Source organism: Paenibacillus sp. Soil787, from assembly GCF_001429545.1.
Classification (GTDB): domain Bacteria; phylum Bacillota; class Bacilli; order Paenibacillales; family NBRC-103111; genus Paenibacillus_E.
In genome coordinates, this window is record NZ_LMSP01000008.1 from 57672 (window position 1) to 115342 (window position 57671).

The 57671-nt window shown below is 43.9% G+C and carries 48 protein-coding genes and 1 pseudogene (2 of these 49 cut by a window edge); 33 read left to right on the plus strand and 16 right to left on the minus strand.

Features of this window, described 5'->3' with window-relative positions; translation table 11 throughout:
• The 3 genes in view from ASG93_RS10360 to ASG93_RS10370 are tightly spaced (at most 40 nt apart) and all read left to right on the plus strand, a layout consistent with a single transcriptional unit that may run on beyond the window.
• Positions 1-767: the 3' portion of a Gfo/Idh/MocA family protein gene (locus tag ASG93_RS10360; RefSeq protein ID WP_056831566.1), read on the plus strand. Its footprint begins 298 nt before the window's first position; 767 of the gene's 1065 nt are visible here — the last part of the coding sequence; its start codon lies beyond the left edge, outside the window; the stop codon is at positions 765-767.
• Positions 768-797: 30 nt separating this feature from the next.
• Positions 798-1658, plus strand: a complete 861-nt coding sequence (locus tag ASG93_RS10365; protein ID WP_056831568.1) for a sugar phosphate isomerase/epimerase family protein — start codon at positions 798-800, stop codon at positions 1656-1658.
• 40 nt (positions 1659-1698) lie between these two features.
• Positions 1699-2568, plus strand: coding sequence for a sugar phosphate isomerase/epimerase family protein (locus ASG93_RS10370; protein WP_056831570.1), 870 nt, complete (start codon positions 1699-1701; stop codon positions 2566-2568).
• A gap of 245 nt (positions 2569-2813) precedes the next feature.
• Here ASG93_RS10370 and ASG93_RS10375 read toward each other — a convergent pair whose 3' ends face one another.
• Complete coding sequence (locus tag ASG93_RS10375) at positions 2814-3647, minus strand: alpha/beta fold hydrolase (RefSeq protein WP_056831571.1); 834 nt, start codon at positions 3645-3647, stop codon at positions 2814-2816.
• Between the two features lie 1849 nt (positions 3648-5496).
• On the opposite strand from ASG93_RS10375, the gene ASG93_RS10380 reads away from it, so the two are divergent.
• The 20 genes from ASG93_RS10380 to ASG93_RS10475 all read left to right on the plus strand — a co-directional run bounded on the left by ASG93_RS10380 (position 5497) and on the right by ASG93_RS10475 (position 29316).
• Positions 5497-7152, plus strand: a complete 1656-nt coding sequence (locus tag ASG93_RS10380) for an ATP-binding protein (protein WP_056831574.1) — start codon at positions 5497-5499, stop codon at positions 7150-7152.
• A gap of 8 nt (positions 7153-7160) precedes the next feature.
• Positions 7161-7820, plus strand: coding sequence for a response regulator transcription factor (locus ASG93_RS10385; protein WP_321166682.1), 660 nt, complete (start codon positions 7161-7163; stop codon positions 7818-7820).
• A 397-nt stretch (positions 7821-8217) separates the two neighbouring features.
• The gene (locus ASG93_RS10390; protein ID WP_056831576.1) at positions 8218-8961 is read left to right on the plus strand and encodes a YveK family protein; all 744 of its coding nucleotides are present in this window, start codon (positions 8218-8220) and stop codon (positions 8959-8961) included.
• The gene (locus ASG93_RS10395; RefSeq protein WP_056831578.1) at positions 8945-9580 is read left to right on the plus strand and encodes a CpsD/CapB family tyrosine-protein kinase; all 636 of its coding nucleotides are present in this window, start codon (positions 8945-8947) and stop codon (positions 9578-9580) included. Before ASG93_RS10390 ends, ASG93_RS10395 begins: the two co-directional genes overlap by 17 nt.
• Before the next feature lie 93 nt (positions 9581-9673).
• The gene (gene galU / locus ASG93_RS10400) at positions 9674-10612 is read left to right on the plus strand and encodes a UTP--glucose-1-phosphate uridylyltransferase GalU (RefSeq protein ID WP_082614837.1); all 939 of its coding nucleotides are present in this window, start codon (positions 9674-9676) and stop codon (positions 10610-10612) included.
• The gene (locus tag ASG93_RS10405) at positions 10581-11297 is read left to right on the plus strand and encodes a sugar transferase (protein ID WP_056831579.1); all 717 of its coding nucleotides are present in this window, start codon (positions 10581-10583) and stop codon (positions 11295-11297) included. Before galU ends, ASG93_RS10405 begins: the two co-directional genes overlap by 32 nt.
• 29 nt (positions 11298-11326) lie before the next feature.
• Complete coding sequence (locus ASG93_RS10410; RefSeq protein ID WP_235550810.1) at positions 11327-12259, plus strand: glycosyltransferase; 933 nt, start codon at positions 11327-11329, stop codon at positions 12257-12259.
• A gap of 8 nt (positions 12260-12267) precedes the next feature.
• Entirely contained in the window at positions 12268-13611 is a 1344-nt protein-coding gene (locus ASG93_RS10415; RefSeq protein ID WP_056831583.1) for an O-antigen ligase family protein, read from the plus strand.
• A complete protein-coding gene (locus ASG93_RS10420; protein ID WP_056831585.1) occupies positions 13608-14393 on the plus strand; it encodes a WecB/TagA/CpsF family glycosyltransferase in 786 nt (261 codons plus the stop codon). Before ASG93_RS10415 ends, ASG93_RS10420 begins: the two co-directional genes overlap by 4 nt.
• Positions 14394-14442: 49 nt before the next feature.
• A complete protein-coding gene (locus ASG93_RS10425) occupies positions 14443-15897 on the plus strand; it encodes an O-antigen ligase family protein (protein ID WP_235550811.1) in 1455 nt (484 codons plus the stop codon).
• Positions 15839-17206, plus strand: coding sequence for a lipopolysaccharide biosynthesis protein (locus ASG93_RS10430; protein WP_056831695.1), 1368 nt, complete (start codon positions 15839-15841; stop codon positions 17204-17206). The genes ASG93_RS10425 and ASG93_RS10430 overlap by 59 nt, the downstream gene beginning before the upstream one ends.
• Positions 17207-17237: 31 nt before the next feature.
• Positions 17238-18074: a glycosyltransferase family 2 protein gene (locus ASG93_RS10435; RefSeq protein WP_056831587.1), complete on the plus strand. Its 837-nt coding sequence runs from the start codon at positions 17238-17240 to the stop codon at positions 18072-18074.
• The gene (locus tag ASG93_RS10440) at positions 18058-19320 is read left to right on the plus strand and encodes a glycosyltransferase family 4 protein (RefSeq protein WP_063891842.1); all 1263 of its coding nucleotides are present in this window, start codon (positions 18058-18060) and stop codon (positions 19318-19320) included. The genes ASG93_RS10435 and ASG93_RS10440 overlap by 17 nt, the downstream gene beginning before the upstream one ends.
• Positions 19289-20443 carry a glycosyltransferase family 4 protein gene (locus ASG93_RS10445; protein WP_056831589.1) on the plus strand — a complete coding sequence of 385 codons (1155 nt, stop codon included), beginning with the start codon at positions 19289-19291 and terminating at the stop codon, positions 20441-20443. Before ASG93_RS10440 ends, ASG93_RS10445 begins: the two co-directional genes overlap by 32 nt.
• A gap of 31 nt (positions 20444-20474) precedes the next feature.
• The gene (locus ASG93_RS10450; protein WP_056831591.1) at positions 20475-21575 is read left to right on the plus strand and encodes a glycosyltransferase; all 1101 of its coding nucleotides are present in this window, start codon (positions 20475-20477) and stop codon (positions 21573-21575) included.
• A 4-nt stretch (positions 21576-21579) separates the two neighbouring features.
• Positions 21580-22911, plus strand: coding sequence for a UDP-glucose dehydrogenase family protein (locus ASG93_RS10455; RefSeq protein WP_056831594.1), 1332 nt, complete (start codon positions 21580-21582; stop codon positions 22909-22911).
• A gap of 32 nt (positions 22912-22943) precedes the next feature.
• A complete protein-coding gene (locus tag ASG93_RS10460; protein WP_056831596.1) occupies positions 22944-24314 on the plus strand; it encodes a sugar phosphate nucleotidyltransferase in 1371 nt (456 codons plus the stop codon).
• Positions 24315-24536: 222 nt separating this feature from the next.
• Positions 24537-26051, plus strand: coding sequence for a glycosyl hydrolase (locus ASG93_RS10465; protein WP_056831598.1), 1515 nt, complete (start codon positions 24537-24539; stop codon positions 26049-26051).
• Between the two features lies 1 nt (position 26052).
• Positions 26053-28674, plus strand: a complete 2622-nt coding sequence (locus ASG93_RS10470; RefSeq protein ID WP_056831600.1) for a discoidin domain-containing protein — start codon at positions 26053-26055, stop codon at positions 28672-28674.
• A 141-nt stretch (positions 28675-28815) separates the two neighbouring features.
• The gene (locus tag ASG93_RS10475; RefSeq protein WP_056831601.1) at positions 28816-29316 is read left to right on the plus strand and encodes a hypothetical protein; all 501 of its coding nucleotides are present in this window, start codon (positions 28816-28818) and stop codon (positions 29314-29316) included.
• 104 nt (positions 29317-29420) lie between these two features.
• Here the strand turns inward: ASG93_RS10475 and ASG93_RS34050 are convergent, their stop codons facing one another.
• The 3 genes from ASG93_RS34050 to ASG93_RS10490 form a co-directional block, all read right to left on the minus strand.
• Positions 29421-33239 carry a glycosyltransferase family 39 protein gene (locus ASG93_RS34050; RefSeq protein WP_056831603.1) on the minus strand — a complete coding sequence of 1273 codons (3819 nt, stop codon included), beginning with the start codon at positions 33237-33239 and terminating at the stop codon, positions 29421-29423.
• A 472-nt stretch (positions 33240-33711) separates the two neighbouring features.
• On the minus strand, positions 33712-34113 hold the full coding sequence (locus ASG93_RS10485) for an NUDIX hydrolase (RefSeq protein ID WP_056831605.1): 402 nt from the start codon (positions 34111-34113) through the stop codon (positions 33712-33714).
• Between the two features lie 265 nt (positions 34114-34378).
• Complete coding sequence (locus ASG93_RS10490) at positions 34379-35257, minus strand: pentapeptide repeat-containing protein (RefSeq protein WP_056831607.1); 879 nt, start codon at positions 35255-35257, stop codon at positions 34379-34381.
• A gap of 234 nt (positions 35258-35491) precedes the next feature.
• Between ASG93_RS10490 and ASG93_RS10495 the strand changes: the two genes are divergently transcribed.
• Positions 35492-36049: a class I SAM-dependent methyltransferase gene (locus ASG93_RS10495; protein ID WP_056831609.1), complete on the plus strand. Its 558-nt coding sequence runs from the start codon at positions 35492-35494 to the stop codon at positions 36047-36049.
• A 64-nt stretch (positions 36050-36113) separates the two neighbouring features.
• A complete protein-coding gene (locus tag ASG93_RS10500) occupies positions 36114-37490 on the plus strand; it encodes a PAS domain-containing sensor histidine kinase (RefSeq protein WP_235550814.1) in 1377 nt (458 codons plus the stop codon).
• An 83-nt stretch (positions 37491-37573) separates the two neighbouring features.
• On the opposite strand, the gene ASG93_RS10505 is transcribed toward ASG93_RS10500, so the two are convergent.
• Positions 37574-38173, minus strand: coding sequence for a 50S ribosomal protein L25 (locus ASG93_RS10505; RefSeq protein WP_056831613.1), 600 nt, complete (start codon positions 38171-38173; stop codon positions 37574-37576).
• 165 nt (positions 38174-38338) lie between these two features.
• Between ASG93_RS10505 and ASG93_RS10510 the strand changes: the two genes are divergently transcribed.
• Positions 38339-38632: a hypothetical protein gene (locus tag ASG93_RS10510; RefSeq protein WP_056831615.1), complete on the plus strand. Its 294-nt coding sequence runs from the start codon at positions 38339-38341 to the stop codon at positions 38630-38632.
• A 665-nt stretch (positions 38633-39297) separates the two neighbouring features.
• Here ASG93_RS10510 and ASG93_RS10515 read toward each other — a convergent pair.
• Positions 39298-41214: a PAS domain S-box protein gene (locus ASG93_RS10515; protein WP_063891843.1), complete on the minus strand. Its 1917-nt coding sequence runs from the start codon at positions 41212-41214 to the stop codon at positions 39298-39300.
• A gap of 82 nt (positions 41215-41296) precedes the next feature.
• Positions 41297-42157, minus strand: a complete 861-nt coding sequence (locus ASG93_RS10520) for an AraC family transcriptional regulator (protein ID WP_056831619.1) — start codon at positions 42155-42157, stop codon at positions 41297-41299.
• A gap of 135 nt (positions 42158-42292) precedes the next feature.
• Here ASG93_RS10520 and ASG93_RS10525 point away from each other — a divergent pair, with 135 nt between their 5' ends.
• Complete coding sequence (locus tag ASG93_RS10525; protein WP_056831621.1) at positions 42293-45436, plus strand: glycoside hydrolase family 2 TIM barrel-domain containing protein; 3144 nt, start codon at positions 42293-42295, stop codon at positions 45434-45436.
• A 67-nt stretch (positions 45437-45503) separates the two neighbouring features.
• Here the strand turns inward: ASG93_RS10525 and ASG93_RS10530 are convergent, their stop codons facing one another.
• From ASG93_RS10530 to ASG93_RS10540, 3 genes are read right to left on the minus strand one after another with little or no spacing between them, the layout of a single operon-like run.
• Positions 45504-47033: an MDR family MFS transporter gene (locus ASG93_RS10530; protein WP_056831623.1), complete on the minus strand. Its 1530-nt coding sequence runs from the start codon at positions 47031-47033 to the stop codon at positions 45504-45506.
• A gap of 60 nt (positions 47034-47093) precedes the next feature.
• Complete coding sequence (locus ASG93_RS10535; protein WP_056831625.1) at positions 47094-47816, minus strand: pentapeptide repeat-containing protein; 723 nt, start codon at positions 47814-47816, stop codon at positions 47094-47096.
• A gap of 16 nt (positions 47817-47832) precedes the next feature.
• Complete coding sequence (locus tag ASG93_RS10540; protein WP_056831697.1) at positions 47833-48162, minus strand: PadR family transcriptional regulator; 330 nt, start codon at positions 48160-48162, stop codon at positions 47833-47835.
• Positions 48163-48339: 177 nt separating this feature from the next.
• Between ASG93_RS10540 and ASG93_RS10545 the strand changes: the two genes are divergently transcribed.
• The 3 genes and pseudogenes from ASG93_RS10545 (at position 48340) to ASG93_RS10550 (ending at position 50494) form a co-directional block, all read left to right on the plus strand.
• Positions 48340-49221 carry an NAD(P)-dependent oxidoreductase gene (locus ASG93_RS10545; protein ID WP_056831627.1) on the plus strand — a complete coding sequence of 294 codons (882 nt, stop codon included), beginning with the start codon at positions 48340-48342 and terminating at the stop codon, positions 49219-49221.
• A 555-nt stretch (positions 49222-49776) separates the two neighbouring features.
• Positions 49777-49908 (plus strand): annotated as a pseudogene (locus ASG93_RS36280) (hypothetical protein); the annotation flags it as partial.
• A gap of 91 nt (positions 49909-49999) precedes the next feature.
• Positions 50000-50494 (plus strand): hypothetical protein, encoded by a 495-nt coding sequence (locus ASG93_RS10550; protein WP_056831630.1) that lies wholly within the window; start codon positions 50000-50002, stop codon positions 50492-50494.
• On the opposite strand, the gene ASG93_RS10555 is transcribed toward ASG93_RS10550, so the two are convergent.
• The 4 genes from ASG93_RS10555 to ASG93_RS10570 all read right to left on the minus strand — a co-directional run bounded on the left by ASG93_RS10555 (position 50491) and on the right by ASG93_RS10570 (position 54440).
• Complete coding sequence (locus ASG93_RS10555; protein ID WP_056831632.1) at positions 50491-50709, minus strand: hypothetical protein; 219 nt, start codon at positions 50707-50709, stop codon at positions 50491-50493. The genes ASG93_RS10550 and ASG93_RS10555 overlap by 4 nt on opposite strands.
• A 113-nt stretch (positions 50710-50822) precedes the next feature.
• The gene (locus ASG93_RS10560; protein ID WP_056831634.1) at positions 50823-51944 is read right to left on the minus strand and encodes a Ger(x)C family spore germination protein; all 1122 of its coding nucleotides are present in this window, start codon (positions 51942-51944) and stop codon (positions 50823-50825) included.
• Positions 51937-53025, minus strand: coding sequence for a GerAB/ArcD/ProY family transporter (locus tag ASG93_RS10565; RefSeq protein WP_056831636.1), 1089 nt, complete (start codon positions 53023-53025; stop codon positions 51937-51939). The genes ASG93_RS10560 and ASG93_RS10565 overlap by 8 nt, the downstream gene beginning before the upstream one ends.
• Positions 53026-53036: 11 nt before the next feature.
• Positions 53037-54440, minus strand: coding sequence for a spore germination protein (locus ASG93_RS10570; RefSeq protein ID WP_056831638.1), 1404 nt, complete (start codon positions 54438-54440; stop codon positions 53037-53039).
• A 215-nt stretch (positions 54441-54655) separates the two neighbouring features.
• Between ASG93_RS10570 and ASG93_RS10575 the strand changes: the two genes are divergently transcribed.
• Positions 54656-55585 (plus strand): DMT family transporter, encoded by a 930-nt coding sequence (locus ASG93_RS10575; protein ID WP_056831640.1) that lies wholly within the window; start codon positions 54656-54658, stop codon positions 55583-55585.
• Positions 55586-55679: 94 nt separating this feature from the next.
• Here the strand turns inward: ASG93_RS10575 and ASG93_RS10580 are convergent, their stop codons facing one another.
• Positions 55680-55889, minus strand: coding sequence for a hypothetical protein (locus tag ASG93_RS10580; RefSeq protein WP_056831642.1), 210 nt, complete (start codon positions 55887-55889; stop codon positions 55680-55682).
• A gap of 205 nt (positions 55890-56094) precedes the next feature.
• Here ASG93_RS10580 and ASG93_RS10585 point away from each other — a divergent pair, with 205 nt between their 5' ends.
• A complete protein-coding gene (locus ASG93_RS10585; RefSeq protein WP_056831644.1) occupies positions 56095-56577 on the plus strand; it encodes a YhcN/YlaJ family sporulation lipoprotein in 483 nt (160 codons plus the stop codon).
• 196 nt (positions 56578-56773) lie between these two features.
• The gene (locus tag ASG93_RS10590; protein ID WP_056831646.1) at positions 56774-57352 is read left to right on the plus strand and encodes a YitT family protein; all 579 of its coding nucleotides are present in this window, start codon (positions 56774-56776) and stop codon (positions 57350-57352) included.
• A gap of 79 nt (positions 57353-57431) precedes the next feature.
• On the opposite strand, the gene ASG93_RS10595 is transcribed toward ASG93_RS10590, so the two are convergent.
• Positions 57432-57671: the 3' portion of a hypothetical protein gene (locus ASG93_RS10595; RefSeq protein WP_056831648.1), read on the minus strand. 135 nt of this gene lie beyond the right edge of the window; only the last 240 of its 375 coding nucleotides appear in the window; the start codon falls outside the window, past its right edge; its stop codon occupies positions 57432-57434.

A 57671-nucleotide genomic window follows, 5' to 3' on the forward strand; every position in this document is an offset into this window, starting at 1 on the left:
TTTGCAAAACCGTGGAAGAGGCTGAGCGCATTCAAGAAGCCGTTCGTGAAACGGGGAAAATTCTGCAGGTTGGTTTTGTACGGAGATACGATACCAATGCTCAACTCGTTAAGCGCTTTATCGACAATGGCGACTTGGGAGAATTGTACTATGCCAAAGCTTCGTGTCTTCGTCGATTAGGTAATCCAGGAGGCTGGTTTGCAGACTCGGAACGATCTGGCGGCGGACCTTTAATCGATATTGGTGTACATGTGATTGACTTATGCTGGTATTTAATGGGGAGACCGAAGCCTGTATCGGTCAGTGGTCATACGTATAACAAGCTCGGGAATCGGGCGAATGTGCGCAATCTTTCCTTTTACAAAGCAGCCGATTATGATGTTGATTTGAATACCGTTGAAGATATGGCCAATGCCTTAATTCGGTTTGAAAATGGGGCTTCGCTTATGGTTGATGTTAGCTTTACCCTGCATGCCAAAAAGGATGAAATCGCGGTCAAGCTATACGGAGATAAAGGCGGAGTAGAATTGGAGCCTGAGCTTGTCCTCGTTACGGAAATGCTGGATACCATTTTGAATGTAGCGCCACAGACTGACAGCAAATCTATCAATATAACAGAAGCTTTTAGTCAGGAGATTAGTCATTTCTTAAGCTGTTGCCGAACTGGGAATTCGCCGATTAGTCCTGTAGAAGATGGACTTACGATGATGAAAATTCTTTGCGGTATTTATGAATCAGCTGCCAAGGGTCAGGAAATCAGATTATAACTATCTAGGATCAGATATGGAGGAACGGATATGAAACTTGGCGTTAGTACATATAGTTTATTTCAAGCTCTGAAGTCTGGAGAAATGGACATTTTTGGTGCTATTGACTGGATTGCTGACCAGGGCGGCGAACATGTTGAGATCGTGCCGCTTGGCTTTGATTTACCCGGGAATCTGGAACTTGCAGATGAGATACGACTTAAGGCGCAGTCACGCGGTATCGAAATATCTAATTATGCGATTGGAGCAAACTTTCTAACGGATTCTCAAGAGGCATATGAACAAGAAATTAAACGGGTCAAAGGGGAAGTCGATCTCGCTGCTAGGCTTGGTGTAGAGAGAATGCGCCATGATGTCGCATCAAGTGAGGATCGTTCGATTGCGAACTTTAACAAAGAGCTTGAACGCATGGCGGAGGCCTGTCGGCAAATTGCTGATTATGCTTCGCAATATGGCATCATTACGAGCGTTGAGAATCACGGATACTTTGTGCAGCATAGTGACCGCGTTCAAACGTTAATTCAAGCTGTAGACCGTCCTAATTTCCGCACAACGTTAGATGTGGGCAATTTCATGTGTGTAGATGAAGATTCCGTTGCTGCAGTGAAAAATAATCTACCCTTCGCTTCGATGGTCCATGTGAAAGATTTCTACCTTCGACCTTCTTATCAAAATCCAGGCAAGGGTTGGTTCCAGACCCTGCAAGGCAATCATTTGCGCGGCGCTATTGTGGGCCATGGGGATATTGATATGAAAGAAGTATTACGCGTTATTAAAAGCTCCGGCTATGACGGATTCATTTCCTTGGAATTCGAAGGCATGGAGGAATGCAAAATAGGTACGATGATTGGGTTGCAAAATATTAGAAGGCTATGGGATGATGTTGAATAGGCAATAGAATTCAGCGAATCGAAAGGTGTGTTGATGAAATATGGGGAATCCGATTGGCATTATGGTTGACAGTCTGCGTCTAAACTTGCGCGATGGTTTGAAGAAAGCCAAAGAGCTCGGTGCAGACGGCGTACAAATATATGCAGTTTCAGGCGAGATGGATCCGGCGAATTTAACACCTCAAGCGCGTAAGGAACTGAAAGCATACATCGAGTCGTTGGGGCTGAGCATCTCTGCTTTGTGTGGGGATCTAGGCGGTCATGGCTTCCAAGATCAGTCCGTGAATGCCAACAAAATTGAAAAATCAAAGCGTATTCTCGACCTTGCGGTTGAACTGGGAACCAAAGTCGTAACCACTCACATTGGTGTCGTACCTGAGCAGGCTGATGGCCCAATCTATGAGACGATGCTGCATGCGTGTGAGGAATTAGGTATGTATGCAAGCGGCTTAGGCGCTTATTTTGCCGTGGAAACCGGTCCAGAAACAGCTGTTCACTTGAAGAGCTTTCTAGATGCGTTGTCCACCAATGGCGTTTCTGTTAACTTTGATCCGGCGAATATGGTGATGGTGACTGGCGATGATCCTGTTCAAGGGGTTATCACACTGAAAGACTATATCGTCCACACACACGTGAAGGACGGTATCCGACTTCGTCAGGCAGACCCTCGTGAAGTCTACGGTTCACTTGGTTATCAGCCAATGAGTCACGAGCTTATCGCCGAGGCAGCGACATCAGGACCCTATTATCGAGAGCTCGCTCTAGGTGAAGGTCATGTCGATTTCGAGCGCTATTTTCAAGCGCTTCGTGACATTGGGTATACGGGCTATTTGACCATTGAGCGTGAAGTTGGGGAGAAGCCTGAGGTAGACATTGCCAACGCGATTGCGTTTATTAGGAAATATTTGTAGATCGTCCGGAAAAGCTCGGTATCGTCAGGGGATTATCAGAAAAGTATCGGTAAAATATCAAGAAACTATCAAAAAACTATCGAGAAATCATCGGTAAATCATTAGAAATGACAAGGATCATCGCAATTTTATAACGGGTTCCGTTTTGAGGTGCTAAAACTATTTTTGACGCTCAAATTGACAGCTACTTTGGTATAATAAAATGTAAAAAGGATGGCGAAAACGTCATCCTTTTGTGCGCTAGATTATAGGGCTTGTTTAAAATAATTTATGATTTCATTTTTCACTTGTTCTCTTGGTTCTAGAACATCGTGACCTGCTTGATCCACTATAATAACCTTTGGATTATGTTTCTGATATTCTTTCAGATGGTCATCGTTTAGTAAAGAGCTATTCTCAGCACCTTTCAGAATAAGCAGCTGTCCCGCGATATTGTCAAGGGCTGGTGAAAGGTCACAATCTTCTAGTTCATTCAGCAGACGCATCGGCAATTCTTTGGCAAATCTTTTATATATGATACCATCTTTTTCGATGTAGAAGGTATCTTTCTTAATTTCAAATTCTTCACGGCTTAGTTCATGGACTGCCGTTATAGCTGCATATAAGTGATCCCATGTTTCATATGTTTCGTAAGAATCTGTAAGTTTCTTAGCCCACTCCTCTTTTACCTTTGGGTGATGCGCTTGAAAGTCTCCAACCACAAATCCTTGAACGGTATTAGGATATAGTGAGGCATATTTCAATACATAGGATACTCCTCTTGAATGAGCGATGAAATGCGCTTTGTTTATCCCTAAATGTTTCATTACAGCCTCAATATCTGTTGCCATATGCTCAAGTGTAAAGCCATTTTCGGGCATTTCACTTTCGCCACAGCCTCTAATATCAATCGCTATTACATGTCTAGGATTTTCGTCTCGTCCAGAGGAGAGTTCTTCACCAATCCATTTATACGTTCTTGCATTAGAAAAGGTCCCATGAATACAAATTACAGGGAGCTTATTGCTTGTTGTTTCAGGTTTCCATTCTAAATAGTGAGTTTGAAGTCCTTCAGATCTATTAACGAAATAACTTTGCATCAATCTCAATCCTCCTAGTAGTGGTAGTAGTAACGCCATTTCCAAAATTATACTACAAAAACTTAAATTGACAACTATCTTCATGCCATGTAAACGATTATTGACACTATTTTTGGCATTGAAATTGACAGTGAATTGACGAAGTAAATTAGTTAATTTACAGTTAACTCTCATATGTTAATTACCGGTCAATTTTCTAACAAAATTTTTCTGCAAACCCAATAAATACAACAAAAATGGAGTGTCAAACTGTTGCCAGTTTACACTCCATTTTCACGTCAATTCTAATTTTGCACCTCAAAACGGAACCCGTTAGCAATTTAAATATGTGGGCTCTTTCCAAAGTCCCGGATTTGGTTTGAGCACTGTTTCTGTTTCGATGCTTGATAGAAAATTCCCTGGGCTGGCTAAAGTGAAAAATAAAAATCGTATATAATTTGCCTTTTGCCATGAATAACGCAAATTATGTTCGAAAAATCGTATATATCAATAGACAATAAAATGGATTTGCTTCTTGCTCTCCCACGAACTCCTTTCGTCGGTGTTCTTATTCACCCGCAGGGTGATTTTGTTCTCGTATGGAAAATTGAGGAGATTATGAAAGATGCCCATCTGTGGATAAGTATCGTAAAATGAACTGGGGGATAGGAAGATGAACAAGTACTATCTTACAAAAAGAAAAGGACGGTCAGTTGAAAAGTCGATTTCCGACCTCTCCGACATTGTCGACGATCTTCGGCTCGCAAAGCTTCCGCTGTAAGCGCGTTTTTCGCGCTTATTTGTTCTTGGTCAGGTTTGGCGGTCAGAGAAGTACCGCTCAAGGTCAAAGCGGTAGAGAAAGAGCTCTGAGAGGTCCGAAAAGAGACTCTAAGCAGTAAGCGAAGCGAACCAAAGCTGGCTCGCGATTGAGCGGTCGATAATAGACCGCACAAGGTCAAAGCGGTAGAGAAAGAGCTCTGAGAGGTCCGAAAAGAGACTCTCAGCAGTAAGCGAAGCGAACCAAAGCTGGCTCGCGATTGAGCGGTCGATAATAGACCGCTCAAGGTCGAAGCAGTAGAGAAAGAGCTGTGAGAGGACCGAAAAGAGCCTCTCAGCAGGAAGGTGAAGCGGACAAAAGCTGGCTCGCGACTTGAGAGGTCGAAAATAGACCGCTCAAGGTCAAAGCGGTTGAGAAAGAGCTGTGAGAGGACCGAAAAGAGACTCTCAGCAGTAAGCGAAGCGAACCAAAGCTGGCTCGCGATTGAGCGGTCGAAAAAGACCGCTCAAGGTCGAAGCGGGGGAGAGGTATGAGAGCTCCCAATTCGAGCTTTCGTTCAGAGTTGATCGAAATTGGCTCGAAAATCGAGCCTAAGGTACGCGAAACCCGTGTCAAGGCTGGAGTATGGATTCTGAGAGGTTGTTTTCCGAGCTTACGGCAGCAGTGAGCGAGGAGTATTGGTGTTTGGTGTTTAACCTCAAAACCGAACCTAACAAAATCCGTAGTAAAACAAGAATTATGTCAATATCTGTTTCTAAGCTTTTCAAGGTGAGCTAAACCGTGTTTATGTGCGCCAAAACAGAATTTTTTGGAGGAAATTTATGGTGCTAAAGGATGATTTTTTTTATAGCATTGAAATCCCTTTCAGTTTTTTACTCGCCAAAAGGTTAGGTCTATGTAATCAAAACGACTAGACCAATACTCCTGAATATCATTATTTTCCATTTAATGAGACACAAAACTACAAATAATACGAAGTATATAATCATATTCAGCCCTTTTGACTGTAAAAATTTAACTGTTATGATAATGGTAAACTTAGGTATTGTTTAAGGAACCAAATACAAATATCGGTTAAAGGATGATTACACGATGAGAAAGATGTTCTCTGGTGGAAGTAAAGTCTTTTACTTGTACCGGTATATTTCACTTGGTGGAACTTCGTTAGTGTATGCCATTGAGGATCGTGGCCCCCCGTTAAGTATCAAAATTGGCATCATCTTGGCGCTATTCATCTTTGCCAAGTGGATTACGGACAAGTATAGCCGATGTGGCCAAACCTCTCGCACAATTAAAATAACCGTAGGCTTGGAAATGACCGGGATGATGATCCTTCATCTTCTAAGCGGCGGTATGGACAGTCCGTTTCTGTGGTGTGTATTCAATCCCGCCTGGATGGCTGCCAGCTATCTTTCCTCGGTTTATTGCTGGTTTATGATGCTGAGTTACTTCTTATTCGTCACCGCATTTTCCTACTTTTTTGTCAATGATCAATCGCTAACCACTATTTTGCTAGAAGAAAATCGATTTTATTTGATGCTATTGTTCATGACGCTTTCGATTCAACTATTAGCTGGCGTCAAAAGTAGGCTTGAGATTGCGAACGCTCGAACCACGGAGACGATGGAGCATATGAAATCGCTGTACCAAATCGTGGAAGCAGCCACGCATAGCGAATCAGAGAATTTGAAATTGATATTTGCTGAATTTGCTTTAAAGCTGACCAAGCTCAAGATGTCCTTCTTCTGGGATGTTAATGGGTATGGCGGAAATGATCCACTTATTACCCAGGGTGTTACGCCAGTTGGCGTAGAAGCTTCCTTGACTACAGCTATTGAAATGCATGCAGCTGAGCTTAGACAGCTCGATAGCTGTATGGTGATGAATTTACCTGAACATGGTGATTTCCTTGTGATTCCCATCAAGTCGTCGACCCGATTCTGGGGAGTGATGGGAGTGAAGATTGAGCGCACCAGCTATGAGGAAGGCAGGCATTGGTTCGTCAAACAGCTGTATTTTCTATCTGAGCTATGTGCCGTCATTTTGGAGAGGCATCAGCTCGAGCGTATCGAGAACCAGTTGATGATTATCGAGGAGCAGAATCGGATTGCCGATGAGATGCACGACAGTGTTTCGCAGTACATTTTCGGAATTGTGTATGCCGTACATTCACTGAGTCGCAAATGGAAAGACATTTCAACCGATCAGATCAAGGATCAGCTGCAAATCATCCAAGAGTCATCTGTAGCGGCATCTCAAGAGCTTCGTTCCACCATTTATAGTCTGAGCTCGCGGAAAAATGGCGGTGCTTTTTGGATCACAACCGTCAAATCTCATCTAGACAGCTTGTCCAAGCTGCACGCTGTGAAAGTAACCTTGAATGTTACTGGAGATGATCATGGTCTACAGGTCAATTATCAAAAGGCATTGTTTAGAATCATTTCGGAAGCCACTGGAAATGCCATTCGTCATGGTCGAAGCAGTCACATTAAGGTAGATCTCAGTATGAAGTCAGATGAGGTGAAGCTTTCGGTACTGGATAACGGAAGTGGCTTCAGTGTAACAGAGCGTCTGTCTGATCCTAAGGTATCCGGGCTTGGCGTGAATAACATGGAGCTGCTCGTTCAGTCTTTTGGCGGAACGATTAACATTCAGAGCACGAAAGGAACAGGTACACTTATTCAAGTGACCCTCCCATCCGGGCATCAAGATAAAAAGGAACTAAATGAATTTCAGATGATGGGCTAAACAAGGTCATGAAGGCAATTCCCATTCTAACGAAAGCAGGTGGTACTTTGAAAGTTGTTATCGTAGATGATCATCCGTTGGTGCGAAAAGGATTGTCGGCTGTGCTAAAGCTTGAAGCTAACATCGAAATTTCTGGTGAATCGGAGACGGTGGAGCACGCGCTGGAGTTAATCAAGGAAACGAAACCGGATCTGGCTATTGTTGATCTTAAGTTGGGTAATCGCTCGGGTCTCGAAGTGGTTGAGAATATCAAGGATTCGTCATGCCGAAGTATCATTCTGACCTCATCGACCATGGAGCAGGATGTAAGAAGGGCAGAGGCTGTGGGTGCGGATGGATATGTACTCAAAGAAGCGCTGCCAGAAGAGTTGCTGCTTGCCATTAAATTGATTTTCAAAGGGAAAAAGTATTACGATCCAGGATTAATGGAAATGTTGTTCAAGAAAGAGGAAGAGGATAGCTTCAGTAAGCTTACGCCGAAGGAGCGGGAAGTGTTAATTGGTCTTGGAGAAGGTTTGTCCAATCAAGGAATGGCCAAGAAACTAATGGTAACTGAGTTTACAGTCAAGAAGCATGTTAGCCAAATTCTAAACAAATTATCCGTCAACGATCGTACGCAAGCGGCTTTGTTAGCGCAATCCAAGGGACTAGTCAGCAATTTTCAGTAAGCCATTCAAGCCTTCATGGTCCGAAAGTATACCATCGCTTTATTACATATAACCATTGGTGGTTACACGAAATAGACCCTAAAAATTATAATATCGAGTAATATCATAATTCTGGGAATTCATATAGTATTTGTGTATAACCAACTAACTGACAAAAAGCGGCATTCTTCATTCCTTTTGATCGTAGAGTGCTTCACTTAAGCTACTTGCTAGCTAGCTAACTAACTCTGTCGAAAAGAGATTGATGAATGCTCCAGCTAAAGGAGTGATTGAATGTCGGTTCGATAGTGGGGATACAGGTAAGTGAAACGCTTTCATTGCAAATATCATAGCTCAATTTTTGGGGAAAAGCAAGACTGTATTCATCGATTCTTAACTATTTTTTTGGGAGGGTACCATGGAGAAATCGATCTTGGATTACTTTGTACTCATTCGCAAAAAGCTGTGGATGATTGCACTGTTCGTTCTACTCTCGTGTCTGACAACGTTCTATGTCAGCAAATCTTTCGTCGAGCCTGTTTACAAGGCGAACACACAAGTGCTGGTTAGCAGCACGTTCAAGAGTGAAGAGGCGATAGATCTTAACGATGTGTCGATGAACTTGAATTTAATTGAGAGCTACAAGGAAATCATGAAATCAGATCATATCATTCAAATGATGCTGCAGAATCACCCCGAATTCGGAATGACCCAGAAGGAGCTGCTGAAGAATCTGAAAGTGAGCTCCACGGATAAAACACAAATTATCAAAATTGAACTTGAAGATCATAGCTATGAAAAAGCGGTTGTGATTACCAAGACACTTGCTGATACGTTCATTAGTGAAGTGCCAAGCTTGATGAATATGAATAATGTCAAGATTCTTTCTAGTTCGGATGCTGCTGTGAAGCCATTGCCAGTCAATTCCAGCGTAATTATCAATCTTGCTTTGAGCTTCATTTTATCGGCGATGGCAGCCATTGGTGTTTTCTTCTTTTTTGAAAATATGAATGACACGATTCGTTCTGAAAAAGAAGCCGAGCATATCGTTGGGCTGCCGGTACTCTCTTCCATCGGAACGATTAAAAAGGGCAAAACATCGAAACCTTCGCGTGCACGAAGCAGAGAGGTAGGGGAAAAGGCATATGTCACAGCTAAGTAATGATCTTGTGGCTGAGTTGGATCCGATTTCGTCGGTCTCCGAAGCCTATCGTTCCTTGCGTACAGCGGTACGCTATAAAAAGGTTGTACCAGCAGGGCAAGGAATGGTGCTCATGGTTGCATCTCCCAAGGCGCAAGAAGGCAAGACGACGACCCTTGCTAATCTGGCTATTACCTATGCTCAAGAAGGCAAGTCTGTCTTAGTCATTGATTGTAATTTACGGCAACCAGCCCTGCATGAGATGTTTGGTGCTAAGAATACGAAAGGCCTGATCCACTTTTTAAAACAGGGGCAAACCGCCCAAGAAATCATTACACCGACAGGCATCATCGGGCTGGATCTCATTGCCAGCGGTGGTCAACCGCTGAATCCATCCGAGCTGTTAGGCTCCGCCAATATGGATGCCTTGATAAACGGTCTCAGACAACGATATGAAGTTATTCTCATCGATTCGCCGTCAACGCTTGACTATACAGATGCTTGTTTACTTTCAGAGTATAGTGACGGCGTGATGCTAGTTGCCAAGAATGGCAAGACGAAGCGAGAATGGGCGAAGCAAGCGAGAACACAGTTAGAGCAGTCTGGAGCCAGAATGCTTGGCATTGTTTTCAACCAATAATTGCATACATTAACGGCTAGACTTTCCATAATCGGTAGCGGATGCTTACGAAGTTAGTTTTGCTAAAGCAAAACTTTTAGGAGGATGAGAGAGATGAAAAAGGTGAAAAAAGCCATTATTCCGGCCGCAGGTTTAGGAACGAGATTCCTGCCTGCTACGAAAGCGATGCCCAAAGAGATGCTCCCGATCATCAACAAGCCGACTATTCAATACATCGTGGAAGAAGCCATCGAATCCGGAATCGAAGATATTATTATTGTTACGGGTAAAGGGAAGAGGGCAATCGAAGATCACTTCGATAATGCTTTCGAGTTAGAAAACAAGCTGTTGGAAACAGGGAAGCTGGAGCTTCTCAAGGAGGTTCAGCGTTCATCCAAGGTAGAGATTCATTATATTCGTCAAAAGGAACCCAAAGGTCTGGGACATGCGGTCTGGTGTGCAAGAAGGTTCATTGGGAATGAACCATTCGCTGTGCTGCTAGGTGATGATATTGTCACAGGGAAGGTGCCTTGCCTAAAACAGCTCATTCAGCAATTTGAATTAACAGAAAATTCAGTTATCGGAGTGCAAACCGTACCGCCAGAGCTTACCAATCGTTACGGCATCATTGATCCTGGTGAGCAAAACAACCGCCTTTATCAAGTGAAAGACTTTGTTGAGAAACCCAAATTAGGCACTGCCCCTTCCAATCTTGCGATTATGGGCAGATATGTGTTCTCCCCTAAAATCTTTGAATTTTTGGAGCTTCAGGAGAAAGGTGCTGGCGGAGAAATTCAGCTGACAGACGCGATTCAGAAGCTTAATCAAATAGAACGAGTGCTAGCGTATCATTTTGACGGTATCCGTTATGATGTGGGTGAACGTCTCGGTTACATTCTCACGACAATGGCATTCGCCTTGGAGAGTGAAGATCTTCGGCCCGATGTACTTGAAGCGATGGCTGCCATCCTTATTAAGGAGCAATATGTACCAATTCTAGAGCATCTGGGAGGTGGAGACCATGAGCTTGCGCGAACTGCAGGAGGATTATGAGTACCTGGGACCTCAGAAAATTTCCCGGAAGAGCTACTACACGGCTGCTACCTCTAGACCGCAAGAAAGGAAAAGCGCTGCTTCCTATTTGATCGTAAAGCGTATGCTTGATATTATGCTATCCCTCATGGGCCTTTTCTTCCTGACACCGTTATTTATCATCATTGCTATTTGGATTAAGTTGGAAGATCCGAAAGGCTCCGTTTTCTTCAAACAAAATCGAGTAGGTAAAGACGAAGCACTTTTTCCGATGTATAAGTTTCGCTCGATGGTGTCCAATGCGGAAGAGCTAAAGCAGCAGTTAATGAGTCAGAATGAAGTTGAAGGCGCGATGTTTAAAATGAAAAATGATCCTCGCGTTACACGCGTCGGACGATTATTGCGCAAAACAAGTATAGATGAGCTGCCACAATTGTGGAACGTACTTGTCGGTGATATGAGCTTAGTCGGACCAAGGCCCGCTTTGCCGAGCGAAGTTAGTGAGTACACACCTTACGAGAAGAGACGTTTAGTCGTTACTCCTGGTTGCACGGGTTTGTGGCAAGTAAGCGGACGAAGTAATTTAAGCTTCGGGCAAATGGTTGAACTTGATTTGACTTACATCAGAGAACGAAGCATTTTCTATGATTTGAAAATCATCTTGAAAACCGTTTCGGTCCTTCTTGGCTCCAAAGATGCCTTTTAGAGAACAGAAGGGAAAGGAGTAACACCATCGTGTTCATTCAGTCAAAACCAAGGGTATCCATCGTCATCTGTACCTATAATCGTGCGGATTTGCTTCAAATCACTTTGAACTCGTTACCTGCTTTAAAGGCGATAGACAAGGCTGAGATTCTCATTGTGGATAACAATTCGACAGATCATACGCGTGAGATTTCACAATTGTTTATTCAGAGTCAATCAGGGGTGACTGACGTTTATTATCTATTTGAACAGACCCAAGGGCTTTCGGCTGCGCGAAATAAAGGTATTCAAGAAGCTAAGGGTGATATTGTTGCCTTTCTCGATGATGATGCAGTTCCTTGCCTGGAATGGATTCGCACCATCATAGACACCTTGGATAGTCGGGAAGATGTCTATGCGCTGGGAGGTGTGATTCGACCTCGTTTCGAAAGTGAACGACCGAAATGGCTGATTAAATCGCTAGAGCTGCCCTATACGATTGTTGATAGGGGAGCAAATGTGCATGAGTATCCGATGGACAGGCATCCATTTGGCGCGAATATGGCGATACGCAAATCCTTTCATGACAAATACTTGTTCCCAACCGACCTAGGAAGGAAGGGGACACTGCTGTTGTCTGGGGAAGAATCCTGGATATTTGATCATATGAAGAAAGAAGGGAAGGCTATTCTTTATCAGCCTTCCATGGTGGTTGATCACTTCATCCCGGATAGCCGGTTGACGAAGGATTGGATCAAGCAGCGCTATTATTATCAAGGTGTTACGAATGGCTCGATGCATAAGAGTCGTATCAGCAAGCTTGTTCTTCTCGGTAAGGTTGCCAGCAAGGTGCTCTACATTGCCGTAGATGCCTTGTTCGCACGTACCGAAGGAAGAAAACTGCTGATCACATGCCGATTGCAGAGCATACGAGGCACGCTAGACACGCTCAGCAGACGTGGAAAAATGCGCTTGACAGGGTGAGGATACTGATGACGACGGATCTTCCAATTCAGCTCAAAAAACCGATGTATTATGGTGCGCTCTATGTCCTTCTTGCCGTCATGGTGGGCATAGCAGCTGCTTATCAGCCTCTGTTCAGTATCTTGGGGCTGGGCATGCTTTTCCTATTCGTGTATGCCATCTATCAGCCGAAGAAAATGAGTTATCTAGTCCTGCTTTCAACCGCTATATCGATTAACTATATCGTCGAAGCGAATGTGCCTGGGCTTGAGATTATTTCTCTTTATAAACTAGGGATTTTGATTCTGTTAGTTCCTAGTATGCTGAAAAACGGACTTCGGTTGAAGTTCATCTATCCCATAGCAGCTATCGCCAGCATGTTATTCCTTACCTTGTTCTTCTCAGAATGGCATCCAAGGCTGACGTTATCACTCACCTTGAAAGCATTTATCGGACTGACGCTTCCTTTCTTTTTTCTTATGATCAAATGGAAAAAAAGGACAGCGCAAAGGCATATCCGGATTATTTGCCTGCTGCCATTGGTAAGTGTTGGAACTGGGGCATTGCTTCAATTGGCTCATCTGTATTCGTTTCTCAATGTTGAGTTCACGGGAGCGATTCGGGTTCAAGGGGCGAATATCGCACCCCATTTGGCGATGCTGGCTTTTCTAGGCATTACCGTTGCCTTAATAGAGACCAAACGCAATCCGCTGCAAGCCAGGTTCTATTATTGTACATTGGCTGCTAACTTTGCGATTCTGATCGCTACGGGAACTAGAGGGCCAATCCTCGCCATGCTGGCCATGGCTGCTTATTATTTCTTCGATATGGTTAAGCAGTACATCAAAGGGAAGCTAATCTTAATTATCCCGCTGCTTTGTTCCTTCGCCTTGATCGGCGGGGCCGTCTACGTACAGTGGGACAATATGACAAAGCGTTCGTTCGAACGCCAAACCGGTACGGGTATTGACTTGTCAGGAAGAACCGAAGCTTGGAGCTATTTCTTGAAAGGCGTAAAAGATTCCCCCCTGACAGGCAGAGGGCTAGGTGCGGTTACCGTTGCGAATGACGGAAGTTTATATGAAGGTTTTGTGGTTCCGCATAACGAGTACATCCGCTTTTATTATGATGCTGGTTATATCGGGTGCAGCCTGTTGTTTCTATCATTGCTAGTCTTATTTGGAATGATTTATCGAGTAATCCCGCAGAGAATTAAGATTTACTACGTGGCGTTCATCTTGGCGTTCTTTCTATATTCCTTGTCGGATAACACCTTATCGACTGTTCAATTCATCATTCCTTTTTGCTGGTATTTGAATAGCTTGTATATTCTGTCAGCGACAAATTCGAAAAAAGAAGAAGTGATCAGATGAGAAGAGTGACTATGTTCGATGTACATTTTGATAATTATGATTTTCTGGACTTGCTTGCCTATATGGATGAGGTCATTCGTCAGAAAAATCATTCTTACATTTTGACCTGTAATGTCGATCATTTAATCAAGCTCAGAAAGGATGTTGAGTTTCAAAAGGTGTATTCAGGTGCAGGTGCCATTGTTGCAGATGGTATGCCGATCATATGGGCATCGAGGATGCTCCGTAAACCGCTCAAGCAGAAGGTATCCGGATCCGACTTGTTCACTAAGTTAGGCGAAGCTTTCGCAAGCAGGCAATACAAGCTCTTTTTCTTAGGATCAGCTGCCGGTATTCCGGAGCAAGCGGTAAAGAATCTGAAGCTCGTATTTCCAAATCTGAATATCGTTGGCTGTTATTCACCCTCCTATGGTTTCGAAAAGAAAAAAGAGGAGAATGAGCAAATTGTTCAGATGCTGATTGATACGCAGCCTGACATTGTGTTCGTGGGTGTTGGCGCTCCGAAGCAGGAGAAGTGGATCTACCAGAACTATCTTCAGTATAAAGTCCCGATCTCGATTGGCGTTGGCGCAACGTTCGATTTCATTTCGGGCACAGTGAAGAGAGCACCGAACATTATGCAGAAAACAGGATTCGAATGGTTCTGGCGTCTTGCCCAAGAACCGCGAAGATTGTGGAAGCGTTACTTGGTACACGATGCAATGTTTGCGGTCCTGCTATGGCGGGAAGTTATTAAGCAATTCAAGATGAAACGGGAGGGGACGGGAATCAACAGTGGATGAAATAAGCAAATTGATTAAGCCCCCTTTTATCATGAAGCAGGCTAGTCGGATGACAATCCTGTTGGTTGGAATGGCTTTGTTCGTCTCTTTACTCATCGGTTATTCTAGCGCAACGCTGAGTCCTGAACTTAGTATTCAAATCACGATTCTGTCGATGCTGCTGTTTCCCGCATTTGTGATGGCCTTGCTAGATTCGCGTCGATTGATTCCTTATATTCTGCTCGTTTGGGTCATTTGCCCGGAAATCCGGAGAATCCAGGATTGGACGGAAGGTACCTACCATTCTGTTTCCTTGTTGAGCATCGCCCCGCTGTTAACGAGTGCAGTGCTTATCATTCCAGTCCTTGCTAAGTTTCATCAGATGGAATCACGCATATACAAGCTGCTCATCTATGTGGGTATTGTGCTGCTATATGGAAGTCTGATTGGTGCAGCTAAGAATGGGAGCGGAGCCTTCTATGACTTAGCTAACTATGTGATTCCATTATTGTTAATCCCTTATGCTGCCTTATCTCATTTCGATAATAAAGCGCTGGACCGATTAATTGTCGCATTCTCCAACACCGCCATCTTGGTTGCCGTTTATGGCATTATCCAATATGTGATGGTACCGCCCTGGGATGCATTCTGGATGAACCATGTGGAGATGACCTCAATTGGTCAGCCGTTTCCCTTGGAAATCCGAGTGTTCTCTACATTGAATTCCCCAGGACCAGCAGGGATGTATATGGGAACTGCGCTTGCGCCGATGATTCTGGAAAAAAGATGGCGGGGACCGCTGGGCTGGATCGGCATTATTCTGGTAACGGTAGGGCTGCTCATCACGCTTGTTCGATCTGCTTGGGTTATGTTATTCATCGATATCGCCATTTACACGGCTGTTTCTGCGGGTAGACAGAAATGGAAATTGATTGCTCAATTAACTGCGGTTATCGCAGCCATGTATCTGATTATTCCAAAGCTGCCTGGTGCGCAGGGGCTGATCGCCCGATTGGATACAATGACAGCCATTCAAGACGATCATTCCTACAATGAAAGATTGGATTTCTTTCATACCGTTTTCCCAATGTTGTTTGCTAAACCGCAAGGGTTAGGTCTTGGGAGTATTGGTGTCGGCACCAAGTTAAGTAACGGAGGAGCACTTGGTGAATATGGCATTTTCGATAATGGATTCGTTGCCATTTTCCTTACCTTTGGTATTCTTGGAGGCTTGCTGTTTCTATGGGCCTTATGGCTCGTCACCCGCTTTCTTTTATCCCAAAAGAAACAACCGGGCGGTATAACAGCTTACGGAAAACTGGGGCTCTCAGCTTTGCAAGGAAGTATCGTTTGTCTCGTGTTCGAAAATGGGTATACGGGTTTGAAAGGCTTTCTACTATGGATGGTTGTAGGAATTGGAATCATGGCGCATCAAACGATCGTTCAAGAGAGGAGGCAAATTCCGGATGCAGCAACCAGTCAACTTGAAAATAGTTCGCATAAAGCCTCTATTCGGCTTCATTAAAGCATTCTTTTCAAGCAAGAGTCATATCTCGGCTTCTATCAGAACGATGTTTTTCAGTGTACTCATCTTAGTGATTAATATGCTTACAGGTATTCTTACAGCACGTTTTCTAGGACCATCCGGCCGAGGAGAGCAAGCGGCTATGGTTTTATGGTCACAGTTCCTAGCCTTTAGTTTCACTTTCGGTTTGCCTTCCGCCATTATTTACAACGTGAAAAAGAACATGAAAGATTCCGCCAAGCTTTATTCGACCGCTGTTCTCATGGGTTTGTCTGCAGGCATGCTTGCGATGAGCTTGGGGATATTGGTTTTACCCTATTGGCTCCGAACGTATTCAGACAACGTGGTCCTTTTCTCCCAATGGTCCATGGTGCTCGTACCTCTCATTGTATTGTCTCAGATTAATAATGCGATGATGCAGGTGAGAGGCGAATATAAGCTGTTCAACCGTCTGCGCTTTCTTATTCCGCTTAGTACGCTCATCGGCTTAGGGCTGCTAATCCTAACAAGAACAATGACTCCTTACACGTCAGCCGTGGCTTATCTCGCTCCGGCGGTTCCCTTTTACATATGGACGACAGTGCGCTTACTTAAGCAGTACGAATTCGTGATTAAGGATGCTTTTCAATCCTTCAAGACATTAATCCGGTACGGTATTGGATCCTACGGAAATGATTTAATGGGCAATGTCTCCTATTATATCGATCAAATTGTTATTATCGGTCTCCTTAATCCATCGGAGCTTGGACTGTATGCGGTGGCGGTAAGCCTTTCCCGTGTAGTCAACATTTTCTCTACATCCATTATCGTGGTGTTGTTCCCGAAAGCCTCGGGTTTACCTAAGGATAAAGTCGTTGAAATGACCTTCCGTGTTTACAGGATCAGCACATGTTTCGCTTTGCTTTGCTCATTGATGATTATGCTGGTTGCACCTTTCGTAATGCCATTGCTGTATGGCCCTGATTTTAAGGAAGCGATCAGTGTTTTTCGAATGCTGCTCCTCGAAGTTTCCATATCCGGTGGAACCATGGTGTTGGCTCAAGCGTTCATGGCATTAGGCAAGCCCAAGATTGTTACGATTCTGCAAGGGATAGGGCTGCTAATCGTCATCCCTTTACTAACGGTACTGATTCCGAAGTTTGGATTGCTCGGAGCGGGAATGGCCATATTATCATCAGGTTTACTGCGATTCGTCTTTATTCTACTTAATGTCAAATACACCTTAAAGACGAAACTTCCTAAATTATTGATTAATAAAGATGATGTGCGTTGGTTACTTTCGGCAATATCAGCATATAAAGCCAAATAATTTGTTTGAAACTGGGGGAGGGGCGAACGAAATGAGTCACTATAGTGACGCTGTGGGAGAGAATCGGATTTCTGTTGTCATCATTGCACAAGACGATGAAACGAGAATAGCGAGTGCGATTGCCTCCTGCAAGCCTTTTGCAGACGAAATTGTTGTCATTGACGGCGGGAGCGAGGACGGAACTGTCCGTGTATCTGAGCAGTTGGGCTGCAAGGTATATGTGAACGCTTGGCCTGGTTATGCAAAGCAGCGTATTTATGGCAGTGATCAAGCTGCCTATGATTGGATTTTCGTTATTGATACCGATGAGGTTGTTAGTGAACCTCTTGCAGATTCGATTCAGAAGTTGAAAAGTAACTTATCTGATCCGAGCAAAGCTTATGCTGTCTTGCGTATTGGTGACTTTCTAGGACGCTGGATGGGCAAGGGCGAGAAGCTTGTCCGTCTATATAACCGTACCGAAATTCAGTACCGGGAAAGTCTTGTGCATGAAATACCGGATGTCGCAAGTGAGAATATCACATATGTGTCAGGTGTTCTATGGCATTATGGTTTCCGCAGCATTCATGATCACATGGAGCGGTTTAATAAGTATACCGATCTGGAAGCGGAAGGCGCTGTTGCTGCTGGGAAACGATTTAGCCTGCTGCGAATGATCGTCCGTCCTCCCTTGCGATTTGTACAGAAATATATCGTTCATGGCTTGTATAAGAAAGGTATTCCAGGACTTGCGGTATCCCTCTTCTGGGGAATATACGAATTCCTAGTATGTATGAAACAGTATGAGCTTGGGCTTGCTCGAAAAAGAGTGAAACAGTCCCAGGAAGAGCCAATAAAGGAGGGGAAAGCTTATGCTACACTGCAATAGTTTGCGGATCCTGTGCACAGGAATGGGTTGGCCATCTGCACAGCCTGGAGGACTAAACACCTATTTCAAACATATTTGCGAAAGCTTAGCTACCCGTCATGAGCTGGAGGCGCTGGTATGCAGTTCGAATAAACCGGTCGTTCAAGACGACATCCGCGTCACGAATGTAGCCGCCACTGATTTGAAGTTAAGTAAAAGACGAGATGCCTTTCGGAAGCACGCTGCAGAGATGATGAATGGGCAGGACATCGACATCGTTTATTCCCACTTTGCTCCCTATAGTATTGGAGTTGCCATGGAGGCCAAAGCGCGAAATATTCCTGTGGTAATGACGTTTCATGGTCCTTGGAGTGAGGAAATCAGGCTCGAAGGCAAGGGACTTAAGCATCGAATCAAAACAATGATCGCTAAGAGCTGGGAGATGAAAGCTTATCGGCTGGCGGATGCCTTCATTGTGTTAAGTGAAACCTTCCGCGATATTCTTCATCACCAATACGGTGTCCCGCTTTCAAAGATTCACATCATTCCAGGCGGAGCTGATGTTGCCCGGTTCAAGCCGGCTGCGGATCGCATAGCGATAAGAAGGAAATTGCAGCTGGAGGAAGGGACGACAGCGGTGTTGACCTTAAGAAGATTGGTCAACCGAATGGGACTTCTTCAATTACTGGAAGCTTGGAAAGAGGTGGCGAGAACGGTTCCGGATGCTGTCCTCTTTATTGGGGGCAAAGGGCCGCTGCACGGAGAGCTGGAAAGCCGAATTGCTGAATATGGACTCCAGTCCCGCGTCCGATTGCTTGGCTACATCCCTGATCATGAGCTTGCTGACTATTATCAGGCCGCTGATCTGTTCGTTGTACCTTCCCAAGCGTTGGAAGGCTTCGGATTAATTACCGTAGAAGCAATGGCAGCCGGGGTTCCAGTCATTGCGACTCCAATTGGAGGCAACCGTGAAATTCTTCAGAAATACCGACCAGATATGCTCTTTGCAGGTAAAAACAGCGAAGATATGGCTTCAGGTTTAATTCGCTTATTGCGGCACCGTGAAATGTGGCCAACTGCAGAGCAATGCAGAAGCCATGTGTTGGAGAATTACACCTGGGATCGCGTATCCCAACAGGTAGATACTGTATTTAATCACGTCATCGATCAACATTTGATTGCTCACGGCGGCAGTCGTCAGGAAACCGCTGGGAAGAAAGGAGGACGTGAACAGGATGAGGGTAGCTTATTTGGATCATACCGCTAGATGGAGCGGGGGAGAAGTCGCACTGTATAACATTATTACCCATCTCGGTAATGAAGTAGACCCACTAGTCATCGTGGCCGAGGAGGGTGATCTCGTAGATCGGTTAAGAGACAAAGGTATCGACGTTCGCGTCTTGGCTTTAAGCGATAAGGTACGCAATCGCAACCGGAATACCGTAAATTTGCAAGCTGTATCAGCTGCTTTTGAGCTTCTCACCTATGGAAAGAGGCTCTCCAAATTATTGAAAGCAGAACAAGTCGTCTGTGTGCATACCAATTCGTTGAAATCTGCTTTTTATGGAGCCGTAGCTGCTAAATTGGCAGGTATACCTCTCATCTGGCATATTCGGGACCATATCGGAGTTCCGTACTTGAAACCGATCGTCGCTCAGGCGATACGATGGATGTCCCGCTTGCTGCCTAACGGCGTCATTGCGAATTCAAATTCAACCTTGAATGCTCTGCATTTGCCGAAGACGAAAAAAACGTTAGTGGTGTACTCGGCTTTCGCAAAAACGAAGAATGCAGGAACTGCTGTAGAGAAAAAAATAGATAAAAAATGGATGAAGCCCTACGTTGTTTTGCTGGTTGGAAGGCTAGCGGAGTGGAAAGGCCAACATATTTTACTCGAAGCAGCCAAGTCGTTTCTACCCGATCAGCAGGTTCAGTTCTGGTTAGCCGGGGATGCCTTGTTCGGGGAAGATGCTTACAAGCAGCAACTGCTTCAGCAAATGGCAGATGACAAGCTGTACAATGTCACTTTATTGGGACATGTAGATGACATTCAAACCTTAATGCAGCAAGCGGACCTTCTGGTGCATACTTCCATCACACCGGAGCCATTTGGTCAGGTCATTGTAGAAGGTATGGCGGCTGGATTACCTGTGATTGCTTCTAATGAAGGCGGTCCGACTGAAACGGTAGTGAATGGCGAAACGGGACTTCTCATCACACCCGGTGACCCCAAGTTGCTTGCCGATTCCATACACTACCTGCTGGAGCATCCAGAGGAGAGGCGCAGAATGGGCGAGAATGGCATAAAACGCGTGGAACAACACTTTGTCATCGAACGAACCGTTACCCAAATCACTCATTACTATGCAGGTTTAATTGCTAACTCGTAATTAACCTACTAGTAAAAAAAGGATGGATCAAATGAAAATAGCAATCGCGCATGATTATTTGGTTCAAATGGGCGGGGCAGAAAGAGTGGTTGAGGTCTTTCACCAAATGTACCCGAGTGCTCCCATCTATACGACCATGTTTAGCAATAATCGGCTGCTCGATGAGCTAAGAGATGCGGATATTCGAGCTACCTGGTTGCAAAAAATGCCAGGAGGGAAAAGCCATTTTAAAGAAATGCTCCCCCTATATCCATTTGCGATTAAGGATTTTGATTTCCGAGAATTCGATATCGTGCTTAGCTCAAGCAGCGCTTTCATGAAAAGTATTCAGGTTCCGAAGGAAACGTTTCATCTCTGTTACTGCCATACCCCGATGCGATTCGCTTGGGATTATGACACCTATATGGAGCGACAATCCAATTCAAGCGTGATGAAGCGGCTTTTGAAGATCTATATCGATAGGCTTAAGCAATGGGATCAAAAAACGTCGGCTAACGTGAATCAGTTTATCGCTAATTCCTCCGTCGTAAAAAATCGCATTCGTAATTATTACCAACGCGATTCCGATGTTATTTTTCCACCGATTAATACGTCGCGCTTCCATAGCTCAACTTCCATTGAGGATTATTATTTGATTGTGTCGAGACTTGTTTCGTACAAGCGAATTGATCTGGCGGTAGAGGCTTTTAATCAAAATGGACTGCCTTTGTACATTGTTGGAGAAGGACCCGATATGGCGAGGCTTAAGTCAATGGCCAAAGGGAATATCCGTTTCTTGGGAAGGTTGGATGACGGTTCGGTTACCCAAATGATGGCGCAGTGTCGAGCGTTAATCTTTCCTGGTGAGGAGGATTTCGGCATTACACCGCTTGAAGCGAATGCTGCCGGAAGACCCGTTGTCGCCTATCAAGCAGGAGGTGCATTAGACACGATAGTGTCTCATGTGAATGGTGTGTTTTTCAAACGGCAAGAGGTAGAAGATCTGCTGCTTGCGATTCAGGAAGTGGAAAACCATGCATGGGATGTAAGGCAAATCGTGAAGCACGCGCAGAAATTTGATGAGAAAACATTCATGGATAAGCTAAAGGACTACATGGGTAAAGCCTACCAACAATTCAGAGAGGGGCATTGATCATATGGATATTGCAGTAATCGGGACGGGGTATGTGGGGTTAGTTTCCGGGGTCTGCTTCGCAGAAGTGGGCAATAACGTCATCTGTGTGGATCATGATGAACAGAAAATTGAAAAGCTGCAAAACCTGATTTCTCCGATCTATGAACCAGGTATTGAGCAGCTGATGGAAAAGAATCTGAATGCCGGTCGGTTGGCCTTTACCTCTGATTTGGCACAAGCCATCAGTCAATCCGACCTTATTATCATTGCGGTAGGCACACCTTCTTTACCAAATGGAGAGGCTAATCTGGCCTATATCGAGCAGGCGGCTGTGGAAATCGGGAAAGCAATGAATAGCTATAAAATCATTGCAACGAAAAGCACGGTTCCTGTGGGTACGAACGAACATATTCAAATGATTATTGCCATGAATACGATGCAGTCTTTCGACGTCGTATCGATTCCAGAGTTTCTGCGGGAAGGCTCGGCGATCGACGATACCCTTCATCCGGATCGGATTGTGCTCGGGATTGAAAATCCAAGCTTAGCCGCACCTCTCACGGAGCTGCACCGTTCATTTACCGATCAAATCTTCGTTACAAGTATTCGCAGCGCGGAGATGATCAAATATGCTTCGAATGCTTTTCTAGCGACCAAAATTTCCTTCATTAATGAAATATCGAATATTTGCGAGAAAGTTGGCGCTGATGTCACCGAGGTTGCCAAAGGAATGGGGCAAGATAAGCGAATTGGCTCTTCCTTCCTGAGTGCGGGTATCGGCTACGGGGGTTCTTGTTTTCCCAAGGATACAGACGCGTTGATTCAAATTGCCGGTAATGTCGACTATGAGTTTCAATTGCTAAAGTCGGTTGTCGAGGTGAATAAATCGCAGCGGTATAAGGTGATTTCCAAGCTGGAGGAGTCCCTCGGACTGCTAAACGGCAAATCCGTTGGTATCTGGGGATTGTCTTTTAAACCGAACACGGATGACATTCGTTATGCACCTTCCATCGAAATCGTAGAAACCCTGATTCGTGCGGGAGCGCAGCTGAAGCTGTATGATCCCATAGCGATGGAGAAATTTAGAGAACGCATCGACCATCCGGCGATTCAGTGGTGTGAGAATGCCCTTGAGGCAGCCACGGGGTCCGACGCCATATGTTTACTTACGGATTGGGAAGAATTCAAATCAGTTCCTTTGTCACAGCTCATTTTCGTTATGGAGCAGCCGATTCTTATTGATGGTCGCAATGTGTTTAGCAAAGAGCAGGTTCAGGGAACTGGACTCAAATATTATTCCGTAGGAAGACCTGACTTGATCGGGGCATCCCGTCCCAAAGCGTTGGCTAGATAAAAGTCAAATAAACCGAGTGGAGTGTGGTATTCATGAAATTGGTTCTTCTTTCCGGCGGGTCGGGTAAACGACTGTGGCCATTGTCCAATGATTCCAGATCTAAGCAATTCTTAAGGGTACTTGAAGATGCTGAAGGCAGAAGCGAATCCATGGTTCAACGCGTATGGAGACAACTGCAGAATACGGGCCTCGGCGATGATGCTTACTTAGCGACGAACCGCTCTCAGGTAGAGATGATCATTAGTCAATTGGGTGGCGATGCCCCGCTTATCGTCGAGCCAGAGAGAAGAGATACCTTCCCTGCAATCGCGCTTGCTGCTGCTTATATGTATGATGTCGAAAGTTTGCCCCTGAACACTGTGATTACGATATTACCCGTAGATCCTTATGTCGATGAGGCTTTCTTTCAGAAAATCAAACAGCTAGAGTATGTTCTGCACGAAACGGATGCGAATTTAGCACTAATGGGTGTTGTTCCAACGGTACCGTCTGAGAAATACGGGTATATCGTTCCCTCTGACAAACGCAGTGAACGGTCAGAAGCACTTCACGTTAACCATTTTGCTGAAAAGCCGAATCGTGAACAAGCAGCTGCCTTGATTGAACAGAAGGCGCTTTGGAACTGCGGTGTCTTCGCTTTCCGACTAGGCTATCTCATTGAGGTCATGGTGGAGAAGGGCATCCCGATTCAGTATGAAGAAATACTTAAAAACTATCATAGATTAACGAAAATTAGTTTTGACTACGAAGTTGTAGAGAAGGAAGCCAGCTGTGTTGTCGTCCCTTACGACGGCTATTGGAAAGATCTTGGCACCTGGAATACATTGACTGAGGAAATGAGTCGCTCCCAGATCGGAACGGGCATTGTGACCGAGGATTCCGAGAATACCCATTTGATTAATGAGCTGGACATTCCTGTTACGGTGATTGGAATTAAGGACGCTGTCATTGCTGTCAGCCCTGATGGGATTCTAGTAACGAACAAGTCGGAAAGTCCACGCATTAAGGAAGTTATGAATAAAATTGAACACCGTCCGATGTACGAGGAGCGCAGGTGGGGACGTTATCGCGTGATTGACTACGTCAAATATGCCGAAGATAACGAGGTGCTGACCAAACGGATTCTCGTTCATGCAGGTAAAAATATAAGCTATCAGCTGCATTATAAACGCAGTGAAGTGTGGACGATCGTAAGCGGCGTTGCGGATATTGTCATTAATGACAAGCTCTATCAAGTGAAGCCAGGTGATGTCGTTCGAATACCAGATGGAACCCGGCACAGCATTCGAGCTATCACGGATGTTGAATTTATCGAGGTCCAGAGCGGATCTGAATTAGTAGAAGAAGACACGGTTCGTATTTGTATGGCATGGAAGGATATCCCTCTTCACCAATTTATTTAAGATTTGTTTTGAAACAACGAACCGCCTTCTATTCGACTTTGGCGAATGGAAGGCGATTCCTTGTTTGAAAGCATAACTGAAATTGGAAAAACTTTCAAAACATTTATATAATGCTTATACAAATCTAATATATGACCTGTATGGTAGATTAAGCAGGATGAACACGTGTGTTAGAAGCGTAAATCGGGGTTCATTGTGTCAATCTACGATACTGGAGGAAAGATGATGATCGATTTTTTTGGAAAGGCGGGTGTGCGTAAGAAGGTGGTTTCCTTATTGTTTCTACTCTCTTTGCTAGCACCGAATTTCTTGCTTCACCCGAACGTAACGAATGCGTCAGTTGTTCCTATCAACTCACAAGCAACGTACGAGGCTAAGGCAGTACTGCAGCATTTGTATGCCATTTCGGGTGTAAGCATCATTAGCGGGCAGCATGATTACCTAGAAAGCCCGGATGAATGGACGAATCAAGTCAAAGGCATGACAGGTAAATATCCGGGTCTTCACGGTTATGAATTCGGTGCTATTATGGATCAATCGGAAAGTCAATTAGCAGATCAAAGACAAAAGGTGGTTAATAGTGCGATAGCATGGAACAAGGCTGGCGGACTGGTAACGATATCATTTCATGAAAGTATTCCCGGAACGTGCCTTTGCTGGTCGAATGTAAAGAAGGAAATGAACCAAGCCGATTTTGATAAGTACGTTACGCCAGGTACACCCCAGTACACGCAATTGCTTGCAGATCTCGATAAAGCAGCTGTGTACTTGGGGAAACTTAGGGATGCAGGTGTTCCTGTCCTATGGCGCCCGTATCATGAAATGAATGGGAATTGGTTCTGGTGGGGCAAGAAGAGCAACTTCCCTGCACTTTGGAATATCATGTACGACCGCTTCGTTCTTGTGCATAAGTTGAATAATTTGCTTTGGGTTTGGAGCCCGAATGCACCGAATGCATGGTCCGACTCGTATACAGCCACTTATCCTGGAGAAAATAAGGTGGATGTTCTCGCCGTTGATATCTATGACAATGATTACCATCCGGATTATTATGCGAAAATTGTTGAATTGGCGAATGGTAAGCCTGTAGCCGTGGGAGAAAATGGTGAGCTGCCTAGCAGCACTATTTTGAATGAGCAGCCCAAATGGGCTTATCTGATGACATGGGGCAAAATGCTGACCGAAAATAATAACCTACAAGAAATCGAATCCTTCTATACGAATTCAAAATCGCTGACAAGAGAGTCTCTTCAACCTATTAAAGCTCCTGTCTCACAACCTGTCTTACAGGATGAGAGATACGGGTTGCGAGCAGAATATTACGATAACAAGGATTTGACCGCGCTGAAGGAAACGAGGATGGATGCCAAGATTGATTTCAATTGGACCACGACGGCTCCCTTTCCTTCTATGCAAGCAGATACGTTTTCCGTGAGATGGACGGGTAAACTTAAGCCCAAATATACGGAAACCTATAAGATTTCTACCTTGAGTGACGATGGCATCCGAGTTTGGGTGAATGGCGTGTTGGTTATTGATAGTTGGTTTAATCAAAGCTGGGTGGAACGATCCGGAACCATTGCATTAACCGCTGACGTGCCTGTTGATTTCAAGGTCGAATATTATGATAATACGAATGGTGCTGTTGCTAAAGTCATGTGGACGAGCCCGTCCCAAGTGAAAGAAATTATTCCCGCGAGTGTCCTATTACTTCCATTATGGTTGAGAGGTATCTAACATGATGAGATATGTGATTGTACCAACTGCCTTGTTGATCTTACTAATCCTGACCTCGGCTTCGAATAACTACGGTGCATCGGCAAAAACAGATTTGGCAAAAGTGATGACAGTGTCCAATCAGATTGGTAATCAAATATGGATGTTGGGCAATCAGAACGATTCCTATTTGGAATTTGGTAAAGAAAGCACAGGACAGAGCAGCTACACCATAACAACCGACTTGAAGCAGACGGATGCTTGGGACAAGGTGCCTCAGGGTCTTAATAAATCCTTGAATCCTGCCTTTGCAATCAACTTCCCGCTCACTGAAATACCCGAATATGGTGTTCATTTCCGAGTTCGAATTCTGGATGCTCATAAAGCAGTTCCACAGATGGCGGTTTTCTCCAACAAGATGCTTTCTGGCATTATCCAGATTGCTGGAGTCGGGGGGACAACAAGCTCATACCCATATAAGAAATTATATGAGCTTTATATTCCTAAGGAGCAGCTGCAGCTGGGAACGAACGAATTGAAGCTGTCAACCGTAGGTTGTTTGTATTGTTCCGCAGATGAGAATAAATTTCTCTGGTGGAAATGGGATTACCTAGCCCTTGATGCACTGTCTTCTCCTGCCGTAGAACCAATTCATGGGAGATATGTGGAATCCGGTACGAAGGTAAGCAATCTGTCATTCTACTATGATCAGGGAGCAGTCAAGCACCTTCCTTATGTATTGAAATGGTTAGGAATCGCCTACAGCGGCAATGTGATGAGGGTAGATTGTGCGACTGATGTGAAGATGGGGTGCTCATCGATCAAGTCTTATTACGAAACCCTGCGCGATTACAATACCCAGGCAGTAGCTCTTCATTTGCATACAGGAAATATTAAGCTAAAAGAGGATGGCACACTGCCAGCAGATGCAGAGAATAAATTATTGGATTATGTGAAGCAGTATGGGTCCATGTTTCAATACTATGAGATTGATAATGAGCCAGGCTTGTTCAATCGCTCCAAAGGGGTGAATCTAGCCATTGCGAAGTGGTTAAAAACCCATCTTCCTGAGCTTGCTCCTCATGTGAAAACAGTGGCCCCCGGCTGGGCATATGCACCAAAGTACAACATTAGATCATGTAGAAATCAATCTTCTTCTGGCACGTTTAAATGTGGAGATCCCGACGGGTGGGAAGACGATAAGGAGCAGCGAATGGAGCTAGAAGAGTTGACAGATCTAACGAATGGGCATGCTTACGGGAATTCGTATACCGATAATAAGGACGGAAGCTTCTTAGAAAATCTGCAAACCTTCGGAGGGTCAGAGGATGGCCTCAAGAAGCAAATGTTGAATACGGAGTATGGAACTTCGGATAGTCATACGGATCCTAAAGAATTTGGTGCTGCGCAGCCCCATTCGGCGGTCTTCGATCGCATCATGAGGGCTCATATCGGTTATGCTGATATGTTTATGCAGCATGCAGCGTTTTATCCGCAATATGCTTTGTTTGAGTCGGGGATTGATTTGAATAATCAAAACCCAGCGCAAATGAAGATTCATAAGAACGTGGTGGACCAAGATACACGAGTTGGGATTATGCGCAGGTTGAATCTTGCCTATGCCACGCATGGGAAACCGCTAGTGTATGAGCTAACCAATAAGTCTGAGTTGGCTGATAAACTTGTTTATTTTCGCGGCGTGGATACGTCGACATTGCCTGCACTGCCCGGATCAGGAGCGAAGTCGAATAAAATTCTGCTGAACTTCGTAAATTTTGGGACGAGTACGCAAACGATACACGCCAAAGTAACTATGCCTGAAGCTGGTTTGTACGAGGGAGAACGATTCGGGGCGGGTGATACCTATGCATCAGCCCGTACGTATTTGACAGGACTGCAAGCAGCCCCTGAGCTTGAAGTCAAGGAAACGCTGCTTCCAGGTGAAGCTGTCCAGTATATCCTGACGCTGACAGATCGGGTAAAACCGATTGCACCTTCGTGGATTCAGGCAAAGTCTATAGAGAATCACGCGATTGAGCTTAGCTGGAAGGAATCGGAAGGAGCACATAGTTACGATGTTTTACGGAAAATAGGTACGGCTGAAGGCGGCTATGAGGTAATCGCTGAACAAGTGGCAGATACAGGCTTTGTCGATGCGGATACGTTGGTTGGAAACACATACATGTATCAGGTCAGAGTATCAGGTACCAAAGAGATTTCACCAGCGGCAACGGCGACTGCTGCTGATGTAGTTGCCCTGAACCGAGCAGAGTGGGAAGTAAGCAGCAGTTCTGGCAAACCGCAAGGTGCGATTGATGGCAGCCCCTATACTCGCTGGGATACAGGGACAGCTCAAGCAGCCGGGCAATTTTATCAAATTGATATGAAGAACTCGTTCACAATCAACAAAATGGTGCTGAGAAGTGAGAACTCGCCGAATGATTATCCAAGGAAGTATGAGGTATTCGTATCTAATGATGGCTTCAATTGGGGATCTTCAGTCGCATCGGGAGTTGGCACAAACGTACTAGAAATCAACTTGAAGCCACAAAATACACGTTACGTAAAGATCATCCAAACATCCAGATCTGGGAATTATTGGTCCATTCATGATTTGCAAATTTACGGTCACAAAACGGATTGACAGAGCTTATCAGAAATAGTATTGATAGAAGATCCTAGAGAAAGTGAGCGACATTAATGTGCGGAAGTTCACACTGCAGCACTAACGGAATACACTTAGAATAGATGATATTTAACAACGGTGTGACGAGGAGGCGTACAGTTGAAATATACAGTGCAATATATACCTCTAAGTAAGATTAAGCCTGAAAGCATCGCTGCTAAGACCGCACTAAGAAATAAGGAGTTTAAAAAAGTTGCGCAAGATCTAATGCACCTGTTGATTGTGCGTAAAAGCAGAAAAGAAGGTGGTTACGTCATCCTAGGCGGACATCATCATTTCGATTTCCTCAAAAAGCATACAAAAAAAAGTTCTGCTGTATGTCTTGTAGATGAAAGTAAGATTTCTGCAAGTGTAGGAATATGGATTAATCGCTTCAGGAAACGACCACTGCCTTATGATATACCTGAAATCTCACCGGATCGGATTGCAGTTAACAGCTGGTCTATCATTCGTACTTTTCTGAAAAGGGAGCCCCGATTTCGCAGGCTTTCCCGAAGACAGCAATTGAAGGTACTTCGGCTTGGTATTCAATATAGGAAAACAACGATACGATCCATGCAAGCAAAAGTAGAAGATCTATTAAAAAAGATTGTGCATTGAATACAAAAAAGGAAGGGGCTGCCGCGGTGAAGTGACCCCAATTGTTAGACACAGTCTAACAATTGGGGTGCAGTTCACGGGCAGCTCCTTCCTTTTTCTCTAAACTAAAAAAACGTCCATGACGTAGACCATTTTAGAAAATGGCTGACGTAGTTTTTATTGATGACAGCACCAGATAATATCGGATAAAACATGATAAACAGTAGAAGCACTGTGCCCAAATACATATAGATCCATTTTGCTCGAAGCTTCAAATGTTCATGGGCATATTTAATGACGTAAGTGATACATAGGATCATAAAAGGAACGGTTGCGAAAAAGTGGTAAATAAAGGTGAGCCGAGGCACGCCGACCCATGGCAAATATTCTGCCGCTAGTCCGATAAGGACAACGATCATCCACTTATCTTTCGTCTTCAGGCTAATATAGATAGCTGCAAAAACGGCTAAGATACCGGGCCACCAAATGGCTGGATTTCCCATTGCGACAATGCTGGAAACTTGGTCCGGGGCGAGTGAAACTTGCCCATAGTACCAAATCGGTTTCCGAATAATGGGCCACTCCCACCATGAGGAGGCAAATGGATGGGTAGCTACAAGGTGACTGTGGTAGTTGTACATAGATTTTTGGAAAGAGAGTATAGCCGATAAGTCGTGTCCTGGTCCGGGAACATTTAAAAAGGGAATATAACTTAACGTGTAAATGACAACCGGGACAAGAGCGAACATGGCGAATGCCGTACAGATTGTTTTCCATAATAAAGGACGAAAACTGTGAGCGAAAGTTTGCGTTTGACGAATAGCCGATGTGTTCGATTTATGTTTGGCTTGTGTTGTTAGAATAAGTGTTGTATGTCGATATTCTTTATATTTTTCATATAAAACTAAGCCTAGAATAACGGCCAAACCGACTCCAGCGTAAAGATCAATCCATTTACAAGCAGCGCCGATACCAAAAAATAACCCGGATAAGCTAAGCGAGATCAATGCAGTTTTGAGTGGAGCTCGGCTGAGGCTGAGTACGTAATATTTGTACATAAAGTAGTACATCATCATAATGAAAAATACACCGTATACATCAATGGTCGCAATCCTTGTCTGAGTAAAATGCATAAAATCGCAGGCCAGTAAAAAAGCGGCAATAAACCCGTATTCGGTTTTTCCGAACAATTTTTTAGCGAACAGATACATAAGCGGAATCATGGCAATGCCAAAAAGTGTGCCCACAATTCTCCATCCGAACGGATTCATGCCAAATATGGCGATACCCATGGAAATTAGCACTTTTCCTAGTGGCGGGTGGGTTGTTTCGTATGGCTCTATGCTGTGTAAATGCTCATAGGCTGTTCTGGCGTGATAGATTTCATCAAAATACATGCTGTTCATAAACGAAGGTTGGCGTGGAACGGTGTCGGGTTCGTTAAATAGGTTTTGTGCTTGTGCCAAAGCATCATTGCCCATGTTCAATGGGATCTGTTTGAAAATAGGGATGGGTTCCTTCTGCTGATCGTTCATAAATGCAAGCTCATACAGCGATGCACCAGGTTTAACTACGGTAATCTTAGCAAATTGCGCTGAGAAAGAAACAGACGACTGCTTCCACTGAAAAACGGTGCCCCCATTCAAGGTAATAGTGGTCACGGGTGTCCAATGGATCGTATCGTTCGACTGTTCGATTTGAAATTGGCCATCTCCGATACCGCCATACCACATGACACGATTGACGGATTCGATGTGGTTGAAATCTACGTAGAAGCTTTCTTGTGCTAGCTTTGGCTTCCAATCTTTTTGAGGAGCGCTGAATGAGCCGAGCTGGTATAGAGCAATGGCGGCGTACAGCAGCGTCAAACCGGTCATGGCAATTTTATCTTTTTTCGTTAGGTTGGTGAGCAGTTTCATTGGAGCTACGGCTTGCGCCGCATTCTGTTTGGACAGTGATTTAGGGAATTTGATCTCCTGCGGATCTGATTTTCTGGACTTAAAGTGCTGAACCTTGTTTCTGATGTAAATATCCCATCCTACATAAATGGCATAAACAGCTAGAATCACATGGCATAGGGACACTATCTTCATAAAAATATCAGGGCCATTCGTGAAATATTGCTGGTCCAAACTTAATTTGAATACATAAGCTACGTTAGCAAATTGGGTGAAGCTTAGCGAAATGAACAAATATAGGATTCTTTTATCTTTTATCCCTAAATAACTAATCAGTGAAAGCAGAATGACAGGATACCCATATCTCTCGTGCATACCGGTTTTGAATACGAAAACTAGCAAACAGACGAGAAATGCAGAATAGTAAAATCTCGAAGTGTCCCGACTTTTGAAAAACAAAAATGCGGTAATAGCTACAATAGCCACTACAATTATATTTCCCCAAGTGTTCATACTCATAAAAAGCCACTTCGTTGAGGCTGGCGATCCGTTGAAGCCGAATAGGGTATACAGGTTAGCCGCATTCAAAGATGCGTAAGGATAACTTAGAAACATGGTTTTATACAGATCCAGAATCCAATACCATGGTTTGTGAAGTGAGAAGGGAAGCACGCCAAGGACAAAAACAACTGCACTCATGGCAAGTGAAGAAACCCACGTTTTCACATTTTTTTGTTTGATTAATGGATACAGCAGCAGCGGGGTGAAAATAATCGCTTGTGGTTTGATCAGGAAGGCTAAGGCCAATATCCCAGCTGCTTTTGGAACTTTTTTATCGGTAAGAGCAATAATCATTAAGAAAACTACAAGTGTATAGACGGAATCAATCTGCCCCCAAACCGTAGAGTTTAGGTAGACACTGGGGTTTATGAGGTATAGGAAAGCAAATAGGGCGGAAACTTGATGGTTCATGTGTTTTTTGGCTAGTCCATAAATCAGATACGAAGTGAGAAGATCGGCAATGATGGCAGGGAGTTTGATCAAAATGACGGCAGCCGCTGATTGATAATTGAGAGAGAAAATATGCTTAATCGCCCCGATCACATAGAGGATGTAGATGTAGCCGGGGGGATAATCGACAAACATTTGATCATTGTAAAAGCCGGACAAGCCTGCCGAGAATGCATGCTCGGACCAAGCGCTGAAATCAATAAAATCAATGGGATGCCCTTGAATGAGGGGGGCGCCAATAATTCTTAGGGCAAAGCCTGCAAACATTAACAGTCCGATATAGGTGGGAACAACGTTTTTTGGTTCTGTAAGTCTACCATTGTGGTCACTTGCTTTTGCTGCCATTCGAATACAAACAATTAGAAATAAGAGAGAAAATAATAGGGTAAATAGGAAAAATCCTGTATGAGAGCTCAGGTTGGCATGGTTAGTAACGGAACTGGGCTGATCGTCTGGAGAAACGGAAAAGACTTGTACCCCAGCTGGAACAGCGGCCACTTCCTCCAGTGAAAAATCATCGAAATCAGCTGCGCCTGTATTCAAACTGCCATACCCTCCGAGGCGCACAGCAACGACAATCTCCTTCTGGTTGGCACCTGTTTTTCCATAAAAATTGACTAGTTCCCACTTCCCGTTCGTATCTTTGATGTCCCGGGACATGGAACCTACGCCAAGTACTGAAATGTTAGCACCAGTCTTATCAGATCCGATACCGCTAGCCCTAACCCAACTGGAGAGCTTATAGATGGCGCCGGATTTTACTTGTACCCGCTGTATCCACCTGGCGTCATTAGGTTGAATATTATGTATGCGCAAAAAGTGGCTGCCTGCATGTGCCTGACCGCTTTCCAACGTAAATTTGCTCACATCAGAGCCTTGCTGATAAGCATCTTGCGTCCATGCGGTTGGCTTATCTGATTCCACAGATTCAAATGAACCGTTTATTAATCCAATGCCATTCTCAATTGAGTACGCATTCAAACCGGGGATTAATAAAAATAAAAATAAAAAAAACAGTGCCAAGCTTTTCTTCATAATTCACCTGCCAGTTTATGTATATTGCTTATACGCGTATTATCTTGGACGAGATCAATAAAGTCAATCAACTTTTTCCTTTGAAAAATTGATGTAATGGACGCGCGGGATAGTCAGCCGAGAAGTCAATTTCTGACTTCTCGGACTTAGTGGGCGAGCTTTGGCTCGCAGAAAATTGTGCGCAAGGTCGTCGGATCGGCCGCCACCGGGCGCTAGCGCACAAAAATTGTGCGCAAGGTCGTCGGATCGGCCGCCACCGGGCGCTAGCGCACAAAAATTGTGCGCAAGGTCGTCAGATCGATCGCCACCGGAAGCTAACCTACAAGGTAGTACTTCTTTCATGTGGTCACTCAACTTTGAGCGGTTTCGATACGATAGAGGTTTATTCATTGGTTGAGTTTTGCTGATGAGTCAATCAATCCCAACCAGTCTCTAACCGTATTTTCGATAGCTTTTGTCGGCGCGGGCCAAGTTATGAAAGCAACTTCATCTCACTTAATTTATCAAAAATGACTTGGCAAACAGGAGAGACACGATCCCGGTCATGATAGGTTAACCAGACCAACTCATCTATTTCAGAAGCTGATCTCAGCTCTCCTTCAAAATCCCCCGTGTAACATGTCATTTTTACTTGCATACCTTCCGATTTACCATGCGCCCCAGCTTCGAACGTGCCAAAATACAAGACGGTTTCTGGCTTTATTCGAACGGATAATTCCTCTTCTATTTCTCTTAAAAGAGTGTCGATATCGGTTTCATCGGGTTCTCTTTTTCCGCCAGGTAAATAATAGATGTCTTTTCCTTTGGAACGAGCGCCTAATATTTGACCATCAACAACGTATATCCAAGCAATTTTATCTATGAATGTAGTCATCCAGTACTCCTTTAGATTATTTTTCTGAAATTATAGCATAACGGCATATAAGAGTGAACTAATTGATCAGGCTGCTCGGCGGGCAATTGATTATAATTGAAGTAACAGGAGATTAGTTTTGAAAAAGGTATTTCAACAAATGAAACCGAAATAGATATAGTGTAGGGAGAGTATGGAAATGCACTATCATGTACCACGTTGCACTGGATGGCCAAATAAAAAAAGGTCAACCCGTTAAAACTGGCTGACCTAATTATATAATGTTCTATGCTCTGAAAGTGGACCAGTGCATTGGTCGAGTGAGCGACGGTGGTAACTTGGTGTCGCCATCTCCCTTCGCCGCGTTGAGTTGGGCTTGGGTGAGAAAGATACTATCGGTGAGGTTAGCACCGCTAAGATCAGCGTCACGGAAATCAGCCCCGATGAGGTCAGCCACTCTCAGGTCGGCACCTCTGAGGTTAGCTGCAATAAGGCAGGCCCCTCTCAAGTTAGCGCCTCTGAGGTCGGCGCCTTTGAGGTTGGCACCGATGAGGTCTGCTCCTCTACCGTAGGTCTTCTTACGCCCAGCGGGGTTCTTCTGCTTGCGAAGGGATTCGGCTCGCACCAACTCGCTCGTCCGTAGAAGCAGAACATTGACATCGGATCGGTGAGCTGCCACGTCCAGTTCCATGAGAGATCCGGCACTTAAGTGAGTGAGGCGTTCTGTATCGTCGAGTGCAGTGCTGAGTTCACCGTGGATAGGACGGGCCGGCTGCAATGTCAGCGCTTCACTCAGATACCAAAGCAGCTCATGGAGTTGCCGCATGATCGGGAACACCTCGAACATTTGCTTCGCGGACCCTGGAACTTGACGCCAGTCGTGTCCGCCGAAGGTACCATGGGAAACCTTTTGCCCCGCGCCGAAGCAGTCGTAAACCGTACAACCTCGAAAGCCCAGCTGTCTGAGGTTAGTGTGAACGCCGCAGCGGAAGTCCGCTTGCAGGTTCGGACAAGGCTGGCCGGCATCTTTGTCGATCGCGAAGTCTGACGAAGCCGCGTAGGGCAGTGCGACACAACACAAGCCGAAGCAATTCTCACAGTCGGATTGCAGACGGAGGGGATTCCTGCCGTTTAAAGTTTCTGCATATTCGTGATTCTCAGACATTGTTAGCCTCCTCCCGCTATACCATAATCTCATACTTGTCTATTTTAATGGGCAAGGCTATGTGATGGTCATAGAATACTTTTTTATGGATAAATAATGAATGATTTATTCAATTCTATTATAGTATTACTGAAAATTTTTTCTGTCAATCTTTGTCTATGACTAGAGAGGGCTTAAACGAAGGAGTAGATATCTATCAGCAGTAATTGGTTCGTTCATAATTATGATAGACTTATGAAACCCTTGGAGACCAAAAGATTTATAAATATTCGCTCCGAGTTAATTAACAAAGCAAAAGGAGAAGTCTTGGAAATCGGATGCGGAACAGGGATTAATTTCAGCTTCTATAAGAATGTGTCTGTAACAGCAATTGAGCCGAATCCACTTCTAAGGAAGACCTCGCTTGAGCGGGCTTCCGTAGCCAAAGCGCCTATCCATGTCATGGAAGGTTATGCTGAGCAATTGCCATTTGCAGATCATTCGTTTGATACGGTGGTTGGAACACTAGTTTTATGTACGATACCCAACCCAGTAGAAGCGATTAGAGAAATAAGTAGAGTATGTAAGCCTACTGGAACCATTTTATTATTTGAGCATGTTCGACATGAAAATAGGCTATTGGGGAAGCTGCAAGATCTCCTGACTCCGATCTGGAAACGAGCTTGTGATGGGTGTCATTTGAATAGAGATACCATTCACTTACTGAGACAAGAAGATATAGAAATAATTGAAATAAATAAACATTTAGGAAACATTTTTATAACCATTGAAGCTAGAAAAAAACAGATGTGAGTATAAGTAGATAATAAGGGGATGTTTACACTTGATATTGAAAGAACATCTAATCGATTCCTTTATGAATTTAACCTCAGATGGAATTGTCATCGTTGATGTGAATGGAAAAGTGTTAGAGGTGAATAAGAAGTTTGAAGAATTACATGGCTGGACAAGAGATGAAGTGATCGGGCAAGTATTGCCGATGACTCCTGATAAATATAAGGAAGATGCTCTTCGGCTCTATCAGTCTTTAATAGATGGACAGCAAATTTCGGATTTCGAAGCGTTAAAATTAAGAAAAGATGGTTCTACCTTTTATGCGAATGTGACGGTCTCCCCAATGAAAGATAACGAAGGAGCTGTTATTGGGTTTATTGGTGTGGAAAGGGACATCAGCGAAAAGAAAAGAGCCGATGAGGAGCTTTTAGAAAGAGAAAAGCAATTTAGAAGGTTGATTAAGCTTAATCCAGAACCCATTGCTCTGCATAAAGATGGTTTCATCCAGTTTGTGAATGATGCCTGTTGTACACTGTTCGGCGGTGTTTCCTCAGATGACTTCAAGGGAAAACCCGTCTATGATTTTTTCTGTTTATGTGATAAGGATTTCATTTTGGAGCGGCTTCAGTATGTGATGCAGTCTGATTCTTATACGGAGTTTAAGGAGATAAAGCTGCGAAAGATAGATGGAACTCTATTTGATGCCGAAATATCATCCATTTATGTCCACAAAAACATGGGGGATCCTATCGTACAGACCGTGATACGTGATCTCACTGAGCGCAAAAAGTCTGAAGAAGCCCTTATTAGATCAGAAAAACTGTCACTCATCGGTCAATTGGCAGCAGGGATCGCACATGATATACGTAATCCATTAACCTCCTTGAAAGGTTTTGTGAAATTATTAAAGGCGAAAAATGCAGACTACGTGGATGTCATGCTGGAAGAATTGGAGCATATTAACTATGTTGTCAATGAATTCATGACGCTAGCTAAGCCACATCTGAATTGTTATATGGAGAGTACTTCCCTAGGACTTGTCAAAAGTGTGGTTGGTTTTCTGCAACCTCATGCCCATCTCTACAACGTTCAAATACATATAGATATGGATCCAGACATACCCGCCATTTATTGTAACCCGGATCAAATCAAACAAGTTTTAATTAATATTTTAAAGAATGCCATCGAGTCGATGCCTAATGGGGGAATTATTAAAATCGCTATCCGAAATCCAATCCAGCAAGGTGTGGTGATCCGCATCGAAGATCAGGGTATAGGCATTTCTATAGAGAGGTTATCCCAGTTAGGAGAACCGTTTTATACGACTAAAGTGAATGGCACTGGTTTAGGGCTTATGGTTTGTAAACGGATAATCGAAGGGCACGGAGGCAAATTGTTAATTCAAAGCAAAATTAATGAGGGTACTACGGTGGAAATCGAATTGCCTTTTAGAAAATAGCGCAAAAAACTAAAAACCGACTCTTCCGCATAAACTGCGTCAAGAGCCGGTTTTATTATTCCTGTTTCAGCGTGGCAATCACTTTAAGCATTAGACGGGGCAGCTTCCTCCGCCTGTTCTGCAGCTGGTACAACCGCCGCTTCAAGCTTCTGCATGCCAAGTATGGTGACCAGAATGGTTTCAGGATCACTTAACACTTCAACATGCTTGGGTACTTCAAGATCAGCAACAGTCATATGTTCGCCGATACTTAGCATACTAATATCAATGGCAAGATGTTCTGGCAGCTTGTTCGGCATACAGCGGATCATGACCTCATGTGTTTCTATTTGGAGAATACCGCCTTCCTTGGTGCCCCTAGCTTCCCCCGTGAAATGGATGGCTATCGATGTATCGAGCTGTTTTTTCATATTAATTTGAAGAAAATCAATATGCAGTAATTGACCCGTTAGGCTATCCTTTTGGATTTGCTGGACGATTACCGGCAGTCTGGTTTTGGACGGCAGGGTAACATTCAGAATGGCGCGCGGATTGCGTTTCAGTGATGCGCGGATTTCTTTTTCCGGGACAGTGACATGTTCGGAATCCATACGTGAGCTATACACCACAGCAGGAATATGCCCCTCAGCTCGCAGCTTCTTTACAGGACCTGATCTTTCGGATAGTAAAATCGTTGTAGTCATGCGTTGCACCTCCGTAGCATTTGTAAGAGCGGCTTTCAGCCCTATTGTTCATTTACCCGATAAATGGTGCATTGAAACAGGGGAGGAGCCAGGAAAAAATTTCGTTTTGGGCTTCTTTATCTCTTCATTTGATAGTAAAATAGAGGACAAGAGGAGGATTGATAAATGATGAGTACACTGAAGAGTTTCACTGATTCAGATCAACAAATATCGTTGGAGTTAAGAGATGATCATTTAACTGTGCTTCGGTTCTACGGTGAAACGTCCATTTACCCGTTCAAAAATATTTCTCTTGCCTCTGAGCCTATTCCAGAATATCCACTCAATCGTGTGGCTTTAACGGTTATTGATTTCAACACTGGTGTAACCGATTTCAAATTCTCTTCTAGTAAAAATGGTTTTGAGGTATTCGTCCAGAAACTGATCGAAATTCATAGTGAATTTATTCCGAACCACTAGTTTTTTCGGTAATAGCCCAATGCTACCAAGGACAGACGATCCCAATCGCTCTGTCCTTTTTGTATTCGCTTATGCAAAAACCAAAATAACGCCCCCTCGTTCCGCGTACGAGCCCTGCAACGGTATAACCACCGAAATAGCGGCTCCTCGTTCCACGTGATCCTCAGATTAGCCGCTTATATGCCGAAATCACTCCACAGAGTCTCGCTTTCTAGCCGACCTATAATCCATGGATTTGACCAGATGTTTATCTGTATTTCAACAGACTTCTATCTACCTGTCCTCGCACCAAACTTTCTGCTAAACATTCCGATAACGGAGCACGTCACATGGCCCAATCACAGGCAGGCCGCACCTTTAGTTCTTCTCTCTGCATCCGAAATTCAATCCGAACCTGACATTACTAGATTTTCGCGGAACGTAGATGTCTTATGTTGTTTATACGTTTGGAGTTGTACTACGTACAACAATTTCCTTGGTTTGAGCTAGGAAAGTAGAAGATGTTGTATGTTGTACAACAATTCAGCCAGTTTTATTGGTTATTGGGCTAATTTTGGCTGGAATTGTTGCATTTTCTGCAACAATCGCTCGGAAAACGTGTATTTTCTTGCGAATTGTTGTACAACGTACAACATTCAGGAGTAACCCCCTTGGATTCCCCACCTTTAGCCTATAAGGTGTTTATTGTCCATATAGGTCCCGATAATATCGAGAAGAGATTTATTTTTGATCGGTTTGCTCAAATAATCATCCATGCCCGCAGCAAGGCAGCTTTCGCGATCTTCTTTTAAAGCGTTGGCAGTTACAGCGACGATCAGGGGACATCGTTCTGGCGGGAGTGATTGTTTAATTATTGCGGTTGCATCTAATCCGTTTATGATCGGCATTTGGAGATCCATAAATATAATATCAAACCGATCTCTTAAGGCGAACTTCACCGCTTCTTCCCCATTAGAAGCAACTGTAATGATATGCCCCTGCTTCTCTAGCATTTTATTTAAAACAAATTGATTAATGGCATTGTCTTCGGCGATAAGTATGTGTAGGGAAGCATGCGCAATACCTTCATTCGTATTACCCTGATACACATCTGAATGATGATCCTCTTTGAGACAAAGGGTGAAGAAGACCGTAGTACCTGGCTCTTCGGCAGGCTCTACCCAAATATCGCCTCCCATGAGTCGGACCAGCTTTTTCGAAATCGCTAAGCCAAGGCCTGTACCCTCGTATTTGCGCGTCATCACATGATCGACTTGATTGAAAGGCTCGAAGATATAACTTCGCATATCAGTGGGAATACCGATTCCGCTATCTTTTACAATGAATTCTAGTTGTATGACGTGATCTTCTTGTATCCGTTTATTGACGTACACGGAGATTCCACCGAAAGGCGTAAACTTGACCGCATTGCCAACCAAATTAATAAGTATCTGTTTCAACCGTTCTGAATCACCAACCAAAGAGTGCGGGACGTCGGGATTTACTGTACATGTCATGAATAACTGCTTTTCATCCGCTATGGTCGATAAAATATGAAACGTTTCAGCGATCGTTTCTCGTATATTGAAAGGGATTTCGTGTAATTCCGTTTTCCCGGATTCGATTTTGGAGAAGTCTAAAATGTCATTAATGATACGGAGCAGCGTTTCACCGCTCTTATGAATAATCTCGACGTACTCTTTTTGCTCATCGTCTAACGTTGTCGTTTGCAGCAAAAGGTCTGTCATTCCGATAACGCCATTCATCGGCGTTCGAATTTCATGGCTCATCATTGCCAGAAATTCACTCTTTGCTTTATTCGTATTCTCAGCTGTTTCCTTCTCAATCATTAATTTCTTCTGTTCCGTCATGTCCTTGGCAATGATATAGAACCCAACATTCATTTCGTTCATGATGATGGGAGCAATCGTCGTCAGTACTTCAACGATAGGACCATTGATTTGACGAATATGATCAATCTTTTTCTCCATGGAAGCATCTAATAGGGAGTCGGTAAGGAATTGTTTCACATTGTTTTTGCCAACAAATCTGGAAAAAGGCATTCCTACGAATTCATTGTTGTAGAAGCCTAACAACTCCTGTGCCCGCGTATTGCCATTGACAATAATTCCGTCCAAATCAAGCGAAATGACGGCATCATGTGTATGCATTTTCAGAGGTGTATACCGATCAATGGACTCTTGAAGCTTCTGTTCCACAGACTTGAGCTGTGAAATATCCGTCATGTGAACGATACCATAAAGAGGAGGCCCGGTTTGAGCATCGCCAACGAATGTGAGCTGGATGGAAGTCCAAATGATGCCGCCATTCTTGTGCACATATCGGGTTTCCATTGTAAAAGAAGAGACCTGACGAGCTATCAAGTTTTGAACTTGATCAGAGTATGGGAGCCAATCATCAAGAAAGGTGATTTCACGAATGTTAAGCTTCTCGAGCTCATATTCCGAATACCCCAGAATCGAGCCATAAGCTGGATTTACTTTCAGTAGGGACCCGTTTAGGGATAAACAGGCAATCCCATGAGGAGAGAACTGAACCATCTGCTCGAAGAAACGATGTTTATCGAATTGTAAGCTGCTCATCATTAACCCCCAATCATTTTACCCATATTTAACCATCATAGCTTTTTTTGAAACGAAAACGAATGTCATGTAGACAATCGAATTAACGGAAATCTTCCGATTGGTTCTTTTTGTTGTATTGATTTCTGAAAACTTCGGGGGTCAGACCTACGGATTTGCGAAATGTTGAGATGAAATGCGAAGCGTCGAGGAAGCCGCTCGCGTCAGCGATCTGTTTCACCGTTTGATTAGGCTGGGCAATCAGCAATTCCTTGGATTTCTGTAGGCGCAGCTGCAATAAGTATTGGTAAGGAGAGAGACCAAATGCTTTGCGGAACAATGTATTAACGTGTTGAGAGCTTATGCCAAGCAACTGAGCCATCCATCCGAGCCCTACGTCGGAAGATGCGAAGCTAATCTCAAGCTCCAACAAAAGCGGCAGTAAACGCTCGTGACTTTGGGAAAAGGATGCACTTCTATTTACGTTGCCGTGCTTTTTGAGCAGAGTAAGGAATTGATAAATTTCGAGTGAACCATTCATGCCCGTGAAGTCATGGCTGAAGCGGTACTTTTCGTAATAGTACTCATGAATACTAGCGAGAGGGGTTTCCATGCCCCAGCTAATTGGTGTGGATAATGGTATTTCTAAGGCATATACAATGGAAGCAGCGAGCGCACCATCGAAAGTTAAATACCACGTCGACCACTTGGCAGCCGTGATTTTATATTCATGCGGGACGCCCGCAGGGAGGAGCATGCCTTGATTCTCACTCAGCTTGACGGATCCGCTTTCGAGGATGATCTCTCCGCTGCCGTCAATCGTTTGGAGCCAATGAAAGCAGGGATAGCCTTCTTCTCGCTTGTAGAACTGCTGCTCATTTTCGTAACCGACTGTTTCCAGGATGAGTGGAAGCTTCCGATCCGTTTCTGTAATGACGAAAAATTTTCTGTAGTCGGTTGCCATCGATCTAAGGTTCACTCTTTCATTTTTTGATATGTAATGCGTAGTATCTTATATTTTAAAAGAAATTATTGTCTTGTACAATAAGAAGATAGTTGTTGAAATTTATATAACCTATAGAAGTGAGGAATTCAACAGATGGCTAAAAAGTTCGTATATACACCGCCCGTTAATGGATACCCGGAATGGAATAATAATCCTCAGATTTTTCAATTAAACCGCATGGAAGCTCACGCCACATTAATGCCTTACAAGTCCGAAGATGAGGCACTTGCAGGGGTTCGTGAAGCGTCCGATTCTTACCAAACATTGAATGGAACATGGAAGTTTCATTTTGCTGAGAATGCGCAAGGCCGTCCGCAAGAGTTTTACAAGAGCGACTACGATTGCAGCAGTTGGGCGGACATCGCGGTGCCTTCCCATTGGCAGCTTCAAGGCTTCGACTTTCCGCAATATACGAATGTCATTTATCCTTGGGTGGGCCATGAAGATTTGAAGTCTCCATTTGCTCCGGTCAAGTATAACCCTGTGGGTTCTTATTCACGGAGCTTCACGGTCCCGGCATCGTGGGCAGATCAACCCGTATACCTCAGCTTTCAAGGGGTAGAATCGGCTTTTTATGTGTGGGTAAACGGTGATTTGGCGGGCTTTAGTCAGGATTCATTTACACCTGCGGATTTTGATATTACACCCTACCTGGTAGAGGGTGAGAATAAGCTTGCTGTCGAGGTTTACCGTTGGAGTGATGCGAGCTGGCTGGAGGATCAAGATTTCTGGCGGCTAAGCGGTATTTTCCGCGATGTGTATATATATAGCACGCCAACAACCCATATTTCAGATTTCAAGGTGCTGACGAATCTGGACGATTCCTTCGAGAATGCAGAGCTGCTTATTCAAGCAAAAGTCACGAATTACGATGGACTTAGCAGCGGTACACGCCGTGTGGAAGCTGTTCTTTATGATAGTGAACTGAAGCCGCTATGGAAGGAGCCACTTTCTGCAGAAGTTAATATAAGTGGCCTTGCTAAACAGGAAGTAGAGCTCTCCATCCAGGTGAATCGGCCTGCAAAATGGAGCGCGGAGAAGCCAAATCTGTATACACTTGTTTTGAGCTTAAGAGGTGAAGATGGCTCGCTTCTGGAAACGGAAAGCTGCAAGGTTGGATTCCGTAAATTTGAAATCGAAGACGGTTTGATGAAGATCAATGGTGAGCGTATTATGTTCAAAGGTGTTAATCGCCATGAATTCGATACGGATCGCGGCCGTTCTGTTGATAAGGCAAGTATGATTGCCGATATTTTGCTTATGAAACAACATAATATCAATGCTGTACGGACCTCACATTATCCAAACAATCCGTACTGGTATGAGCTATGTGACCAATATGGGCTTTATGTGATTGATGAAACGAACCTCGAGACACATGGCTCATGGACCTATGGTTCAGACGTTGAAGCAGACGCCGTACCTGGAAGTAAGCCGGAATGGACGGGAGCTGTGCTGGACCGGGCGAATTCGATGATGCAAAGAGATAAGAACCATCCTTCGATTGTGATTTGGTCGCTAGGTAATGAGGCGTTCGGTGGCGATAACTTTATTAAAATGCACGACTTCTTGCGTGAAGCCGATCCTTCAAGAGTTGTACATTACGAAGGAGTTTTCAACTTCCGCGCATCGGACGCGGCGTCGGATATTGAAAGTCAGATGTATTCCAAAATTGAACAAATTGAAGCGTACGCAAGAAATAAGCCCAAAAAACCTTTTATTCTATGTGAATACAGCCATGCGATGGGGAACTCATGCGGCAATTTATTTAAGTACTGGGAGTTGTTCGACAAGTATCCGGTTCTCCAAGGCGGCTTTATTTGGGATTGGATCGATCAATCGATCCGAACAACAACACCAGAGGGTATTACCTACCAAGCCTACGGCGGCGATTTCGGTGATACGCCGAATGATGGCAACTTCTGCGGTAACGGATTAATTTTCGCTGATCGTACGCCATCACCAAAAATCTATGAAGTGAAGAAATGCTACCAGAATGTGAAGTTCGAAGCGGTCGATCTTGGTAGTGGCCAAGTGAAGGTGACGAATCAGTATTTATTTACGGATCTGAGTGAGTTTGATTGGACATGGTCTATCTCACGTAATGGTGAGCCAGTAGGTGTAGCCAAGCGTGGGCATTTCACTGTGAAGCCAGGAGAAACAGCTGTTATCGAGTTGGCTCTAGATCGTATGGAAACCATTTTGCCGAAAGATGAGTTCGTTCTGACGATCAGTCTACAGCTGAAAGAAGATACAAATTGGGCGCAGAAAGGACACGAAATCGCATGGGAGCAGTTCTTGCTTCCAGTAAGTAAAGCGGCTTGGTCTTATTACGAAAAGGCAGTCCAAGAATCCGCGGCGACCTTGTCCGCTCTAGAAGCTGTACAAATTGCATCCACAAGGGAATCAATTAGCCTTAAAGGAGGTAACTTCTCTCTTCAATTCAATGCTGCTACCGGTGATATCACTTCTTATGTGTACGAAGGAAGGGAGTTGTTCCTGACAGGCCCGGCACCTAATTTCTGGCGTGCATATACCGATAATGATCGGGGCAACCAGCATCACATTCGCTGCGCGCCGTGGCAAGAGGCGGGGAGTGGAAGAACGCTGCAATCTTTGACAGCTAAATCGATTGGCGAAGGTCGTGCTGAGGTGAATGTTCGCTTTGAGTTAGCGACTATACCAAGTTCCGAGGTGCAATTGGTTTACACAGTATCTCCTAATGGGGAAGTAGACGTGCGTATGGAGCTCGTGCCTGGCGCGCATTTACCAGAAATTCCGGAGATTGGCGTACTTTTCCAATTAGACCGCTCCTTCCAGCAATTGAGCTGGTACGGCCGTGGGCCGCATGAGAACTACTGGGATCGTGCTGTCGGTGCCAAACTAGCTTTGCACAGCGGTACCGTTGAAGAGCAGTTCGTGCCATACTTACGTCCGCAAGAATGCGGCAATAAAACGGATGTGCGCTGGGCGACGTTGACAGATGCGAACGGAAATGGACTCCGCATAACAGGGCTGCCTACCGTTGAATTGAATGCTCTGCCATATCTACCTTCCGAATTGGAAGCTCATGACCATACGTATAAGCTCCCAGCTAGCGACAAAGTCGTGCTGCGGGTGAATTATAAGCAGATGGGCGTCGGCGGTGATGACAGTTGGGGAGCAAGAACACACCCAGAGTTCACGCTATATGCTAATCGTAGCTATGCCTACTCATTCTCGTTTAAAGGAATTTAACGAATTGGAAATGAAAAGTGCCACTTCATCTACAGTTTTGCTGTAGTTGGAGTGGCGCTTTTTTGTTCTAATGTGACATAGCTGCTTCTGTTTCTTGGGCTGGATCCAGCTTCTCTTTGCTCATCACGATGGCACAAACGAAGGCAAGAACAGCAGGAAGTATAGTCCAAGCAAAGGTGAGAACGATAGATGACGATAAGGCGGTTGTGATTTTCTCGAGAACAGGTGCAGGAATCTCCATTCGTTTCGCGGGATCAAGCAGCGTATGCGGGTCCCCGGACGGTATGGCAGCTCCAGTTTGATCTTGGCCTGCAAATACATCCGTCAATTTTCGCGTTAAAGCATGACTCTGAACAATTCCGAATACGGTGATACCCAGCGTCATCCCCAAGGAGCGGAGGAAGTTTAGTGTTGAGGAGGCTGAACCGCGCTGCCGCGGCTCGAACAGATGAATGGCTGCATTACTTAAGACAGAGAAGGAAGCACCGATGCCAAGTCCGATAATGATCATGTAAATTGTTACAAGCCAACGCGGGGATTCTGGCGATAACGTTGTCAAGAGAGCTGTTCCGACAATAAGGAGGAAGGTTGTTGGAATCATAATCGCGCGATAACTCATTTTATTCATTAAGAAACCGCCGCCTGTTGCCGTTACAACGGAGCCTAACATCATAGGAAGAAGAACTAAGCCGGAATTGGTAGCGGTCCCGCCTAATACACCTTGAATGAAAATGGGGATATAGACAGATGCTGTGATAAAAGCTGCGCCGCTAAAAATGGCAACGGCATTGCTTGATGCATACAACCGATTTTTGAACATTGCAAAAGAGATAATTGGTTCTGCAGCCCGACGTTCAACGAAGACGAAGATGATTGCTAACACCGCAAACAGCGCGAATAAACCAAGGATAACTGATGAATCCCAAGCGTATTCCTTGCCGCCTAATTCCAGAGCGAACATGAGGGATACGATGGCACCAACGAGTGTAAAAGCGCCCCACCAATCGATTCTTTGTTTAGAGTGCTCAACCGATTCGCGATAGAAGAAGGCGACAAAAACAAGTGAGATTAGACCAAGCGGGAGGTTAATGTAAAATACCCATTTCCAGTTCACATAATCGGTAATATAAGCGCCAAGAAGGGGTCCAAAAATGCTGGACATGCCGAACACGGCTCCGAATAATCCACCAAGTTTGCCGCGGCTTTCTGCAGGAACGGCATCGAACATAATCGTGAAAGCAACCGGCATCATGGCGCCGCCGCCGATTCCTTGAATAGCGCGATAAATGCTTAGCTCTATAATTGAACTTGCTGTTCCACATAGGATGGATCCAAGCATAAACACGATAACACCAAAGATGAAAAACTTTTTGCGTCCGTACATATCGGAAAGCTTGCCGAATATCGGCATGCCGGCCATTTCCGCGACCATATAAGCCGAAGTGACCCAAACGAATTTATCCAATCCGCCTAATTCACCGATGATGGTACCCATGGCTGTGGCTACAATGGTATTATCCATAGCAGCCATTAGGATACCCAGCAATAACCCGGCGATGACAATGCCTAAGCTTTTGTTTTTGTTTTGCGCTGCCATAATGATTGTTTTCCTCACTTTCTCTGAATCCGATTTAATTTTTATCTATGTGGTTGGTTACTAAATGATAGTAACCTGACTTAAGTTAGCTTTAAACCCTTTTAACAAAGCATAGGTCACTTTATCCATCTTGGCACCATCGAAGATTGTTTTCTTGATGTCAGCTTTGAAGGAACAGCTTTGAAGTGTGGTATTTCGGAACGTGGTTCCTTTTAGATTTGAATGATGAAAAGTAGTTCCTGTAAAGAGTAGGTTATCCATACATACACCAGTTAAATCGCAAGAACGGAATTCTATAAGGTCTAACGTACAATTCTTGAAGCTGACACCTCTAAGATTGGATTTAGAAAACTTCGTTCCCGTCAAATTCGCACCGTCGAACTTAACCCGATCTAAGTTGCTGCATTTAAACGAAGCATTGGTTAAGTCCGAATTGCTGAAATCGGAATCCTGAAGATTGCTGTAATTGAACTTGCCATCATGGACTTGGATAGACTTTAGGTCGGATTTTTGTAAATTCTGCATAGAGAAATCAATGCCAATGATTTGTTGGAGCTTCGTGGTGTTTGCATGAATGCTTTCGATCAACTCGGATATTTCGCCGATGGATGCGATCGTCCTTTGAAAGGCAGCTTCTTCATCGAAGCCATCTTGTTGCAGATCTTGGAGTCTTTCCTGCAAATCAGTTAAAAGCTCTTCTTTTAATTCCTGGATGGGTCTCAAATCTTCATAATGTGAAAAAACATCATTCAAATACGCAATGAGCCTCGGGTTTGGTTTCATCCATCATACCGCCTTTCTAAATGAGCAAATCGAGAATGGTCTTCGCATGTTCCCAATTTAACTTGTTGAGCTTAAAAGCTTCTTTGCCCTTATCGGTAATGCGATAGTACTTTCTACGGCCACCTTGCGTTTCATCCCCCCAGTAAGAGGTTATGCTTTCTTCCTGTTCCAGTCGCTTGAGGCTGGAGTACATGGTTGCTTCCTTCAGTTCATATTCCCCGCCTGAAATAACATACACCAGCTTTGAAATTTCATAGCCATATTTATCTCCGGAAATTAAAAGCTTCAGAATAATAGTGTCGGTGTGTCCTCGAATGAGATCGGACGTTATTTTCAAGTCAACGATAATCCTCACCTCCTGAACTATAATATACAACGGAATACTATGTCTGTCAAAGTAATTTTATTTTGGTTATACATTTAGGTATGAGCACAGTTTGACCAGATACACAGACGGTGATAACTTAAGAATGAAACATATTCGAAATTCAGTTACTTGTTAAAATGAGAGGTGGCATTCATTGTGGTAATCAATCCGGCGCAAACGATTGTGGGCTTAGTAGGGACAGGTGTCATGGGCAAAAGTATGGCAGGCCATTTTATTCAAGCAGGCTACGAGGTACATATATATAATCGAACGAAATCCAAGGCAGAGGACCTGTTGGATCAGGGTGCTCACTGGCAGGATTCACCAGGAATATTAGCGCAACAATGTGATGTAATTATTACAATGGTAGGCTTCCCTAATGACGTAGAAGAGATTTATTTAGGCGAAAATGGTATTCTTGCTAACACTAAGCCGGGCAGCTACGTCATTGATATGACAACGTCTAGTCCGATGCTGGCCAAACAGATTTATGATAAAGCATTCGCACGTCAAGTGTTTTCACTAGATGCACCTGTTTCAGGTGGAGATATTGGAGCTAAGGAAGCGAGACTTTCGATTATGGTTGGGGGCTCGCGTGAAGCTTTTGATGCCATACTGCCGCTTTTTCAGAAGATTGGCACGAACATCGTCTACCAAGGAGAAGCGGGTGCAGGCCAGCACACGAAAATGTGTAACCAAATCGCAATTGCAAGTAATATGATGGGCGTTGTTGAAGCGCTGGTATATGCGAAGAAATCAGGACTCGATCCTTCGACTGTGCTCAAAAGTATTGATTCGGGCGCTGCGGGCAGCTGGTCCTTAAGCAACCTGGCCCCGCGCATCATCGCTGGGAATTTTGCTCCAGGATTTTATGTGAAACACTTCATCAAAGATATGAAGATCGCGCTCCAATCTGCCGAAGAAATGAAAGTGGAGCTGCCTGGACTAACATTGGCGAAATCCCTTTATGAGAAGCTAGCAGCGAGCGGTGAAGAAGACAGCGGTACTCAAGCGTTGTTTAAGATTATTGATAAGTAGCTCAAAATAATGAGCAGCTGAAGGAGGGCATCCCGGGAGGGATGCTTTTTTGCCACGCCAGAAAGTATAAGTTCTCGGTATCCCAAAACCGCTATCTTATCGGCGATAAAACCTAATATAGGGATCTTTGGTCGTAGGCCAAAGTCTCTCCTTATTAATTTGGGTTGGAGCGAACTTTAACGAGAAGAAGTGATTACGGTTGTGATAAACCTGCAATTATACATGCTTTTTTTCTTTGATTATCTCCAATTCGTAAATTCCTGCAATTGTGCAGGCTTTTTTCGGTTTTTTTTTAGTTCCAGTATGGTAAAGCTAAAAATTCCTGCATATTAACAGGCTTTTCCTCTATTCAAACGATTTTTAGCAAAATACCTGCACTTTCGCAGTTATTTTGGGTGTCCCTATCCTGATTTCTTGTTGGAGGCGTTGTTCGGGGACGCAGCATCATATCATGACAGGCTCTCGAATACACATGAATTAGGGAAATGGAAGGTTGTCACATATATAATCCTGTTGAGCGAGTGAGAGCGCTTTTGACAGAGTTTCAACATTTTACTGAAGAGGTTATACGACAATGAGTACGGAAAAAACAAGCTTACGACCAGTTGGGGAGCTCCAGTAGGGGACAACCAAAACTCGATAACGGCGGGGGCATGGGGCCCAACGTTGATTCAAGATGTGCAGCTAGACAAACGCGCTCGTCCCTGAAGGACGATGGAGTCGTTTATCCTTGGCGGCATATGCTGTAGGGAGCAAGGCATAATCCGAAGAGGTGATCATGGTGGGAACTCGTTTATTATCCGAGCAGCTTGTGAGAAATCGTTTTCCGCATTTAAGATATATAAGGATTCATACACCTGAAAAGCATAAAGCGACGATCTACGCTTGGAATGGAGATTTGTACTTACCTGAGAATGATGTTCAAAGGGTACAACATTATGCAAGCGGTTACTTGTATCCCTATGTCAACTTTCAAGTAAAGGCATATAGCGCAGTTCAACCCGACAAAGTTCCACAACTGCAAGAAATACCGGCAGCTATCATCCAAACAGCGATGCGCAGAAATTTGAATCAATATGGCATTTTAGAGGCGATAAACCGATTATTTCCTTATGGTCGTTTAAAATTTAACAGATATCAAGCTGCGGATAGTATCATCCATTTTGATTTTCATGCAATTAGATTACTCCATGATAAGGAAAAAAGGGCCATGCACGATTATTTACAAGAATTGATTCCGCTTGGTTCCTATTGTGAGGTTACCTTTTATTAAGATTGATTGTTGGAACGTTCCTCAATACGGAACTCGCTTTCATCCCGCAAATAATTCGTTTCGCCAATCTTTACGTAATGAGTCGAATACTTTTCGATTACACCTGAAGCGATGAAGACGGGGATATCATCTGCTGTATGTTGAATGACGGCTACCCTAACTTGCGATAACGCAGCCGCGAATAATTCCATATCCGTTGTCAGTGTCTTGTTCATTGAGCTTTTCACCTCCGGGCTCCATGTCTCGTTAAGCCATCCTCTGATTCTAGCACAGGAACATTAACGTTAAAAGAGTCCGGAACGGTTCATACTGATTTCCAGCTGAAACGCTATCGAATCATGCCATAATCACGAATTGTGGTGTCTACTTCTACACGGATATCAGCACGGGGATACATCGATTTCCAATGCAAATTATTCCATTTCTCATAGCTCATACTGTTGCGGACGTAAGTTCCGATTCCCAAGTTATCCCCACCGATGCGCTGCACATGGCTAACTATCGCTTGTAGCTGTTCGCGAATGGCATCTGACAAATCCTGATCTAATTTTTTCTGCTCTACCGCTTTTTTGAATGTTGACTTTCCTGTGTATTCCAAAATAATGCCGCTCAATCGAATACGGATGACGACTTGAGGGACGGAGCTTTCACGTTCCTGCTTGTTAACAATGACTTCTCTTTTGCTTGCGATTGAACTAATCATCGCCTTTTCTTTCCGTCCAGAGGAATGATCCATGAATGTAATAATGAATTCACCCATTTTTAGGCTTTTACTAAGAATAGTAAACAGTACGGTTTGTTCTGCTCTAATTTTGCCAATGTAACGATCTTTTTTGAAAAGAGCAATCCCGTCGATTTCAACATTATCACCTTTTACTACAAGCATAGGGGCAATTGGATCCGTACCATCGTCAAAATAGTCGCGTACGAAACTGTAGAGAGATACGTCAGGAGCCTCATGAATTTTGGACTCTTGGGTTATTAACTGATCAATATGACTCCCGACGGATCGTATTTGAGCATATTTATGGGTCAACATGTCTACAGCACTGCCGTTAACTACGACAATTTTCATTCGTTCTCCAACAGTATAATCGCGGCGATAGGAATCAAGTTCCTTCCAAATCCCCTGTTTAGCCAATTCTTTCCCGAATAATATACTTCTCAATTGCCCTGAAACAAGGGTTTTGTTAATTTTACGGGACAATTTGCTTCTCCCATCTTTAGGAGATTCAGCTATGGTTTGGAGAATTTCTGCTTGCTGTTTATCCATTGTTCCTGCTTTCGGGATGGCGATAGCGATAGACACGTCCTTTTCAGAAGGTTTTCCATTCTCTTCATAAACGGAGTCTATAGCAACGGTATCAGACATGCCTAGTTTTTCAATGCGATTTTGTTCGACACAACCGGTTAGACATAAAAGTACGGCAACCATAACCCAACTACGCATAATCCCGCCCTCTATATTTGTTAATTATAAGGAGTACGATAAGGAAGATCGGCAGCAAGAAAGCAACCCCTGCTTCAGATATTCCAAACAGACCTAACCAATGGATGGTCTTTTCAAGCGGAGAAGGAATGACAATCAAGGCAGTTAATGGGAAAATCGCAAAAATAGCATAGGGGATCCACTGTTTGTTTGAAGCTGGCAGGAGCCATTTTATCGTTTCAATCGCTGCCCAACCGAATACGACATTCGTAATAAGGACTCGAAATAACGTTATATTAAATACGAGATCATCGACTCGTTTCAAAAAGGGGAGTTCCACATAGGAGAGCAAATTGAGTACAGGATACTTCATATGCTGAAGTTGATGCAGGCTGAAAAAGCCAAAGGAAGCAAATGCAACTATCGTATAAGTAAATGTGGTGATTAGATTTGCAATTTGAAAAGCACGGATTAAGTGTGTTTTTTCATTCGTATAAGGAAATAGCAAAAGGCATAGTTCATAACCCAGAAAAGCAATGTAAACCTCAATCCATCCTTTGAAGGAATGAGTGACATCCTTAAACCAAAAGGTAGTCATTCGCGATAGTTCAAAATCGCTAATGGCATAAAATAAGAGTAAAAAATTCCAAATAATTACACAAAAAGCGATGACCGCGGTTCTGGAGATACTCATAATGCCCTTAGTCAAAAGCAAGAAAACTAGAAGCTCGAACAAAATATACAAATAGGCGGGGTGGAGCGAGGGGAATGATAACGATTTTAGAATTAAAATATATTCTTTACCAACCAAGCTGCCTAGCATTGCCCATAATCCAGCTAGAACCCCGAAAAAAGGAACTAAAATGAATTTCGGTAAAGCAGATTGTGAAATTTCGAAAATAGATCTCCCTCTACCTAATCGATAAACGAATGAAATGAGCAGTAGATTGAAAGCGGCAACGGATGAACAGATTAGTAAAGCTGCCCACCCATTTGTACCGATATTCTCAGATAATAGCCGAGGAAGGCTGAATACGACGACACCGGTTTGAGCGAAGTTCGCCATAATGGTGGTCTGATAAAATGGAAGCTTAGCGCGCATAAGTGTCTCCTTCATTTGTTCGAATTATTGGTGCTAGGCTTTTTGAGTTTGGTCAAAATCTGTATGGGTGCTCGGATAATAAGTTCTAACCAACGACTTGGTTTCGAAGGAGCAATTGGGTATAAATAAGAGATCCCGAACATGTTAAAACCAGAAAGTTGAATCATAATAAAACTGAGTCCAAACACCAGTCCGAAATTTCCGAGGAGACCGGCCATCAGAATGATCGCAAATCGCAGCAAGCGGATGGAAGAGCTCATGATATAACTTGGTATGACGAAGGAAGCGATAGCTGAAATAGCTACCGAGATGATGAGAATATTGCTTGTAATACCAGCCTGAACGGCCGCTTGTCCGATGACGATCCCGCCGACGGTGCCGATGGTCGTACCGATTTTGGTAGGTAAACGTGCGCCTGCTTCGCGAAGCAGCTCGATGGTCATTTCCATAACAATGGCCTCTAGAAGAGGGGAGAAAGGTACTTTATTCCGGGATTCCATTAAGTTTAACAACAGAGATGGTGGAATCATTTCATAATGATAAGTTACTAGAGATACATAAAATGCTGTGAAGCAAAGTGTGATGAATAAGGCGATGAAGCGTAGAATGCGAACCGCTGAGGCCACGGCCCAAGGTTGATAATAATCGTCAGGCGATGAGAAAAATTCAATAAACGAGGTTGGTGCGCTGAAAGCGACTGGACTCCCGTCGAGCAGCCCCACAATTTTGCCGCTTGTCAGCTTGTCTGCTATATGATCAGGTCGAACGCTTGTTAGGAATTGCGGGAAAATTGATAGTTTGTCAGGGGTTAAATGTTGTGTAAGTGTATTCGTATCATAGATCGTTTGGATATCAAGCTTTTCAATCATTTCGCTTAAATGCTGCAAATGCGCGGGTTCTGCAAGTTCCTCCAAATAAAGGAGAACCATCGTTGTTCCTGTTCTTGTACCAATGGTGAAGGTGATTGCTTTTAATCCAGGATCCCTTATACGTCTCCGTATCAAAGACAAATTTGTACTTAACGACTCGGTGAACGAGTCCATGGGACCATTTATGACGCTTTCTATCTCTGAATTTTGAATGGATCGCGATTCAGGTGAGTAAGCTTCATGCAAGTAACCTCTATTTTTATAGTAAATAGCGATATTTCCAGCCAAAATGCCTGTAACAAGTTCGCTTGCTTCCAGTTTAAGTATATAGGAAGATTGGCTCAGGATAGAAACCATATCAGCATCTTTATTATTAAAGGGCTCTAAGGCATCTTTTCTAAGAATCTCTGTGCTGACAAGGTGACCGAAATAAATGAGATCAATTTGCTGAAGCGGGAGATGCAGATGAGATAAATCGGAGCAATCGCAGAGCAATTGCAAAGTTTGCTCTAGAAGACTATGTTCACTCTTCAAGTCTACGCTCATGCTAATCGATCTCCTTTCGGCAAAGAATACAGATTACCCAATATTTCCATTCTTTATTATGGTTCTTTTGCGAATTCACTATTCGAGTTCACGGAAAATAACCCAATTAAGCGTCTAATTTTCCATACATCGCCTTATGGGTTGAATCATATGTTATCATGATGAATGAATAAGAGAATGATCTAAGCGTTATTAAAAAAGGAGCTCGAATCTATATGATCAAACATTCCCCCTACATTCTGCTAGTTCTCGCCACATGTATATGGGGAGGTAATTTTGTTGCTGGCAAGGCGCTTGTCCTTCATATTCCACCGATTACACTGGCTGCCTTACGTTGGAGTATTGCTTTTCTTTGTCTTCTGCCATTCTTTGGCAAGCAGGCTTGGCAGCTTAGAGCTGAATTTCTCCGCAGCTGGAAAATGATTCTTTTTCTGTCCGCAACCGGTGTTGCGGGATTTAATACCTTAACCTATGTGGCTGTCCAATATACAGGTTCGATTAATGCTTCATTAATGAATTCGGCCACGCCTATCCTGGTTGTGATTTTAACCTGGTTAGTTATGAAAGAGAGGTTCGCATGGTCGGCTTTACCAGGAATTTTGGTGTCCATGGCTGGTGTGAGCTGGATTATTAGTCGGGGGAGTGTGTCGGCGCTCTTGAGTCTTTCTTTTAACAAAGGCGACTTGTTTATGCTAGTGGCCGTTCTGTGTTGGGCTCTATATTCGGTAGGTATGAAAAAGATGTCAGGACGATTCCCATCCAGTCCTTTTCTACTAATTCAAATGACTGTGGCTTTAGTGCTGCTGCTTCCGCTTTCGGCAATGGAGTGGGCGCTGAAATCGCCACACGTTGATTGGAGTCCTTCTCTTGTAACAGGACTTATTTATATTGGTTTGTTTGCATCGATTGTAGCTTTCTTGAGCTGGAATCGCGCCATTGAGCTTGCTGGGCCTCAGCGTTGTGCGGGTTTTCTGAATCTGATTCCGATGTTCAGTGCGGTTTTTGCAACAGCTTTTACCGGGGAAGCGTTAAGGATGTATCATCTTTTAGGGGCGATTTGGATCGTTGCAGGGGTGTACATCACGAATTATGCAATAAAGAAGCAGCAAACGAAAGATGCAAGAATAGAGATAGCAAAAACCTAGCGGAGCTTCCGCTAGGTTTTTCGCTTCAAGTAAGGCCCAATGTGCATACTGACGCTCCACCGTGGAACATTTCAAAGAAAAATAGGACTATTATTTAGACTTGTGGGGCGCTTTGAAGCGAAGAGTATACTTGGCTTACCATTGTTTGCGCCTGGGCTATCTCAGCAGAGGCTGCTTTTAAAGCTTGTTCACATAACGTTTGGTTTGCAGCAGATTGTTCGATTGCTTGAGCAATCATGTCTTTGGCGATTGATGAAGATGCTTCTGCCTTTTTTAACAGGTCTGTGTCGATTTGTTGGGCCATTTCTTTCTCCTCCATCCAGATAATTATTTAATAACGAACATAATATATCCCATCTTAATAAAAAAAAACTGGAAATAAATAAGTCAACGAAAGGATTGAACGTTGGAAAGTTTCGTTAGAAATCAACCGCCTGAGAGGAATGAATATATGATTGATTAAGCATACTAAACACACAACACAGATTGCATATGAGGGGTGTACTAAGATGTTTATAACCAAAAGATCTCACAAAGCTTTGATTTTAACCGCAGCGACCATATCCATTATTGTATCGGGATGTGCAGCTAAACCAAATAACCTAAAACAGCAAAATGCACCAATTAAACAGCAACAAGTACAACAACCGGGTACTGAGGATAATCGCATCCAAATAGCGAAAGAAGCGGCAGCGAAAATTGCAACGCTAGACAGCGTAAAACAAACAAATGTGCTGGTAACCAAAAGAAATGCCTATGTTGCTGCTGTGCTAAAAAACAATCAACAATTAACACGTAATATTGAAGACCAAATTGCCAATCAAGTCAGAGCAACGGACCCGAATATCCAGAATGTTTACGTCTCAACGAATCCAGATTTGGTGAACCGCTTCAATACTTATGTACTTGATGTTCAACAAGGAAGACCAGTTGCCGGTTTTGTTGACCAGTTTAAAGAGATCGTAGCTAGAGTTTTCCCGACCGCCAAATAATTTCTTATCAGGGATGGAAAAAGTTTATGAGCAGGCAGCCGGCATTATTAGCGGCTGCCTGCTTGCGTTTTCAGGCACGGCTCAGTTGGTATGATAGTCATCACTCAGCCGTTTTCTCCAATTACAAAAGATTAGATTCTTTTATTTCTGTTCTCAGCATATTAATCAGACAAGCCTTTTACAGGAGCTGGTTGGTTTGTCTTCGTTACAAAAAAACATAGCAATCATTTTGGGGAGTTTGCTGATTTCAATAGGGATCAATTTTTTTCTCATGCCATTTAAGATACTAGATGGCGGGCTCATTGGAATTGCCCTTATTATTAATTATTTGTTTGGACTCAAAGTGGGACTAATTATGTTTTTGTGCAGCATTCCTATTTTTATATTGGTATGGTTTCATTACAGTGAGATGTTTTACAACAGCATTTATGGGTTGTTCTTTTCTTCATTCGTTATCGATTTCTTAGTTCCATACCGTGATCTTTTCTTATTTTATGTGGATTTTACATCATTCAGCAGCTCCGTGATCGGCGGATTTATTGTGGGAACTGGGATAGGAATCATGTTGCGTTATGAAACCAGTACCGGCGGAACGGACTTGCTGGCGCAATATTTCTCGAAATGGGTTCCGCTAAATGTGGGAATAATTATTTTTATCATCGATGGTATGATTATCTGCCTTGGAGGACTGTTGCTGTCGGCTGAAACATTCCTGCTTTCCATCCTTACAATTACCGCAGGTGGTGTAGCGACTAGTCTTTGTACGATGAAATGAAAAACCACCGGAATATTGGATTGGAATATGCAAAAAAACTGCGTTCCCTACAACTGTAGAAAACGCAGTTTTTTTTGTCTTAATCGATTTTCTCCATATGCGCATGATTGCGGCGAAGGAGATCAACAGCCGCCGGATAATCGGCATCGCTGACTTTGGCTGAAAGCACATAATAAAGAGCATCTTCATCCTCATCCCTATATGCTTCAGAAGAATGAGTCTCGACTGTTGGCATCACGCCTAGAACTCCGACACCATTATTCAGATTCGTTTCTCCGCCGGTTCCAACTCCGGCTACGAAAGGCAGCAGTACACGTCC

What these genes read in the sequence shown, in the direction of transcription:
- ASG93_RS10365 (WP_056831568.1), top strand. Translation starts at nt 798, where the DNA reads ATGAAACTTGGCGTTAGTACATATAGTTTATTTCAAGCTCTGAAGTCT.
- ASG93_RS10370 (WP_056831570.1), top strand. Translation starts at nt 1,699, where the DNA reads ATGGGGAATCCGATTGGCATTATGGTTGACAGTCTGCGTCTAAACTTG.
- ASG93_RS10375 (WP_056831571.1), bottom strand. Translation starts at nt 3,647, where the DNA reads ATGCAAAGTTATTTCGTTAATAGATCTGAAGGACTTCAAACTCACTAT.
- ASG93_RS10380 (WP_056831574.1), top strand. Translation starts at nt 5,497, where the DNA reads ATGAGAAAGATGTTCTCTGGTGGAAGTAAAGTCTTTTACTTGTACCGG.
- ASG93_RS10385 (WP_321166682.1), top strand. Translation starts at nt 7,161, where the DNA reads ATGAAGGCAATTCCCATTCTAACGAAAGCAGGTGGTACTTTGAAAGTT.
- ASG93_RS10390 (WP_056831576.1), top strand. Translation starts at nt 8,218, where the DNA reads ATGGAGAAATCGATCTTGGATTACTTTGTACTCATTCGCAAAAAGCTG.
- ASG93_RS10395 (WP_056831578.1), top strand. Translation starts at nt 8,945, where the DNA reads ATGTCACAGCTAAGTAATGATCTTGTGGCTGAGTTGGATCCGATTTCG.
- galU (WP_082614837.1), top strand. Translation starts at nt 9,674, where the DNA reads ATGAAAAAGGTGAAAAAAGCCATTATTCCGGCCGCAGGTTTAGGAACG.
- ASG93_RS10405 (WP_056831579.1), top strand. Translation starts at nt 10,581, where the DNA reads ATGAGCTTGCGCGAACTGCAGGAGGATTATGAGTACCTGGGACCTCAG.
- ASG93_RS10415 (WP_056831583.1), top strand. Translation starts at nt 12,268, where the DNA reads ATGACGACGGATCTTCCAATTCAGCTCAAAAAACCGATGTATTATGGT.
- ASG93_RS10420 (WP_056831585.1), top strand. Translation starts at nt 13,608, where the DNA reads ATGAGAAGAGTGACTATGTTCGATGTACATTTTGATAATTATGATTTT.
- ASG93_RS10425 (WP_235550811.1), top strand. Translation starts at nt 14,443, where the DNA reads ATGACAATCCTGTTGGTTGGAATGGCTTTGTTCGTCTCTTTACTCATC.
- ASG93_RS10430 (WP_056831695.1), top strand. Translation starts at nt 15,839, where the DNA reads ATGCAGCAACCAGTCAACTTGAAAATAGTTCGCATAAAGCCTCTATTC.
- ASG93_RS10435 (WP_056831587.1), top strand. Translation starts at nt 17,238, where the DNA reads ATGAGTCACTATAGTGACGCTGTGGGAGAGAATCGGATTTCTGTTGTC.
- ASG93_RS10440 (WP_063891842.1), top strand. Translation starts at nt 18,058, where the DNA reads ATGCTACACTGCAATAGTTTGCGGATCCTGTGCACAGGAATGGGTTGG.
- ASG93_RS10445 (WP_056831589.1), top strand. Translation starts at nt 19,289, where the DNA reads ATGAGGGTAGCTTATTTGGATCATACCGCTAGATGGAGCGGGGGAGAA.
- ASG93_RS10450 (WP_056831591.1), top strand. Translation starts at nt 20,475, where the DNA reads ATGAAAATAGCAATCGCGCATGATTATTTGGTTCAAATGGGCGGGGCA.
- ASG93_RS10455 (WP_056831594.1), top strand. Translation starts at nt 21,580, where the DNA reads ATGGATATTGCAGTAATCGGGACGGGGTATGTGGGGTTAGTTTCCGGG.
- ASG93_RS10460 (WP_056831596.1), top strand. Translation starts at nt 22,944, where the DNA reads ATGAAATTGGTTCTTCTTTCCGGCGGGTCGGGTAAACGACTGTGGCCA.
- ASG93_RS10465 (WP_056831598.1), top strand. Translation starts at nt 24,537, where the DNA reads ATGATGATCGATTTTTTTGGAAAGGCGGGTGTGCGTAAGAAGGTGGTT.
- ASG93_RS10470 (WP_056831600.1), top strand. Translation starts at nt 26,053, where the DNA reads ATGATGAGATATGTGATTGTACCAACTGCCTTGTTGATCTTACTAATC.
- ASG93_RS34050 (WP_056831603.1), bottom strand. Translation starts at nt 33,239, where the DNA reads ATGAAGAAAAGCTTGGCACTGTTTTTTTTATTTTTATTTTTATTAATC.
- ASG93_RS10485 (WP_056831605.1), bottom strand. Translation starts at nt 34,113, where the DNA reads ATGACTACATTCATAGATAAAATTGCTTGGATATACGTTGTTGATGGT.
- ASG93_RS10490 (WP_056831607.1), bottom strand. Translation starts at nt 35,257, where the DNA reads ATGTCTGAGAATCACGAATATGCAGAAACTTTAAACGGCAGGAATCCC.
- ASG93_RS10495 (WP_056831609.1), top strand. Translation starts at nt 35,492, where the DNA reads ATGAAACCCTTGGAGACCAAAAGATTTATAAATATTCGCTCCGAGTTA.
- ASG93_RS10500 (WP_235550814.1), top strand. Translation starts at nt 36,114, where the DNA reads ATGAATTTAACCTCAGATGGAATTGTCATCGTTGATGTGAATGGAAAA.
- ASG93_RS10505 (WP_056831613.1), bottom strand. Translation starts at nt 38,173, where the DNA reads ATGACTACAACGATTTTACTATCCGAAAGATCAGGTCCTGTAAAGAAG.
- ASG93_RS10510 (WP_056831615.1), top strand. Translation starts at nt 38,339, where the DNA reads ATGATGAGTACACTGAAGAGTTTCACTGATTCAGATCAACAAATATCG.
- ASG93_RS10515 (WP_063891843.1), bottom strand. Translation starts at nt 41,214, where the DNA reads ATGAGCAGCTTACAATTCGATAAACATCGTTTCTTCGAGCAGATGGTT.
- ASG93_RS10520 (WP_056831619.1), bottom strand. Translation starts at nt 42,157, where the DNA reads ATGGCAACCGACTACAGAAAATTTTTCGTCATTACAGAAACGGATCGG.
- ASG93_RS10525 (WP_056831621.1), top strand. Translation starts at nt 42,293, where the DNA reads ATGGCTAAAAAGTTCGTATATACACCGCCCGTTAATGGATACCCGGAA.
- ASG93_RS10530 (WP_056831623.1), bottom strand. Translation starts at nt 47,033, where the DNA reads ATGGCAGCGCAAAACAAAAACAAAAGCTTAGGCATTGTCATCGCCGGG.
- ASG93_RS10535 (WP_056831625.1), bottom strand. Translation starts at nt 47,816, where the DNA reads ATGAAACCAAACCCGAGGCTCATTGCGTATTTGAATGATGTTTTTTCA.
- ASG93_RS10550 (WP_056831630.1), top strand. Translation starts at nt 50,000, where the DNA reads ATGGTGGGAACTCGTTTATTATCCGAGCAGCTTGTGAGAAATCGTTTT.
- ASG93_RS10555 (WP_056831632.1), bottom strand. Translation starts at nt 50,709, where the DNA reads ATGAACAAGACACTGACAACGGATATGGAATTATTCGCGGCTGCGTTA.
- ASG93_RS10560 (WP_056831634.1), bottom strand. Translation starts at nt 51,944, where the DNA reads ATGCGTAGTTGGGTTATGGTTGCCGTACTTTTATGTCTAACCGGTTGT.
- ASG93_RS10565 (WP_056831636.1), bottom strand. Translation starts at nt 53,025, where the DNA reads ATGCGCGCTAAGCTTCCATTTTATCAGACCACCATTATGGCGAACTTC.
- ASG93_RS10570 (WP_056831638.1), bottom strand. Translation starts at nt 54,440, where the DNA reads ATGAGCGTAGACTTGAAGAGTGAACATAGTCTTCTAGAGCAAACTTTG.
- ASG93_RS10575 (WP_056831640.1), top strand. Translation starts at nt 54,656, where the DNA reads ATGATCAAACATTCCCCCTACATTCTGCTAGTTCTCGCCACATGTATA.
- ASG93_RS10580 (WP_056831642.1), bottom strand. Translation starts at nt 55,889, where the DNA reads ATGGCCCAACAAATCGACACAGACCTGTTAAAAAAGGCAGAAGCATCT.
- ASG93_RS10585 (WP_056831644.1), top strand. Translation starts at nt 56,095, where the DNA reads ATGTTTATAACCAAAAGATCTCACAAAGCTTTGATTTTAACCGCAGCG.